Origin of the sequence: Pseudoalteromonas sp. SR41-8, assembly GCF_014163915.1 — a bacterium.
Lineage (GTDB): Bacteria > Pseudomonadota > Gammaproteobacteria > Enterobacterales > Alteromonadaceae > Pseudoalteromonas > Pseudoalteromonas rhizosphaerae.
The window spans coordinates 1-51,412 of the sequence record NZ_JACJEE010000032.1 but is presented as its reverse complement, the minus strand read 5'-3'; the positions used below and the strand labels follow the sequence as shown (position 1 = coordinate 51,412).

Sequence of the window (51,412 nt, the reverse complement as noted above, 5' to 3'; positions counted from 1 at the left end):
CGCAAACTCGCAAACTCGCAAACTCGCAAACTCGCAAACTCGCAAACTCGCTAAGGTACAAACTTGATCGGTACGCTGTCTTTATTGGCTTGATGTTCTGCGAGGCGTTGTTGGTAGGTTTGCCACAAATCGTCATGTTGGGCTTGTAGGTGGCTGAAATATGCCCAGCTAAATAAACCGCTGTTGTGGCCATCGTCAAAGTCTAAACGCAGTGCGTAGTGGCCGACTGGCTCGATGTTTTTGATGCTAACCTGCGATTTACCGAGTACCAATTTCATTGGTTCGTTACCATGGCCTTGTACTTCGGCAGACGGTGAATGAACACGTAAAAACTCACTACTAAAAGTACAGTGGGTGTCATCGTCAAAATAGACATCAAGGGTTTTGCTAACGGTATGATGATGTACCTTGATAACTTGTTTCATTGTTATGCCTGTGTATTGAGCCTAGAACTTAGAACTTAGAGCCTGGGCCCTAAGTTCTAGTTTTAAAATTAAAGAATAAAGCGACTTAGGTCTTCATCTTCAACCAGTGCACCTAAATGCTTCTCAACATAGGCAGCATCAATGACTAAACTGGTGCCAGCTTGCTCTGATGCATCATAGGAAATTTCTTCCATCAGTTTTTCCATTACCGTATGTAGGCGACGTGCACCAATGTTTTCGGTTTTTTCATTAACTTGCCATGCCGCTTTGGCAATGCGCTCGATGGCGTCATCGCTAAACTCTACACTTACTTGCTCTGTTTTAAGTAGTGCATGTTGTTGCTCGGTCAGTGAGGCATGTGGTTCGGTTAAAATACGTTTAAAGTCGTCAGCGGTTAATGCTTCAAGCTCTACACGAATAGGTAAGCGACCTTGTAGTTCTGGGATCATGTCAGATGGTTTTGCCATTTGGAATGCGCCAGAGGCAATAAACAACATATGGTCAGTTTTCACCATGCCATGCTTAGTGCTCACGGTTGAGCCCTCAATCAGTGGCAGTAAGTCACGCTGTACGCCTTCACGGCTTACATCTGGACCTGATGATTCACCGCGTTTACAGATTTTGTCTATCTCGTCGATAAACACAATACCGTTTTGTTCGGCTGCGAAGATTGCTTGCTCTTTTAGCTCTTCAGGGTTTACTAATTTAGAGGCTTCTTCTTCAACCAATAATTTAAACGCTTCTTTAATTTTAAGTTTGCGTTTAGTGCGCTTGTCACCCGCCATATTTTGGAACATGCCTTGCAGCTGGTTGGTCATTTCTTCCATACCAGGTGGTGCCATGATCTCAACATTTGGTTGTGCTTGAGCTAAATCAATATCAATTTCTTTATCGTCTAATTGACCTTCGCGTAATTTTTTACGGAAGATCTGACGCGTTGAAGATCCTTCATCGCGTTGGCTTTCACCAGACGAATCTTTAGCTGGAGTCAGTAGTGCATCTAAAATACGTTCTTCGGCAGCTTCTTCTGCGCGATGTTTGAATTTTTTAGTTTGTTGCTCACGGGTCATTTTGATTGATACATCAACCAAGTCGCGAATGATGGTTTCAACTTCTTTACCAACATAGCCCACTTCAGTGAACTTAGTCGCTTCGACTTTAATGAAAGGCGCGTTGGCAAGTTTTGCTAAACGACGGGCAATTTCAGTTTTACCAACACCGGTTGGACCGATCATCAGGATATTCTTCGGCGTTACTTCAGCGCGAAGATCTTCATCTAATTGCATGCGGCGCCAGCGATTACGAAGGGCAATAGCCACTGCTTTTTTTGCTTTTGCTTGACCAATTATATGCAGGTCAAGTTCATGAACGATTTCTCTGGGAGTCATATCAGACATAGCAGTTCCTATTACAATTCTTCGATGGTTTGAAAGTTATTTGTGAATACACAAATGTTGCCGGCAATTGTCAGGCTTTTTTCAACAATTTCGCGGGCGCTTAAATCGGTGTTTTCAAGTAGGGCAGTTGCAGCTGATTGGGCAAAGTTACCACCACTACCAATGGCAATTAAATCATTTTCAGGCTGCACAACATCACCGTTACCAGTAATTATCAGTGAGGCTGTGGAGTCGGCAACAGCAAGCAATGCTTCGAGTTTGCGCAAGGCGCGATCGCTACGCCAATCTTTAGCCATTTCAACAGCGGCTTTGGTTAGATTGCCTTGGTGCATTTCAAGCTTGCTTTCAAAACGTTCGAACAGGGTGAAGGCATCAGCAGTGCCGCCAGCAAAACCGGCGATCACTTTGCCATTATAAAGGCGTCGAACTTTGCGGGCGTTGCCCTTCATTACGGTGTTACCAAGTGAAACTTGGCCATCGCCACCAATGACGACTTTATCGCCGCGACGTACACTTACAATAGTGGTCATGTTATTCCTCATCATCGAGTCGCAGGGGCGACTCGTTAAAAGCGATTGATGATGAGTTAATATGGGTTAATGGGCTAAAATCAAGTCCAATTCCAAATTCCGCAACCAGTTATTTTGCTACGCTTTAGTTTGTTTTTATCACTTTCGGCTAAACGTTTGGTTTTATAAGGACCTAAACGCACTTTATACCAGACACCGTTAGTGCCGGTTGTTTCACGAATTTCGGCGATTAATCCGGCAAATGCAATTTTAGCTTTTAAGGTTTCTGCTTGGCCATGGGTTCTGAACGAGCCGCATTGCATTACATAAGGGCCTTTTTGTTCAAGCTCTCTTACTTCAACTTGAATTTCATGCTCTTTGATTTCTTTTATGAATTCAGGAGGGCGTGGTTTAGGCAACTCTTGTTGCACTTTTGCAGGTGTTGGGTTTGCTTGTTGTTCAACCAGCTTTGGATCTGCATTGGTTTTGACATACCATAAACCAAAACTAAAACCGCCAACAAGTAGCACGGTAACCAGTACTAATAATACGGGGAATGGTTTTTTCGGTGGCGCTGTTTTTTTGCTATTACGGTTGCCCGGTTTTTTATTAATAAAATCGTGTTGTGCCATGGTGGTATTGGGCTTCTAACCTTAAATCATATCTATTGGATCTACATCTAAGCTCCATCGCACCTTTTGCGCTAATTTACTGGTACTTAAGTAGTCTACCATTTGCGCGAGATATTGGTGTAATAGAGGGCGTTCGAGCGCTTGAATATGCAATTGAAAGCGATATTTCCCCGCAATTCGCTCGAGCGGTGCAGGGATCGGACCTAGCAATTGTATACCAGTTAGACCTTGGACTGGAACTAAATCTGTTAAAAAATCGACCACTTGCTTTATGTTGTGACCTTCGGCGCGGACAATCGCCATATTAGTTATTGGTGGTAGCTGTGCGTCATCGCGCTCTTGCAGTGCAAAACGGGCGAAATCTTGATAACCATTATTGACTAAATCTTGTAATAAAGGATGCTCGGGAAAGTGAGTTTGCAATAATACATGACCTGGTTCGCCACTGCGCCCAGCACGGCCAGCCACCTGAGTAACCAATTGTGCTAAATGCTCTGTGGCGCGAAAGTCGCACGAGTACAAGCCGCCGTCGACATCAAGGATCAATACTAAGCTCACATCAGCAAAGTGATGACCTTTGGCAAGCATTTGGGTGCCAACTAAAATCCGTGCACCGCCTTGGTTTATATCGTCTAGGGCTTTTTCTAAACTGCCTTTACGACGCGTTGAGTCGCGGTCAATCCGGCTAATTGGGGTATCAGGAAACTCGGTTGTTAAAAACTCTTCTATTTGTTCGGTGCCTTTGCCGTTAGGAAATATTTGTGTACTACCACAATCTGGACATTGGTGCGGCACGCGTTCTTGCTCACCGCAGTGATGGCAAATCATCTGGCCGATGGCCTTGTGAAAAGTCGCACTGGTGCTGCAACGTGTGCACTCACTTAACCAACCACATTCATGGCAAATCAGGGTAGGCGAAAAACCGCGACGGTTTAGAAATACCATCACTTGTTTGCCTCGTTTTAAATGCTGACGCATAGTGGCAAGACTGGCATGGGCTATACCAGCTTGATCCGGCTGGCCTTTCATATCAATCAGCTGAAATTTATTGTCGGTACTGGTTTGCGCACGTTGCGTTAGGCTCAGCAGTTGGTATTTATTATGAATTGCCTTATGCAAGGTTTCGAGCGCCGGGGTTGCTGAGCCTAAAATCAGCGGTATTTTATGTTGAAAAGCGCGGTATGCGGCTAAATCACGGGCATGGTAACGTAAGGTATCTTGTTGTTTAAATGAACCGTCATGTTCTTCATCAACAATGATCATACCAAGCTTTAAAAATGGTAAAAAGATACTCGAACGTGTACCAATCACAATTGCGCAACTGGCTTTTTCACAAAAGCGCCAAGTTTGTAAGCGTTCGTTATCGGTCAGTGCTGAATGCCACAGCATAATCGGCGTATCAGGAAAGCGACGACGAAATCGATTAACCGTTTGTGGCGTAAGGCCAATTTCAGGCACTAGTACGAGTGCTTGTTCACCGCGTTTTAAAACCTCTTCAAGGCATTGTAAGTAAACCTCGGTTTTACCACTGCCAGTGACACCTTCTAGTAAAAAGCTATTGAAACCGACCGCTTGATTAATGGTGGTACAGGCTACTGCTTGCTCTTTATTTAGAGTCGGCTTAGTGCCTACGGTGGGAAGTTGTTGTTGCCATTGGTTGTCGTGTTCAATCGTTTGGCTGATCAGCTCTTTGTTAAGTAAGCTGTCGATAGTTTTTTTACTAAACCCCAGCGCTTTTAATTCTGTAAGTGATGATTTACCCGAATCTGCCAGTTGTTTGAGTAAGCTTAGTTGGCTCTTTGCTTTTAAAGACGGTAATTTAGCGCCTTTTTCAGTTAGTGCCACCATACTAATACTGCTTTTATCTGGGCACAGTCCTTGACGCAGCGCGCCAGGCAGGGCGATATGAATTGTTTCACCTAGTGGGTAGCAATAATAGCGCGCAGTAAAACGCAATAATTCGATATGTCGCTCTGATAAAACGGCTTCATCATCAATCACTTCAAGCACTGCTTTAAGTTTATTAACCGGCACATCGGTGTTGGTTTTTAGCGCCAGTACTACCGCAACTTTGCGCTGATTACCAAATGGCACCCATACCCGCGCACCGACTTTAGGCATCACCGATAAACCATCGAGTTGCTCTGGAATGCGATAATCAAAGGTGCGATGCAACGGTACTTTTATAGCAACTTCAACAAAACTCATAACAACCCAAACAAGAACGAATAAGGGAGTTAATGTACTAAAATTATGGCTGAAAACCTACCTGCAAATATCTTCTTTAAAACTTTTGTTCATTTTATTAGCAAAAACGACATTTAAAGCTTGTAGCAAGTGGGGTTGTTGCTTAGAATACGCGTCCTAAATAATTTGTTTTAACGACGTATGGTGCCAGACTCCGGGTTTGGAGAGCGATGCGGCCTTAACTAGAGGTTTCTATGAAAGAAGGTATTCACCCTAAGTACGAAGTAATTTCAGCATCATGTTCATGTGGAAATAAATTCGAAACTCGTTCTACTCTGTGTAAAGACATTCACTTAGACGTATGTTCTGCGTGTCACCCGTTTTACACTGGTAAGCAAAAAGTTTTAGACACAGGTGGCCGTGTTGATCGCTTTAACAAGCGTTTCGGTTCACTTAGCAGCAAGTAATTCTTGTTGTTTTGTCGGAAAAAGCACCTTAGGGTGCTTTTTTTTATGCCTGCTATTTATTAAAAACACCGCCTTTTAGTCTTTATTTCTTGCTCTAGTGCTCCAGCTTTACGCATTCATTATGTTGTGACTATTTCCCACTTTTATATCCAGTATAGCGAGTAAATAACAGACAAATAGTGATTTGTTGACTATATTGTCATTCTCGTTAAAGCGATAAATTAAACGTTTTTGTCGGTAAAGTTAGGTCTTTTGCGGTTAAATGTTGTTAACGTCTTACTTTGATGGTTTTTAGTCATAGGTCATTATTTTTGCTTTAAAGCGTTGCATAATGAGCATTTTAAGATGGGTTTTTTGATGCTTTGTGGCGTTTTTATAGCCGAAAATTGAAGCTTTTTTGCAAAAAATGCTGACAAAACGCATAAAATTAACGGATATAGCATATAACAGGATAGACCTGATATTGCTTGAATTTAATTATAATATAGGTATCGTTCCCTATAAGATATAAGAACTGCTTACTCTCACTTTCAACTTAACTTACTTGCAGGATAAAATCGCGTTATGTCAGACTTTCGTGAACAAGCTTTACATTACCATTCGCACCCCGTTCCAGGAAAAATTAGCGTTGAGCTTACAAAGCCAGCTGAAACCGTACAGGATCTTGCACTCGCATACAGCCCCGGTGTTGCAGAACCGGTACGTGAAATAGCTGCTGATCCCGCTAATGCCTACAAATACACCGGTAAAGGCAATATGGTTGCGGTTATTACTAACGGCACCGCTATTTTAGGTTTAGGTAACTTAGGTCCATTGGCTTCAAAACCGGTTATGGAAGGTAAAGCGTTATTATTTAAACGCTTTGCGGGTCTAGATTCGATAGATATTGAGGTGAAACACAATACCACCGAAGATTTCATCAATACAGTTGCTAACATCGCTGATACGTTTGGCGGTATTAACTTAGAAGACATTAAAGCGCCAGAGTGTTTTGAAATAGAAAAAGCATTGATCGAGCGTTGTAGCATTCCAGTGTTCCACGACGATCAACACGGTACCGCGATTGTAACGGCTGCTGGTATGATCAACGCACTTGAAGTACAAGGCAAAGAAATCGAAAATGCGATTATCGTTTGTTTAGGAGCCGGTGCCGCAGCGGTTGCGTGTATGGAGCTACTGATCAAGTGTGGCGCATTGCGTGAACATATTTACATGTTAGATCGTAAAGGCGTTATTCATACTCGTCGTGATGATTTAAACGAGTACAAACAGTTATTCGCTAACAATACAGATAAGCGCACACTGCAAGATGTTATTGCTGATGCCGATGTATTTGTTGGTGTATCTGGCCCGAATTTACTTTCTCCTGACGATCTTAAGCTAATGGCTGATCGACCTGTAGTGTTTGCCTGTTCAAACCCAGATCCAGAAATCTCACCAGTGCTTGCTCATGGTGCTCGCGATGATTTAATCATGGCAACGGGTCGTTCAGATTATCCAAACCAAGTTAACAACGTGCTGTGTTTCCCATTTATTTTCCGTGGTGCGCTAGATGTGCGTGCAAGCAAAATTAATGATGAAATGAAAATTGCTGCGGTTGACGCTATTCGTAGCATTGCTAAAGAACCAGTACCAGCGGAAGTATTAAAAGCGGCGGGTGTTGAGACACTTGAATTTGGTGCGCAGTATATTATTCCAAAACCGATGGATCCGCGTTTATTACCGCGCATTGCCAAAGCAGTAGCGCAAGCGGCAATTGATTCTGGTGTTGCACAAATTGATATGCCGGAAAACTACATGGAGTAGCTGCTTAGCTGCAATTGGTAATGGCACAATAATAAAAACCTCAGTAACTTACGTTACTGAGGTTTTTTTGTAGCCAATTCCTGAAGCAGGAATATATACAAATGATAACTTAATCTTCGTTGAGTACAGGTACTTCGAGACCCATTTCAAGCATGATTTTTTTCACTTCTTCAGGCACTTTCTCTGGATTATCTTTACGTAAATCTTCATCGTTTGGCAGTGGTTGGCCAGTAAATGCGTGTAAAAATGCTTCACAAAGTAATTCGCTATTTGTTGCATGGCGAAGATTATTAATTTGACGACGAGTGCGCTCATCAGTCAAAACTTTTAATACATTTAGCGGGATCGAAACGGTGATCTTTTTAACTTGTTCTGATTTTTTCCCGTGTTCTGCGTATGGGTGAATATATTCACCATTCCATTTAGCCATAGGATGTATCGTTGCCTCAGGTTGTTAATTGTTTGCGCGACCTTTTGCAGCGCAAAGATGGCGAAATTCTATCGTGTTAAAAAAGATAGTCAAACACTTGTTTTTTAGCCATCTAGCGGCTTAAATGTTTTTACTTCTAATCTTGCGGCTAAAACCGCATAAATGCTTTGACTTATTAAATTTGATCCTCTAACCTTTTAGACGTCTAAACATCCATTTAATTGTAGGTGACGGTATGAGTCAAAAGAATAAAGCAACCATTGCAGTACGCAATGGTATTGATGCAGATAAACATCACGGCGCGGTTGTGCCTCCCATTCATTTATCGACCACCTACTCATTTGCTGATTTTGATAAAAAGCGCCAATATGATTATGGCCGTAGCGGCAACCCAAACCGTGATTTACTCGCTGAAACGCTCGCTAAGCTTGAAGGTGGCGCTAAGGGGATTATCACTGCAACGGGCATGGCTGCGGTGCATTTAGCTACTCAGCTGCTAAACAGTGACGATACTTTAGTGATCCCACATGATTGCTATGGCGGTAGTTACCGCTTATTCACCTCACTTGAAAAGCGTGGCTTATTAAAGTTAGTGGTTTTAGATTTAACTAAATCTGAAAATCATCAAAAAATTCTTGAGATAAAACCAAAGCTAATTTGGATTGAAACACCGAGTAATCCTATCTTACGGTTAACCGATATTAAAGCGATCACCACGATTGCTAAGCAGTGCGGTGCGTTGGTTGGTGCCGATAACACATTTTTATCACCTGCTTTGCAAAACCCAATTGAGTTTGGTGTTGATATTGTGGTGCATTCGACCACTAAATATATTAACGGTCACTCAGATGTTGTTGGTGGTGCGGTGATCGCCGCTACCCAAGAGTTGGGTGATGAGCTTGCTTGGTGGGCTAATAACATTGGCATTACCGGTGCTCCGTTTGATAGCTACTTAACGTTACGTGGTTTACGTACTTTGAATGTTCGTTTACGTCAGCATCAAGAAAATGCCTTTATTATTGCCCAATATCTAGAAAACTCCCCTTATGTAAGCCAAGTATATTACCCTGGATTAGTATCTCATCCACAGCATGAACTCGCTAAACAGCAGCAACGTGGTTTTGGTGGCATGGTAAGCTTTGATATCAAAGGTGATATTAATGATGCTGCAGAATTTTTGACCAGCTTAGAAGAATTTAGCTTAGCTGAGTCATTAGGTGGGGTTGAGAGTTTGATTTGTCACCCTGCAACAATGACCCACGCAGGTATGGAGGCAACTGCTCGTCTTGCTGCGGGAGTAGGTGATACCCTGATCCGTATTTCGGTGGGCATTGAAGATGTAAAAGATTTAATCGCTGACTTAGATCGTGTATTCAATAAAGTGAAACCAGGTCAAGCTCAGCACGGCGCAAAAGTAATCGCTTCCTCTGTTCAACAACAAGATGATGAGCAATCAAGCTCATTTAAACTGACTCCTGCACATACGGCTTTGTGGTAATAAAAAATGGTAAATATAGTTCATAAATTTGGTGGTTCTAGCCTTAGTTCTGCAGAGCGTTATCAGGCCGTAGCAAATATTATTCTAGCCCATACGGAAGCCGGTGATTGTGTGGTGGTATCCGCAGCCGGTAAAACTACTAATACGTTAGTTACGCTATGGCAGAGTTACCAGCAAGGTGATCAACAGGCAGTGAGTGATATTTTATTGCAGCTTGATAATCATCAACGTACTTTGATCGAGCAGTTATTGAGTCCAGCAGCGCGACATACGGCATTAAACGTATTAGAACAAGAGCTAGCCTTAATTGCACAGCAAACTCAACAGCAAAGCTTACAGGAAGCCGCATTGCTTGCTCACGGTGAAGTTTGGTCGGCACGATTATTGGCTAGCTATTTAAAACAGTTAAATGTTGCAGCTCAAGATGTTGATGCTCGTCAATTGTTTACCCTTAATGATGGGCAATTATTACATCAAAAAAATCAACAAGCCTGTGCCGAGTTAATTTCAGCCAATTGCATTAATATTGTTACTGGTTTTATAGCCGCTGATTGCCAAGCAAATACAGTTACTTTGGGGCGCAATGGCAGTGATTACAGCGCGACTTTGTTAAGCAGTTATTGTCATGCTAGTCAGGTATCAATTTGGACTGATACCCAAGGGGTGTTTAGTACCGACCCTCGTAAAGTAAAAAAAGCGATTAAGTATTCTAAAGTATGTCGTGGCCAAGCAAACTTACTGGCGCGTTTGGGCAACCCAGTGTTACATGCTAAAACTCTCTCGCCATTAAAAAATACTGATATCAAATTAGTCGTTCGCAGTAGTTACGACAGCGAAGCTAGCGCGACAGAAATTGTCAAAGAAGGTTACAGCAAAGCTAAGCGTTTTATCACTACCTTAGAAAATATTGATTTACTGCGTATTGATCAGCTGCGTGGCGGTGAAATTGGCGAATTAAGTCAGCTTATTCAACACAGCTTGCATCATTTTATTAAAAACGGCGATACCTACTTACTAGTGCCGGCAGCAGCGACTCATCAGGTGGTGAGTCATTTGCAAGGGCGCGCTAATATTATTGAGTCGAACTTACATGGTTGCGCTGTTGTGGCGCCACGAAATGATGTAGCGCAATTATTTGAACAAGCAACGCAAGTGCTTAGTGAGCAAAGTTTAGTGCCGCGCTTTAGCCATCAAGACGCAGACTACATATTACTACTAACGGATCAATCTATTGATAGTGATGTATTGACCTTATTGCATGATAAGTTGATTAACAAAGGCCAAGAGCTTGCCATTATTGTTGCTGGCCTTGGTAATGTTGGTGAAGTATTTATTGAGCAACTAAGTCAGCAGCTTAATCGTTTGCAGCAACACTTCAGCGTTAAGCTGGTTGGTTTATTACGCTCGCGCTCTATGTTGTTCAGCCCAAGTGGTATCGTGCTTGAGCAATGGCAGTCGCAGTGGCAAAACGAAGCAATAGATTACCAAGAAGCTGATTTACTGACACGTATCAGCGAACTCGATTACGAACATAAAGTGCTGATTGATATTACTGCTAGTGAAGCGTTTAGTAAGCTTTACCCGGCGTTTGTAAATTTAGATTGTCACCTGATCAGTGCTAATAAATATGCGGGCACTGCAAATAATGACTGGTATCAAAATTTACGCCGTAATTTAGCTGAACGTAACTTATTATGGCGTTATAACACCAGTGTTGGTGCGGGTTTACCAATTAATTTTGCGTTAGCTGATTTACAAAACAGTGGCGACAGTATTACCCATATTGAAGGCGTGTTCTCAGGCACTTTATCGTGGTTGTGTAGCAGTTATGATGGCAGTGTAGCGTTTTCCGATTTAGTGTTGCAAGCGCAGCAAATGGGTTACACCGAGCCTGATCCACGGGAAGATTTATCAGGGCGTGATATGCAGCGTAAGCTATTAATTTTAGCTCGTGAATTAGGGCTCACCTTAGAGCTTGATGAGATTGGCTTAACACCGTTGATGCCAGAGCAACTAGCGCAAGGTGATTGGCAGTCTTTTTTAGCTAATAAGCAGTTGCTTGATGACTTTATTGCTGAAAAAGCGCAGTTAGCCGCCAAAGAAAACAAAGTACTGCGTTATACCGGTGCGTTAACAATTGCTGATGGCAAAGTAACCGCTAAAGTCGGTTTAGCTTATGCAACACAGGGTGATGCCTTAGCTAACTTAACTCCAGGTGATAATATTTTTGTTATCAACAGTCAGTGGTATAACGATAATGCGTTGGTGATCCAAGGTCCTGGTGCAGGCAAAGAAGTTACCGCAGCAGGCGTGCATTCTGATTTATATTGGTTAATACAAAACTTAAAATGAGCTCTGAGTTTGTAAAATAAAAAAAGCGCCGATTGGCGCTTTTTTTATGTAGCAGCGATTTTATATCGCGACATATTAATATTAAAACAGCTCATCTTCTGTTTTAGTTTCTTCTTCAAAAACGTTTTCTACATGCTGCATCACATACTTAGTGGGCGAGGTGCCTTTTTCAAAGTATTCAAAGCGACTAGTGTAATCGTTCTTTTGACTCAAGAGTCCCGTTGCTAAATCGATTCGTACCGACACTAATCCTTCAGGTGGCTCGATTGGTGCTTCTGGCTTATCTTTGAGTGCTACTCGCATAAAGTCAATCCATGCCGGTTGAGCTGTTTTAGCACCAGATTCTGCACCAGAGATCTGGGTATTATCCATGTTGTTGTTATACGTCGAGCGACCAAGCGGGTTACCTGGATTATCAAATCCAACCCAGACCGAGGTCATAACATTACGGTTAAAGCCGCTAAACCAAGTATCGACAGAGTCATTAGTAGTACCCGTTTTACCGGAAAGATCGCGACGATCTAATACCTGAGCACGCCAACCGGTTCCACTCCAACCCGTTTTATGGGCCCAACTACCGCCTCCCCAAATTGCGCTATTCATCGCATCAGCTATCAAAAACGCGTTTTGTTTAGATATGATGCGCGGCGCACAATGATTTGCTGTTTGGCTGGTATTTAACCCTGTAGTGGACTCAAATTGAGTCATTGTTAGCTGAGGCGTAACAGGATCACACGCTAATAATGGTTTTGTTTTAAATAACACATTACCTGCTGAGTCTTGAATCTCATTAATGAAATAAGGGGTGATCAAATGACCGCCATTGGCAAATGTGCTCATGCCACGGGCAAGCTCTAAAGGAGTGATTGACGCACTACCTAAAGCTAGCGATTCACTGCGATTGATATCATTATTTTGAAAGCCAAATTTTAATAGGTGATCAGCTGTGCGCTGCAAGCCTACACCGCGCAGTAAGCGCACCGAAATAACGTTTTTCGATTGTGCTAAAGCACGACGAATACGGATTGGGCCGTTATATACCGCAGGGCTGTTTTTTGGTCGCCATGCAACCCCTAGGCTCTTGTCCCATTGATTGATTGGCGCATCATTTAAAATAGACGCTAAGGTATAACCATTATTCAGCGCCGCAGAATAAATAAACGGCTTAATGTTAGAGCCGACCTGACGTTTTGCTTGCACGGCTCGGTTATATTGGCTTTGTTCAAAGCTATAACCGCCAACAATTGCTTTAATGCGACCATCATTCGGATCCAGCGATACTAATGCACTTGAGGCTTCAGGTAATTGGCTGAGTAGATAACTGCCATCGTCATTTTTACGTAGCCAAATTTGCTCACCTGGATTGAGTATGTCAGCAGCTGTTTTTGGTGGAAAACCTTGACGGTAACGCGTAATGTATTTGCGCGCCCATTTGAGATTATCCCAGTCTAGAGTGACTTGCTCACCACTTTTTAATAACACTGTTGCCGTTTGCTCTCCTACAGACAAAACTGCTGCCGTTAATAGCGGGGCAATTTCTTTTACCGGCTCAAGCTTTGCTAAAATTTCACTAGAGCTTAGGGCAGGTTGCGTTTCAAAATCCCACAGTTGCTGCTCTGGGCCACGATAGCCATGGCGCATATCGTATGCATGGAGATTATCAACGAGTGCTTTTTGCGCTGCGGCTTGTACGTCAGATTCAACACTGGTGTAAACTTTAAAGCCGGTATTATATGCTTTTTCGTAGCCATAACGAGCGACCATTTCTGCACGCACCATTTCAGATATATAAGGCGCATATAAGTCTATTTCGGCACCATGAAATTTTGCCGTGATTGGTTCTTGAGAGCTCTGGTTGTAGTCTGCTTGAGAGATATAACCTTCATCAAGCATACGTCTGAGTACCACATTACGGCGTGCCTTGGCGCGAACTGGGTTTCTGATCGGATTTAAAGCTGAAGGCGCTTTTGGTAAGCCTGCAATCATTGCCATTTGCGCTAAAGTTAACTCGTTTAGTTGCTTACCATAATAGACTTGTGCAGCGGCTCCGATACCAAAAGCACGATTACCTAACTCTATTTTATTTAGGTATAAAGCGAGTATTTCATCCTTGGTAAGTAAGTTCTCAATGTGTAACGCAATGAAGATCTCTTTTACTTTACGAATATAGGCCTTTTCACGTGTTAAGAAGAAGTTACGAGCTAACTGCATTGTTATAGTACTTGCGCCTTGTTTTTTCTCACCAGTTGAAATTAATACGAGCGCTGAACGTAAAATACCTATAGGATCTATACCTATATGGTCATAAAAACGGTTATCTTCAGTGGCTAAAATAGCATTTATGAGTGGTTGTGGGATCTCTTCTATAGTCACTGGAATGCGGCGTTTTTCACCGAACTGGTTGATTAACAAACCATCTTTCGAAAAGACTTGCATAGGAGTTTGTAATTGCACGTCTTTTAAAACTTGCACACTGGGGATATCAGATTTAACGTAATAATAAAGGCTTACTAAGGTAATGAGCCCTAAAAACGCGCAGATGATAAAAAATTGTAAAGTTCGTTTTAATAAAATCACTTATATTTTCCCTAAATGGACTCCCAATTAGAATCGGAGACTGCTAGTATATATTGATTAAAAAATGAATAGTATTTTTTCATATAAAAATTATAACTTGTTTATTCTTAAAACAAAGGCCAAGTTGCGAACATGCTAAGTCAACTATTGAATAAGTCTTCATCGATGATGGTAGGGATAGATATCGGTTCACATGCTATAAAAGCAGTGTTACTGAATGAAACGGACAGTGGCTATAGGCTCGAAGCGTTAGCAATTGAGCCAATGCCAAAAGGTACAATGGCTGAGCGCAATATTCAAGATATTGAGGCGATTGGTAATATCATTACTAAATTAAAGCGTAAGTTACCAAAGTCAATTCGTTCGGCAGCAGTAGCAGTATCGGGACAAACCGTCATTACGAAAGTAATTTTTATGGATGTTACGCTTTCAGATGCAGAGCTTGAGTCGCAAATAGAAATCGAAGCTGACAGCCTTATTCCCTATCCTTTAGATGAAGTTAGCCTAGACTTTGAAAAGCTCAGTACCAACGAAGCCGATCCTTCCAAAATGAATGTGTTGCTTTCAGCTGCGCGTACCGAAAGTGTTGAAGCTCGTGTTGGTGCATTAGAATCAGCTGGCTTAATAGCAAAAGTAGTTGATGTAGAAAGCTATGCCCTGAGTCGCGCAATGGATGTGTATTATCAGCAATTACCAAGCGATGCATTTAATAAGTGTGTAGCAGTGGTCGATATTGGCGCGGTACTTATGTTGGTAAGTGTGGTACTTGGCGGTGAAACGATTTACACCCGAGACCAAGTATTTGGTGGCGATCAATACACTAACAGCATAGTAGCTTATTATAATAAAAGTTTTGATGAAGCTGAAATAGGTAAAACTACAGGCGATCTTCCGCCTAACTACACGTTTGAAGTATTGGCACCATTTCAAACCTCATTATTACAGCAAGTACGCCGCGCAGTGCAGATGTTTTTAACTACCAGTGGCAAAGATCAAATCGATTACATTGTGCTCACTGGTGGCACAGCGATGATTGATGGCCTCGATCGACTGCTAATCGAAGAACTAGGCATCCATACCATAGTGGCAGAGCCTTTTGAAAATATGGATATTTCCCATCATGTCGATCGCAATGTGTTACAGCGTCATCGTACTCAATTTGCAATAGCGACTGGTTTGGCATTAAGGAGTTTTTCATCATGCCACATATAAATCTACTGCCTTGGCGCGAACAGCAGCGCAAACAATCACAGAATAAATTTGCCACTGTTTTGTTTTTTGTGGTGCTTGGCAGTTTTATCAGTATGTATTTACTCAGTAGTTATTACGGTAGTTTACGAGATGGTCAAAATATTAAAAATAATTACCTTTCAGCTGAAATTGGCCAATTAGATAAACGTATTAGTGAAATACGTGAATTAGACAAAAAGAAAGAAAACTTGCAGCAACGTATGCGCTTAATCGAAGAACTGCAAAGTAGTCGAAACTTGGGTACGCAAATTATGGATGAAGTTGCCAAAATTGTACCAACGGGGGTGTATCTAACTAAGTTAGAGCGCCGTGGTAGTGCAATTCATGTGGTTGGTCGTAGCGAATCAAATAATTACTTGTCAAATATGTTACGCCAAGTACAAAATTCCTATCTGCTCGAAAAGCCGATAATGCAAGGTATTATTGCTGGTGAAAAATCGTCTCGTTTATTGAGTGATTTTAATATGGAATTTTATGTAAAACCCTTTGATAAGATTGGAGAGGTTAAATAATGAACCTTGATATCAAAGCGTTAACAGAGATTGAATGGAACGAAATTGAGCTTGAAAACATTGGCGACTGGCCAATAGTTGTCAAGATTATTTGCTGCACTTTTGTAGCTGCCCTCGTATTGTTTTTCAGTTACAGCTTATTGGTTTCAGATGAAATAGACAGCTACCATAATGCGGTTAGTAAAGAAGTTGAGTTACGCAGTAACTACCGAGTGAAATACTCACTAGCGAGTAATCTAGAAATTTACCGTCAACAAATGGTTGAAATGGAAGAAAAGTTTTCTTTACTGCTAAAGCGCTTACCGACTTCAAACGAAACGCCAGGCTTACTTGATGATTTATCTTATGTGGGCACGACCAGTGGCTTAACCTTTCTTAAAATTGGCTGGTTACCAGAAGTGGAAAAAGAGTTTTATACTGAGTTGCCGATTAAAATTGAAGTAATAGGTAGCTACCATGAGTTTGGTGATTTTGTTGGCAAAGTAGCGCAACTTCCTCGTATCGTAAGTTTGCATGACTTTTCAATTACTAGTTCAGATTCAGGCAAGCTGACATTTAGCGTGGTCGCCAAAACTTACCGCTACGAAGGCGGCGTGAAAAAAGTAGGGGCTAAAAAATGAAAAAATTAGCCTTGGTTTTACTCGGCGGTATTTTGGTGAGCGCATGTAACGATGATACCTCTGAGCAAAAAGAGTTTATTGATCAGGTAAAAGCCAGCACTACACCTAAAGTTGAGGCCATTCCAAAACTGATCCAATTTGAGCACTTTGAATACAATGCACAGCAACTACGTAGTCCTTTTGTTGCGCCGCAGCCAGAAATTATTCAAAATAACATGATCCAAGTTAAAAACTGTTTACATCCTGATCCTGATCGTACGCGTGAAGTTTTAGAGAAATATCCGTTGGATAATCTGGCAATGAAAGGCACACTGGGTTCTGGTGGCCAAACATGGGCATTAATTAAAGCTGCAGATGATACTTTGCACCGAGTGACTGTGGGTAATCATATTGGTTTATATCATGGTGTTGTACAAGATGTTAAAAGTGATTATATAGAATTGTTAGAATTAATACCCGACGGGTCTGGTTGTTGGAAAGAACGTCTTACGAAGCTTGAAATGTTAGAGGCGGGCTCCAATGGCACTAGTTAAAAATAAAAAAGGTAAAATTAAAATGCATAAGGGAGTATCTTGGAGTAATCGCATTCATCAGGCTTTGTTTGTTGTTATTGCCCTTTTTATCACGCAATCAGCAATGGCAACTCCGTTATTGTATGACATTCGTTATAGCCCATTAATAGCTGGAGAAACACAGTTACAGCTGGTATTTGATGAGGAGCTGAGTGAAGAACCAAAAGTTCAGGTATTTAATAACCCAGCCCGTATTGAAATGCGCTTTAATGCCACTGATGTTGAACAAGGTATAAGTGAAGTACAAATCAACCAAGGCGGTATTGAAAAAGTTAATAGTGTAGCTGCTGATGGTAACTTGATTGTCACTGTTCATTTAGAGCGTTTAAAAATTTACCAAACAACGGTTAATAATAATCTTGTTTCATTACACGTTTCCGATAATCCTATCACGTCACAAGAAGATGCTAATACCGCCAAAGAAGTGACTGGCAATTACATTAACTCAATCCAGTCTATTGATTTTCGTCGTGGTGAAAAAGGTGAAGCACGAGTATTAGTATTCTTGCAAGACACTCAAGCTGCGATTGATGTGCATGAAAGTGGCGGTAAAATTATTGCTGAATTTCATCATACTGATATTTTAGATGACTTATTATATGAGCTAGATGTGCTAGATTTTGGCACTGTGGTCAGCTCAATTGAGACATTTAAAGAAAATAATATGAGCAGGGTGGTAATAACTCCTAATGCAGCGTTTAAATTTACTTATCAGCAAATTGAAAATATCCTTACTCTTACAGTTGAAAAAGATGACTCGCAACGTTCATATTTAGAAGGTGGTAAAGAGTATCAAGGTCGGCCAATGACGCTAAACTTTCAAGACATCTCAGTGCGTGCCGTATTACAAATTATTGCCGGCTATAATGATTTCAACCTAGTAACCAGTGACTCAGTCAGTGGCAACATAACTCTGCGTTTAGATGGTGTGCCTTGGGATCAAGCTCTTGACGTGGTATTACGCGTTAAAGGTTTAGATAAGCGTATGGATGGCTCTATATTAATGGTTGCACCATCTGAAGAGCTTGCCGCCCGCGAAGCGAAAGATCTAAAAGCCAAACAACAAGTTGAAGATTTAGAGCCGCTTTATAGTGAATATATTCGTTTGAATTATGCTAAAGCGGAAGAGTTTGCTGATTTACTGAAAACCGACACTAACAGCATTATTAGTGCTCGCGGCAGTGTATCCGTTGATAAACGTACCAATACCTTGTTAATTAAAGACACCGTTAAAAGCATTGCAAGTGTTCGCCGTATGGTCGAAACTTTGGATATAGCGGTTAGACAAGTTATTATTGAGGCACGTATGGTTACTGTACGTGATAACGTAAAAGAAGACTTAGGAGTACGTTGGGGGTTTAGTGATCAACAAGGCACTGATGGTATTTCAGGTACCTTAGAAGGTGCTAATACGATTTCTAACGGCACCATTCCAAGTATTTCTGATCGCCTTAATGTAAACTTGCCTATCACAGGTGCCGCTGGCAGTATTGGTATGCACGTTGCTAAATTAGCAAATGGCACGTTACTTGATTTAGAGCTAACCGCGCTTGAAGAAGAAAACCGTGGTGAAATTATCGCAAGTCCGCGCATTACGACTGCCAACCAGAAAAAAGCACGTATTGAACAAGGTACCGAAATACCGTATGTTGAATCTGCTTCAAGTGGTGCTACAACTGTTAGCTTTAAAAAGGCAGTATTGAGTCTTGAGGTAACACCACACATCACCCCAGATAATAAAGTTATCTTGGATTTAATCATTACCCAAGATACCCGAGGTGATACGGTACAAACTGGAACTGGTCCTGCAGTTGCAATTGATACCCAAGAAATTCAAACCCAAGTACTGGTTGAGAATGGTCAAACCGTGGTACTTGGTGGTATATTCCAGCAGCAAATCATTAACTCAGTTAAAAAAGTACCATTATTAGGTGATATTCCTTACCTAGGAGTGCTGTTTAGAAGCACTAGTGAGTTCAATGAAAAGAAAGAATTGCTGATTTTCGTTACTCCGAAAATCCAAATAGAGTAATTTACACTGATTTATTCTTACACAATGGGCAATTATTGACTTTAATTGCTCGTTAATTGGCTTTTTGTTCTAATTGACTTGAAATACCCAATCAATTACTGAGATAATCCCCTCCTTAATTTTGGGGCCAGGTCGTTAGGCGGGGTTTTATTTCAAATTTTAGAGTTCGTTTGTACTAAAAGATATGGCTGAAAAACGTAATATATTTCTAGTTGGCCCTATGGGGGCTGGCAAAAGCACAATTGGTCGTCACATTGCAGATCAATTGCACCTTGAATTTGTCGATTCTGATCAAGAAATCGAACGCCGTACCGGTGCAGATATTGCCTGGGTGTTCGATCTTGAAGGTGAAGAAGGCTTTCGACTTCGTGAAGAATCTGTCATTGGCGATCTAACAGAAATGCAAGGTATTGTACTTGCAACTGGTGGTGGTTCTGTGATGAGTAAAGAAGTACGAAACAAGCTTTCGGCTCGTGGTATTGTTGTATACCTAGAGACACCTATCGAAAAGCAAGTTGCACGCACGCAGCGCGACAAGCGTCGCCCATTACTGCAAACAGAAGAAGCACCTCGTGATGTATTAGAGCGCTTAGCTGAAGAACGCGAACCGTTGTATAAAGAAGTAGCTGATTTTGTTGTACGCACTGATGAGCAAAGCGCTAAAGTTGTCGCTAATCAAATCATCGAGAAATTAGATTTTTAAATACCAATAAGAAAGGATACTAGCGATGCTTGAATTAACAGTTAATTTAGACGAGCGAAGTTATCCTATTTATATTGGTCAATCTGCTCTTCAACAGACTGACAGGCTGCATCATCATATTGGTGATTGTCGACCTATCATTATCACTAATGACACCATTGCACCTTTGTACTTAAGCGATGCAATGGCGTTATTAGCTGATTTAAATCCGCTAAGTTTTATTATTCCTGATGGTGAGCAATATAAATCACTGGAATGGTTTGAGAAAATTTCGGCTTTTTTGCTTGAAAATAATTGCGGCAGAGATACTTGCTTAATCGCCCTTGGTGGTGGTGTGGTCGGTGATCTGACTGGTTTTGTTGCGGCCTGCTATCAACGCGGAGTACCGTTTATTCAAGTACCCACTACCTTATTATCGCAAGTTGATTCATCAGTTGGCGGTAAAACGGCGGTTAACCATCCTTTGGGTAAAAACATGATTGGGGCTTTTTATCAGCCGCAAGCCGTGTTTATTGATACTCAATCATTGCATACACTTCCTGCTCGTGAATTTGCAGCCGGTATGGCTGAAGTTATTAAATATGGCTTAATTTACGATACAGAATTATTTACTTTTCTAGAAAACAACACCGCGCAATTACAGGCTTTGGATGAAGAAACCATTCAGCATGTGATTTTTCGTTGTTGTGAAATTAAAGCACTGATTGTCGCTCAGGATGAAAAAGAAGCAGGACTACGAGCGTTACTTAATTTAGGCCATACCTTTGCACATGCTATCGAAGCGCAAATGGGATACGGCCAATGGCTACATGGTGAAGCTGTTGCTACTGGCATGGTATTAGCAGCACAGCTAGCTCATACTCGTGGTGATTTAAGTGCACAAGAAGTTGCAAGGATCGTTACCTTAATAGCGCAATATAATTTGCCTAGTGAGATCCCTGATGTGATGACTGCTGAACATTTCCTTCATCATATGCGTAAAGATAAAAAGAATAAAAAAGGCACGATCCGTTTTATTCTTCCTACTCAGTTTGGTCAATGCGCGTTGGTTGATGATGTCTCAGATCAACAGGTCCGAGATTTAATAGGGCGCTAATGCAATCGCAAATCTTACCTAGCCGTGCGGCTTTGGTTGATCGGATTGCCCTACAGTTTGAATATGGGCAAAATTTAATTGTCTTACTGGGTCCTTCTGGACTTGGTAAAAGTTATCTTCTCGAAACCTTCATTACTGATAAATACAGTGATTTTAATAAGTCATTTGTGCAGCTAAGTGCGCGTATGAGTGATATGCAATTGATGAGTGAGTTACTGGAACAAAGCTTCCGCTCGCCGTTAATTGATCAAAACCTAAGCCTGTCAGAAAATTTTTACCAACTAGCTAAACAGCAAAACTGTGGTCCATGTTTATGGGTGTTAGATGGTGGACGGCATTTATCTGAGGAAATGGTCGAAGAGTTAACAACGCTTACCAAGCATAGTCCTACTACTTTATATGTCTTACTGGCATCGCAATCAGTGGGGCAATTTAAAAGCGCTGTTGAAATTCATCTTGAAGCACTTTCAATAGCAGAAAGTAAACAGTTGATGAAGTGCTATTTTAATGATTTACCTTATGATGAAGACCCGGTATTTCAAACCTTTTTGCGCGAAGCACACGGTAATCCGAGTTTATTGTTAGCGTGGCAACCAACACAGCATACAGCTAAGGTTGTAGTCACTGATAAAGTATCTTGGCGAGTACATTTAATAACGCTGCTAGTGATTATTATGTTACTCATCATTGGCTTTTTATATAAATCTGATATGACCCGTTGGTGGCATGATTTTTATCAGCCACAACCTGAAACTCCAGTGGCGACGGCAATCGCAGTCGATACTTTAAAGCAAGCTGTAACAGAACCAGCGGTGACAATAGATTCCTCACAAGTAGAAGCTGCAGATGCTCAATCAGCTGATCAACAAGCTCAACCAGAGCAAGACAAGCCGCTTATTGATAATCCTACTCAGGAAAATAATGTTGCGGCAATACTCGATAGTTTAGCGCCAGTTGCAGAGCCTGTTGATATCACGACTAGCTTGGCTGAAGAACCCACTGTGGTAGAGCCTGTTCCTCAAGCGCAGCAAATTATGCCAGCAGATAATGCTTGGTATCTACAACAGCCGGATAGTAAGGTCGTGATCCAGTTACTAGCGGTAACTCAGCAAACAATCGCCGAGCAGTTTGTTGCTAAACAGTCGCTGCAAGTACTTGGTAAAGTCTATCAAACACGCCGCAACGATAAAATTTGGTGGGTGGTAACCTATGGCAGCTTTGATAACTTAAATGCTGCTCGCGAAGTGCTAGCAAGCCTACCTGAAGCGGTGCGTAAAAATCAGCCGTTTTATAAAAAAATCAGTAAAATAAAACAAGAAATCGCGTTACTAGATCAGTAAATTTACACTGTTTAGTGTAAAATCGCGGCACACCAGTTTGAAGTAAAGAGCCGATGCAGAAAAAGACCAGAGCCTTCCTTAAATGGGCTGGCGGAAAATACAGCTTAGTTGAAGATATTAGCGCGCGCTTAAATGAAGCGAGCAAACACGCTGATACCTTAGTTGAACCGTTTGTTGGTGCTGGCTCGGTATTTTTAAACACAGATTTTAAAGATTATATTCTTAATGATATTAATGCTGATCTCATTAACTTGTATAACGAATTAAAAAACTCTCCAGATGAATTCATCAGCGATGCTAAAAAGCTGTTTGTTGATTTAAACAATCAGCCTGACGCATATTATGATTATCGCGTACAGTTTAATCAAAGTAATGACATTTACGAGCGAGCGATCTTATTTTTATATATGAATCGCCACGGCTACAACGGTTTATGCCGCTATAACCTGAAAGGAATTTTTAATGTTCCGTTCGGTAAGTATAAACGTCCGTATTTTCCTGAAAAAGAAATGTACTTTTTTGCCGAAAAAGCGCAACAAGCCACGTTTACTTGTTTAGGTTATGACGATGTATTTAAATTAGTACCCGATAACGCAGTGATCTATTGCGATCCACCTTATGTTCCTTTGAGTAAAACGGCGTCGTTTACCTCTTATGCTAAGGGTGGCTTTAATTTAGATGATCAGGCGAATCTAGCTAATTTAGCTGAGCAAGCGGCATTTGAAAACAAAACACCGGTATTGATCTCGAATCATGACACTGTATGGACACGTAAAATATATAGCCAAGCAACGTTAGCTGAAATTCAAGTTAAGCGGACGATTAGTCCAAAAGGTGGTTCGCGCAATAAAGTCAATGAGTTGATGGCTATGTACTTAGCACCCAAGTCACCACGCCATAGATAGCGGTTACAAAAAATATAAATAAAATAATAGCGATGATAATAATACTGGTAGGCGAGTGTTGTTTAAAGTCAGCGTGACGCTTGTGCTCAGATTGCACACCAAAAAATGCCGCAACAACACTTTGTATAGCGCTGATCAGTTGCCGCACTTTACTAGAACCTAGGACTAAGTGAACGTGCTTTTTGTGGTTCGTCTGAGCTGGTTAATAATTCAAGTAAATCTAAATAATGAAATTGTGCACTGCGACTATCACCAGTGATCCATGACATCCAACTTGATTCTTGTTCGACCTTCATACATTGCACTGCATTATTAATTTTTAAATGGCCTGAGCTACATTCGCAATCGTTAGCTGCGATAAGTGTATTATCACTTTTTGAAAAATAGCTTAGTGTACCGATAGTTATAGCAGCCGCAGTTAAGATCCCGATTTTAAAAGCACGCATTTTACTAAGTCCATAATAGTGTTACTCACTAGAGCATACATAAAAAATGCTCAAATAACAAACTTAATTTATCCTTAACAAATATAAAAAATTAATAAAATTAAAAGGTTAAGGTAAAAATAATGTTTATATTTAGCTGTTTAAAATATAACCGTTGCAAAACTTCAAATAGAGTTAAAGCTTTAATTAGCTGGGATTCTTGGGGAATAGCTTGATTTAGGTTACATTATGGCAATTATCGGCCCTGCTATTTTGCGCATTTTTAATATCACTAAGGATTGTTTATGTTAGAAACACTACAAAAGTACCTTATCGCCCCGTCTATTTTATCTGCTGATTTTGCCCGTTTGGGCGAAGATGTTGAGCGTGTTTTAGCTTCTGGTGCAGATGTAGTTCATTTTGATGTGATGGATAATCACTATGTGCCAAACTTAACAATTGGGCCTATGGTGTGCAAAGCGCTGCGTGATTATGGTATTACGGCGCCTATTGATGTGCATTTAATGGTTAAACCGGTCGATAGTTTAATACCGCAATTTGCTGATGCTGGTGCTTCAATCATTACTTTTCATCCTGAAGCGAGTGAACATATTGATCGCACTTTGCAGCTGATCAAAGATCATGGTTGCCAAGCTGGTTTAGTCTTTAACCCTGCGACGAGTTTAAGCTATTTAGAACATGTAATTGATAAGCTTGATGTGATTTTATTAATGTCGGTTAATCCAGGTTTTGGCGGTCAAAGTTTTATTCCTCATACTTTGGAAAAACTACGCCAAGCACGGAAAATAATTGATGATTCAGGTCGTGCTATTCGTTTAGAAGTAGATGGTGGTATTAAAGTCGATAATATTGCGGCGGCGGCTCAAGCCGGAGCTGACATGTTTGTTGCCGGCTCTGCTATTTTTAATCAGCCAGATTACCAACAAGTAATTGAACAAATGCGTGCCCAGTTAGAGGGTGTAAAATAATGAAGTATGAAGCCGCTTTATTTGATCTTGATGGTACTTTAGTTGATAGTGTTTATGATTTATATATAGCGATGAATCTGACTTTATCTGATTTAGCTTTTCCAATTGTAAGTCAGGGGTTGGTACAAAGCTGGGTTGGTAACGGCATTGAAATGCTGGTTAAGCGAGGCCTCAGTGGCGACATGAAAGTCAGTGAACACCTAGATCCAGCATTAGCAGATAAAGCAATTGCGCTTTTTTATGGTCATTATGAGCAACAAGTAGGTGAATACAGTGTGCTTTATCAACACGTAGAAACAGGCCTTGCGGCGTTACGTGGTATACCAAAAGCGTTGATCACTAACAAAGCCCGCTGCTTTACTGAAAAGCTACTTGATAAGCTCGCTTTAAGCAGTCATTTTGAGGTGATAGTGTGTGGTGATGACATGGCCAAAAAGCCTTCACCAGAGCCTCTTTTATTTGCTTGTCAGCAATTAAATGTACCAGTGAGTCAAGCAATTATGATTGGTGACTCAAAAAGTGATATCTTAGCGGCGCAAGCGGCACATATAGACGTACTTGCCGTTAATTATGGTTATAACCAAGGTGAAAATCTTGCTGATTTGAATCCACAGTACCTCTGTGAGAATTTCTTAGATATAATACCTGTTCTTACCCAGCGTTAAGCGATTTTTTAATTTTAGCATTTTTTATTTTTGTAATATAAAGGAACATCATGAGTAAACCAGTAGTGTTAAGTGGCATGCAGCCAACCGGTGGAATGACAATAGGCAACTATGTTGGCGCTATTAACCAGTGGGTAAAGCTACAGGAAGAGTATGATAGCCACTTTATGTTAGCTGATTTGCACGCGATTACGTTACGCCAAGATCCAGAGCTTTTAAAAACCCGTGTATTAGATGGTATAGCTTTGTATGTTGCATGTGGTATTGATCCAGATAAAGCTGCTTTATTTGTGCAGTCGCAAGTGCCTGAACATGCACAGCTAGGTTGGGTATTAAACTGTTATGCGCAAATGGGCGAGCTTAACCGCATGACCCAGTTTAAAGATAAGTCAGCAAAGAACACCAGCAACGTAAACGTTGGTTTGTTTGCTTATCCGGTATTACAAGCAGCTGATATTTTACTTTATCAAGCGGCGCAAGTACCAGTAGGTGATGATCAAAAGCAGCACCTTGAACTAACACGCGATATCGCAACGCGCTTTAATAACTTATATGGTGAAGTTTTCACGATCCCAGAACCTTACATTCCAGAGTTTGGTGCGCGCGTAATGAGCCTGCAAGATCCACTGAAAAAAATGTCTAAATCAGATGAAAACCCAAATGGTTTTATCATGATGTTAGACGAACCAAAAAAGATCGAGAAAAAGCTTAAAAAAGCAGTAACCGATTCAGACGAGCAAGCGCGTATTTATTTTGATCGCACTGAAAAACCAGGCGTATCAAACTTACTAACACTTATGTCTGTTGCAACCAAGCGCTCAATTGAAGAGTTAGTGCCTGAATACGAAGACAAAATGTATGGCCATCTGAAAAAAGACACCGCTGACGCAGTAGTAAGCATGATCGAGCCAATCCAAGCGCGCTTTAAAGAGATCCGTGAAGATCAAGCATTGCTCAACAACATCATGAAAACCGGTGCTGAAAAAGCCAGCGCACGTGCAGAAGTGACCTTAAAGTCTGTTTACAACGCGTTAGGATTTATTCCACGTCCGTAACGCTTGCTAATAACTAATCATATAAAGCCAGATGGTTCCAACTACAACGTAATATCTGGCTTTTTTGTAACTGCTATATACCGATTACAGCTCAATGAAGAGCGTAGGCAATCAATTTTTTGTTGTTTTAATGCTCTAAATTCTGTTCAATAGAAAAGTAATAGATATTGAGCAGTGCAGGGGCTGCTTAGATACAACAAGCACACAATTACATTTGTTTGATTTAGTTTATACTAAAAAGACTTTCCATAAATTTAAAACCCTTAGCATAAACGACAGCAACTCTGACAGATCGAGCATGTAGCGCCTCAGTCTACGAGCGACACTAAAATATAAACTGCGTGTTGCATAAAAACTAAAATGTTATATTTAAGGATAAAAAAATTGGGTCTTGGCGGGTGGGATGATGCAATACTAAAAAGCCTCTTATATGTGGGACTAGGTATTGCTATTTACGCTTTATTTAATAGTTTTACATCATTATCAGAGAACGATACTTTAGGCTTTGTTGTTACGTTATTGCTATACATCGGTGTGTATTTGCTTATTTCTATTGTTGGATGGTTAGTAATTGGATTCCCTCTCCATTTTGTAATCAGCAAATATACTAATGGTTCTTATTTATACTACGCTGCTTTGCCAAGTGTATTTGTTATACCGTGCTTGTTTTATAAAGGTTCGTTGTTGTTTGGTCTCGCAGCATTATTTCAAGCTTTAATATTTCGTTTTTTCGTTTACAAAAAAGCCTAATCAGATAGCCGGAGGTCACTAAACTCCAGAGTCTACATCATCCATCAAGTACTTTTATTATAAAGAAGTGGTATAGGCGGTTCATCTTCCGTAATAAATATTTATCCAAATATCTTTCAGTAACGTTAAACCTCGTGAAGCTAAATAGTCATTACCTAGTACAGCGTTAATTCCTTCTAACCTCAAAAAAGATACAAAAACAACCTGTATCGTCATCTAAAACCCCAAATAATATTAATGACGACCAAATTAGAAAATCACTAAAAATTGAATCAAAATAGGAACTCGACTATGGTTGATACATCAATAAAAATAAATTTAAAATGAGTAAATTAACAGGATCGTTATATATTACTCAGAAAACGGAGTTCAAATGAGTTCGACTAATAATTCAAATAGTGTTTTTCAAGATTTCCCAATAAACGTAAAACTAATAATATCCTCGCTTTGGGTGGCTGTTATGTTTTGCTATGTATATGGTGATTATATTGAAATTTATGTTCCTGGAGTTTTAGCTAATGCGATGGAAGTAACATCAGCGAAAGAAGGGATTCAATTAGAGTTCTTTGCCGTAGCTCTACTTATGTCTGTTCCAAGTGTAATGATATTTCTTACCCTAGTGTTAAAACCGAGTATAAATCGCTGGTTAAATATAATCATGCCTGCTTTATACGTCGTCCTTCTTATTGCGGTAAACTTAGAAACTACATGGGGTTTCTATTTATATCTAACGGCTATTGAAATATTACTTTCAATTTCTACTGTTTGGTATGCGTGGAACTGGCCTAAAACCGAACAGTGTGCTGTAGGTAATGCATAAACGGATAGCCGGAGATCTCTAATCTCCAGCTCCATACCACCCATCAAGCGCTTTTTTATTAACGGGGAGTGCAATGGGCGGTTTACCTCCCGCGATGGGGATTACCGTTTTACTTTAATTCGCTGGTTTTAGTATTTTCCGTAGCCCGCTATGGCGCTTTAATGCCCGGCGATTGGCATGCTTTTACCGTAAAGCTGTAACCGTAAGGTTTGCTGTTATCTGGTGCAATTTCAACAATTTCGTAGTCGTTAATCTCAATCGATTTACTGTCGTCAGATTTTTTGCAACGGGAGTATTGGTCTGCTTCGTAGGTGTAAGCAAACATAGCAATTAACCGTTTGCTGCGTTCAAAGTAACCTTTGGTGTTAAAGAATAATCGTACGGATTGAGTGGTTTCATCTTCTTCCGTCGGAGTTACTGGCAGTGTGGAAGGTGTTTGGGTAATATTTTCACTTGGTAGTTGCCCATGTATTTTTTGGCTGAGCTCTTCTACAACTTCAACTTCTTGTTGCTTTGTTAGTGCTCGACTTGAGAGCTGCTTGCTGCTGACGAAGTTGCTTACTATGTCATCAAAAACGGCACCGGTATCTTTGTCATCAACAAAAGACATTAGATTGATTATTACAATCGTTGATAAAAAAAACCGTATAGAAGCTGTAAGTAAAGGTGAATAGCTTTGGCTAATAAACTTTACCCGCTGTGAACCAAACGGTTTGATGATTAAGAGCATAAAAATATAGAACGGCAATATCAATTGTAATAATAGTAATGTCGATAGAGAGATGCCCAACGCCCAGGGTGGTAAATAAAGTAGCGTGGCAAAATTGTGGGTGTAATTAAAATGTGTTGCTGAAACATGAGTTACATTATTCACAATGCCACTGGCATTGGCCAGTACAAAGTTGGCGATACTGGCATAGAAAATAAGTATAAGTGCTTTGCCAGCAAGTGAATGCCAGAGCTTATTGAACTTTGGCCAAAACTCAATAGTAAGCGCTACGATAGTGATACTGGCGCATAGCCAACCACTTTGAAAGATGATTAGGCAGATTAACGCCAATAAGTAGAGCTTTTGCGCGGTGTTAAGATTAAACCAAATAGCTTTACCTTGCTCATAAAAGCGCAGTTTATGAGGTTGCAAATTTTGCTGTTGTTGCCTCAGCTGTTTGTTTGCACGCCATCTGGCAATTTTTATGTATCTTAACACCGGCCAACCTTAGTACATAAAGCGAAAACCCTATTTTGATAATAGGGGTTTTAAATAGTGGCCAGTATGTGAACGCTCACATTCGGCTACTTCATCCGGCGTGCCTGCAATGAGGATCTCACCGCCGCCAGCACCACCTTCGGGACCTAGATCAATGATCCAATCGGCTGTTTTTATTACATCAAGATTATGCTCAATAACCACAATCGTATTACCGTGGTCACGCAGGCGATGCAGTACTACTAATAATTGTTCAATATCAGCAAAGTGCAAGCCTGTGGTTGGTTCATCTAAAATGTATAAGGTTTTACCTGTGTCACGTTTAGATAACTCGCGGGCGAGTTTAACCCGTTGAGCTTCACCACCAGAGAGCGTTGTCGCGGCTTGGCCTAAGCGAATATAAGACAAGCCCACATCCATTAAGGTTTTTAGTTTACGCGCAATGGCGGGTATTTTATCAAAATAGTCGTGTGCGTCTTCCACCGTCATTTCTAATACTTGATGGATGTTTTTGCCTTTATACTGCACTTCTAACGTTTCACGGTTATAACGTTGCCCTTTACAGACATCACATGGCACATATACATCAGGTAAAAAGTGCATTTCGACTTTGATCACGCCATCGCCTTGGCAAGCTTCACAGCGGCCACCTTTTACATTAAAGCTAAAGCGACCGACTTTGTAACCACGAGAGCGAGATTCTTGCGTGCCCACAAACAGTTCACGAATGCCAGTAAAAATACCGGTATATGTGGCTGGGTTTGAGCGTGGGGTACGGCCAATCGGGCTTTGGTCAATGTCGATAACTTTATCAAAATGCTCAAGGCCACTAATTGCTTTGTACGGTGCGGCTTCGGCGGTGGTTGCTCCGTTTAGTTCGGTATGAGCAAGTTTAAATAAGGTGTCGTTGATAAGTGTTGACTTACCAGAGCCTGATACGCCAGTAATACAGGTCATTAAACCAAAAGGTATTTTTAAATCGACATTTTTTAAGTTATTACCGCTAGCGCCAAACAGCTCTAACCACTTATCGTTGATTTTATGACGCTCTTTGGGAACTTCAATTTTGCGTCGGCCAGATAAAAATTGCCCTGTTACTGACTCTTCGCTAGCTAAAATGTCATCGCGAGTACCTTGGGCAATGATATAACCGCCATGCACACCAGCTCCAGGACCAATATCAATAATATGATCGGCGGCACGTATGGCATCTTCGTCATGCTCTACCACAATCACGGTATTACCTAAGTCGCGTAGATGGATTAGCGTTTGCAGTAAACGGTCATTATCACGTTGATGCAAACCAATCGATGGTTCATCAAGTACATACATTACGCCTACTAAGCCTGCGCCAATTTGGCTGGCTAAGCGAATACGTTGAGCCTCACCGCCAGATAAAGTATCAGCACTGCGCTCTAAAGAGAGATAATTTAGCCCTACGTTGATCAAAAACGATAAACGGTCGCGAATTTCTTTTAAGATTTTCTCAGCTATCTGGCCTTTTTGGCCCGTTAAGCTTAGTTGCTCAAAAAAGCTCATCGCTTCACCAATACTCATACTGGTAATAGCGGGTAAGTTAGTCTGACCGATAAATACACTGCGCGCTTCTTGGCGAAGGCGCGACCCTTTACAACTTGGGCAAGCTTGGCTGGTTTGATATTTAGCCAGCTCTTCGCGCACGGAATTTGATTCTGTTTCACGATAGCGGCGGTTCATGTTATTTAACACGCCTTCAAACTCATGGTTACGAGTGATCAGATCGCCACGGTCGTTGCGGTAGTTAAAAGCAATTTTTGTATCGCCAGAACCGTCTAAAATGATTTTTTTAGCATCTTTAGATAGTTCCTGAAATGGCATTTCTAAATCAAATTTATAGTGCTCAGCAACGGCTTGTAGCATCTGGAAATAGTAAAAACTGCGTTTATCCCAGCCTTTTATGGCACCGCCAGATAAACTAAGCTCTGGGTTTTGAATCACTCGATTTGGGTCGAAATACTGACGAACCCCTAAACCATCACAACTTTGGCATGCGCCTGCCGGATTATTAAATGAGAATAACCGAGGTTCAAGTTCGGTCATGGCGTAGCCACATGTTGGGCAAGCGAAGTTGGCGGAGAGCAGCAGCTCTTCGGCGTTTGCGTCATCCATCGATGCAATAGTTGCTACACCGGCTGACAGCTCTAACGCGGTTTCAAACGATTCTGCTAAACGCTGTTGTAAGCCATCTTTCACTTTAAAACGATCGACCACGACTTCAATAGTGTGTTTTTTATGTAGTTCTAAAGTCGGTGGATCAGAAAGGTCGCATACTTCCCCGTCAATACGGGCGCGAATATAACCTTGGCTGGCTAGTTGCTCTAACAACTTAACGTGCTCACCTTTGCGCTCTTTCACAACAGGGGCTAGCAACATCAGCTTGCTGCCCTCTGGGAACGCCAGCACAGTGTCGACCATTTGGCTAACAGTTTGTGCAGCGAGTGGCAAATCGTGAGTAGGGCAACGCGGTTCACCGACACGGGCATACATTAAGCGCAGGTAATCATATATTTCGGTAATGGTGCCAACGGTGGAGCGGGGATTATGTGACGTTGATTTTTGTTCAATTGAAATTGCCGGCGACAACCCTTCAATATGATCAACATCCGGTTTTTCCATTAAAGATAAAAATTGTCTGGCATAGGCCGATAAAGATTCTACATACCGACGCTGCCCTTCTGCATATAAGGTATCAAATGCTAAAGACGATTTACCCGAACCAGATAGACCGGTGATAACAATTAATTTATCACGGGGAATGGTTAGGCTGATGTCTTTTAAATTGTGCGTGCGGGCGCCTCGGACTTCAATGTTTTCCATGCTATCTCGTTTCATTACCAAATTGATTTACTGAGTATCTCATAATACGTGCGAAGATTAATCCTTGATCAATGAAAAATCATCGCATTGGGACGATTATTTCTCTGTAAGCTTGTGGTAGAATCCCTGCTCAAATTTTAATAGACAGCAAGAACACGCGAATCATGACAGCTTCTTCACTCAATTCACGAGAAAAACGCGCCGCAGTTTCCTTAGCGAGTGTGTTTGCATTTCGTATGCTTGGCCTATTTATGTTGATGCCAGTATTGGCGATTTATGGGCAAGAATTATCAGGATTTTCACCGATATGGATTGGTTTTGCGATTGGCGCCTATGGTTTAACACAAGCTGTGTTACAAATTCCCATGGGTTGGTTATCGGATAAAATTGGCCGTAAAAAAGTCATTGTTGGCGGTTTAACTGTTTTTGCCATCGGTTCGGTGATTGCTGCCACGGCTGATTCAATGCAAATGGTCACGTTAGGGCGAGCATTACAAGGGATGGGCGCAATTGCCAGCTCGTTATTAGCTTTTGCTTCTGATTTGAGCCGCGATGAGCAACGACCAAAAGTGATGGCCGTGATTGGTATGAGCATAGGCATGAGCTTTGCTATTGCTATGTTACTTGGTCCAATGGTTGCCGCAGCGTGGGGTCTTGCTGGAGTGTTCTGGTTAACTGCTATTTTGGCTGTTGCGGGTATTTTTATTGTGTTGTTTTTGGTCCCCAAAGCGGTTAGTAAAGCCCCCAAAGGCGATACCTTAGCAAGCTTTAGCGATATTAAAAAACTCATTAAGCACCCGCAATTAGCGCGTTTAGATTTAGGGGTGATGCTATTACATTTGACCTTGACGACGATTTTTGTCGCCTTACCAGGGCAGTTAATTGCCAAAGGTTTAGCAGCACAAGCGCATTGGCAAGTATATATTCCCGTTTTATTACTGGCATTTTTATTAATGGCGCCAGTGATGATCATTGCGATCCGCAAAGAAAAAGAGAAACAGGCATTTGTTGGCTCTATCGCAGTGCTCGCTCTAAGTATGTTGGCAATGGCAATTGGTGTTGACTCAATCATCGGCATGGCGATGTGTATGCTGGCGTATTTTGTTGCCTTTAACTTTTTAGAAGCGACAATGCCGGCATTAGTATCGCGCTTAGCACCTGCTAGCCAAAAAGGCTCGGCGATGGGAGTGTTTTCGTCAGGACAATTTTTTGGTGCATTTTTAGGTGGTATTTTAGGCGGTTACGTTGCGCAATCAACAACGCCGCAAGCAGTGTTTGCCGCAGCCGCAGTTGTTGGGGTAATATGGCTTATCCTTGCGTGGAATATGCAAGTCCCGCCACGCAGTAAAATGATAAGCTTAATGACAGAATTAAGTAACGAGCAGCAAGCGCAAACCCTTGCTTCTCGTTTAGTTGCTTTACCAGGCGTAATTGAAGCAACAGTAGTCTGTGATGAAAATCGCAGTTATTTAAAGATTGATGATAAAGAATTTGACCTAGACCAAGCCCGCAAAGTGGCTGGTTTAATATAACGTTTATAGGAGAAAGGTCCATGGCACGCGGTGTGAACAAAGTAATCTTGGTTGGTAATTTAGGTCAAGATCCAGAAGTACGTTATATGCCTAACGGCAATGGTGTAGCGAATATTACTCTAGCTACGTCAGATAGCTATAAAGACAAAAACACCGGTCAAATGGTTGATAAAACAGAATGGCACCGTGTTGTTTTTTTTGGCAAGTTAGCTGAAATTGTTGGTGAATATTGCCGTAAAGGTTCACAAATTTACGTTGAAGGCAAACTTCAAACCCGTAAATGGACTGACCAACAAGGCCAAGAGAAATTCACCACTGAAATCGTAGTGGATGGTTTCACTGGTCAAATGCAAATGTTAGGTGCCCGTGGTGGCGACCAACAAAGTGGCGGTTACCAAGGTGGCCAACAGCAAAGCCACGGTGGTCAATCTCAAGGTGGTTACGGCCAACAACAGAGCGCACCGCAGCAAAGCGCACCACAACAAGGTGGTGGGTATGCTCAGCAGCAAAGTGCAGCACAGCAAAGCGGTGGTTATGCGCCAGCGCCACAACAAGCGCCAGCAGCTCGTCAGCAACCAGCTGCAGCACCACAGCAAAGTAATCAATACCAAGGTGGCGGCTATGCTCCACAAGGTGGCGGACAAGCGCAAGGTGGTTTTGCACCTAAGCCACAAAGTGCTCCGCAAGGCGGCGCATCAAATCCAATGGAACCACCTATCGATTTTGATGACGATATCCCGTTCTAATTCAAGACAAAAATGAAAATGTTTAAAAATACCCTGAAAAGCCGCTTTTAAGCGGCTTTTAAGCGGCTTTTTTGTTTTTATAGTGTGCTGTAGTCTGAATATTACAAAATAGTAAGAGCTGATGAATAGAGGGAGCTGACCGCTATTTTTCTTTTATGTTGGAGTTTTTTTAGTTAACAGCTATCAAATGCTATGGAGTGAGAGTTATTTTTATTTAGAACGTGTACTGTCCTAGGTCTCTAAAAAAGCGTCAGTTTTGGCTTTGTTACTATATTTATAGCATTTAAAACCATCTTTAATCATGCTGTAGCCTTGTGTTTATAAGGATCTTGAACAACACTTTAGCTATTCATACAAATAGCGTAACAGCCATGGTGACTCAATTTAAAAATGCACAAGTACGGATGCTAAGTATTTATGTGATTGCTTTTATGCTTTTACTAACAGTATTTAATCTCTTGTTAGGGGAGATATTGCATCAAAAAGTACACATCACTGGGAGTCAATTAGCTAAGCAAGTCTATAGCCTCAAACTAAAGCCAATTGCAGATAAAGAGATCATTGCCGCACTTGCTCAAAGTCATGGTTTTATGCTTGAATCAGCCCATGAGTCGTTTCACTTTTCTGCTTTTATGACCCAAGATAGTGATATCTTTAAATATAAAACAGTTAGTTTAAAGCTTTATCATTTGCCTTTTTGGGTTGTAGAAAGTCCGCTATTTATTTTATTAAATCTAGTGATGATTGGCGCTGCTATTTGGAGTTATCGCTGGTGGCGTCTGCTATTTAAACAGCGCGATGGCATAGATTCAATTGCATTATTAACTGGTAGTAAAGTATCAAGCAGCCAACAAGCGCCTAAAGATGTGGTTAAATTAGCACTAAATGATATTGCAATTAATAGTACAAAAGTACTTACAGCCAAGCGTAAATTAAGTTCCGCAGACGATGTTGCAATTACCGCAATGTACGGTATCCAAAATAATCATAACCACCTTTTTGCTTTACTTTATTGGACACGGCCATTTCCAGATAACGTTGATTTAGAAAGCCACTTTAAACTTATTGTAATCAAAGGTTTTAAAGAGTTATCTCGGGTATCAGTTAAGTTGTTATCTTCAGGAGGTCTGGCAATTACCTTGGAGAATATACCTCAACCTGATATCGATGCTTACACTAAGCGCTTGCATCAAATTATTTATCAGGCTTCTTTGCTTTATCGCGGTGATTTGTCTCGTAAAGAAATTAAAATAGGCGTATGTAATTACCGCGATGGTGCCGATCAAACTGTGGTTTATCAGTTAACTAAATCAGCACTCGCATTAGCAAAACAAAGTCCATGGCAGCATACTCATCGGGTACCGTTTAACCATACGCGTTCAACGGTGCTGGCAAATAGCGATGAGAACTTAGCTGATTACATTAGCAAAAAGAAATTTATGTTGTTTTTTCAGCCGCTATTTGAGTTCGCCAGTGGTGATATTTTACAGCATGAAGCTTTGATCCGGGTTCGTCATAAGTCTTTAGGGATGCTTTCTGCTAAGCAATTTATTCCTCAACTAAAAAATGATTCAGCGATTGTTTTATTGGATAAAACAGTATTGGAGCAAGTTGTTAAGTTATTAGAAAGTGAAACAAGTGCGTTAACTGTGAGTATTAACTTACACGCATTTAATTGGTTTTCTAATGACTATTGGCGCTGGTTTGGGCAGAGGATGAAAAATGTAAAAGGCGCTGATAAACTACAGTTTGAGATATCGGAGGTGGATTTTTATCAACATCAACAGCGATTGAATTTTGCTTTTAGTACAATTAAATCAGTGGGGAGCTCAGTATCAATTGATAATGTTTCATCGCACGATAAAATCGCTTTATTAGCGCCTTACAAAGGGATCAAAGGACTCAAGCTTAGCTATGATTTAATCCACGACATTGATAAAAATGTAACGCAGCAAAAAGTGGTGCGCCAAATTGTAGCCAGTGCAGAGCGAGTGAACTTACCCGTATACGGTGTTGGTGTTGAGACGCAGCAAGAGCTCAATATGCTTAAAAAACAGGGCGTCATTGGCGCGCAAGGATTTTATTTTACGGAGCCTTTGCAAGAGTTTACTAATGTAATGGTTAATTAATCTATTAACTGGCGGTAACGCAGTCCATCTAAGCCTTGCAGACCGCCGGTATGAATCGCAACGATCCTGCTACCTGCTGGAAAGTAGCCTTGTGCGATTAATTGCCATAATGCATACATCATTTTTCCTGAATAAATAGGCTCAAGTGGTAATTTATGTTGGGTTTGCATCATTTGGCAAAACTGCCAAAGTTTAGGGCTAAATTTACCATAGCCACCATCATGAAACGCGGTGAGTAATTGCCAGTTTTGCTGCTGCGTAGCAATTGCACTAAGAGATTTGATTTCATCCACTAGATAATCTGCTTGCTTTAATACCGCAACCCCTAAAACCTGAGTGGTCTTATCGCAGCCTTCAATCAGTCCTGCTAATGTGCCGCCACTACCGGTTGGGCATAAAACATAATCAGTGTGAGGTAATGATTGAGCGAGTTCTCTACAACCTAGCAAGGCGGCTTTATTAGTGCCACCTTCCGGTAATATATATCCATTGGGGAAATATGCTTGTAACTGAGCTAGGTAATCTGGAGTATTTCGCTCTCGGTATTCTATACGTGTTACAGGGTGAAGCTGCATACCGCATTGCTTAGCAAACTGTAAGGTGGGGTTGTGTCGATCAAGTTCAGGGCCGCGAATAATGCCGTGGGTTTTTAAGTTGAATTGCTTTCCTGCAGCAGCACAGGCATGAATATGATTTGAAAAAGCACCGCCAAAAGTAACTAATTCTGTTTTACCCTCTGTTTTCATTGCAGTTAAGTTATATTTTAATTTTCGCCATTTATTGCCGCTTATTAACGGATGCAGAAGATCGTCACGTTTTATCGATAAAGATATTCTTTGTTCACTCAGCATCGAACAAGTGATTTTTTGCAGTGGAGACTCAGGGATTAAATTCACAGTTGCAACTTAAAATAAATGGGCCATAAGTTTAACAAATTAGCCATGAACAAGAAAAGGGTCTATTTTCATACTATGTGATGGTAATTTACTGGCATGAAGTACGGTAATAGTTGTAAACTCAGATAATTTTTGAACAAAGCTTGTGTTTTGCCTTGCAAGTACATAGCATAAGAGTTTAATTATAAAAAATAAATAATGACCAAATAATTGCCGCTTTTTGGGAATGGAATATATGCGAATTGCTCCTTTATCTCTGTTAATTTCAGCTAGTTTGTTTGCATCGAGTGCATTTGCACAAGATACAGCCACAGTTACTGGAATTGAATCTGAGATCAGTATTAAACAAGCTGAATACGATAACGCTACACAGATACTTGAAAAACATTTAAAAGAAGAAAGTCAGTTACAAAGTCAACTTGATTTATTACGCACTCGTTCGACTGAGCTGGACAAAGAAAAAAATCAAGCACTTGATGCCATGAATGAAATGTATCGTCGTTTAATTGATGATCCCACTATTGATATAAGTGCTGCACAGGCGCGATATCAGCAAGCTGTGGTTGATCATAAGCAAAATAAAGACGATATCGCGATGCAGTTGGCGGCAATTGCATCCCACCGCAAAGACATTGAACAAATTCGCGTAGCAAAACATACTCAGTTAAATACACTCGAAAGCTTAAAAGAACAATTAACAACAGCCCGAGTTGAGCGCTTACGCAATGAGTTTACCCGCGAAGGGACGCTAGAAGTTAATCACACTATCAACTGTAAACGAACAGAAACATTGGCAGCCTGTGAGCAACGAGGCCAGCAAATGGGCTTACAAAAAGCAACCAAGCGTTTTGTAGACCAAATTTTTGCTAACTTAACTGAAGAGCGCCTAGTTGAACCCAAACGTAATATGGCTGGTGCACAAGTACAGGTTTTAAGTAGCCATGTAGTTAATAGTGCTTTTAGCGGTCAAGGCAATTATAACGTTAACTTAAGCGTCACTATGCGCGGTGATGTGAATAGCAGCCGCTTATGTAATTTATTGAGTGTTGATAATCGCTATTGTTCAGAGTACGGCACGCCGCTAACGGCAACCTATCAAACTCGGTATGACACTACTTTTACTGATAGTCAGTTAACATTCAGTGATGGTCAGGATAATGCCAACGTTTCGGTGTCACGCTTGAGTGAACAACCAATACGTGATTATTCAGTCAAACCAATGTCAACGGTTAATACACAAGTCGTTGATAGTAATAAAATGATTGAATTTACACTGCGTTCAAACGTATACGACGACGAAGTGTTTATTGATGGCGTAAGTTTTGGTTCAACACGTTTAGCAACGACTTTACCAAGTGGTATTCATGATGTTGAAGTTCGCAAGCAGGGTTATAAACCTTATCGCGTGCGTGTTGATTTACGAAAGCCGCAGACGATTCATGCTAAGTTGGTAAAAAAGCCTGAGTCGATTGCTGCACCGACATACACCAGCGAGCAACGTAATACGACATCAGTAACTAGTGCAGCTATAGGCAATGCTGCCGCTGACGTGGTAGTTGTTCCCGCAGGTAAGTTTGAAATGGGTGATATCAATGGCAATGGACTTGCAAATGAGCGTCCAGTTGTTGAAAAAACCATTGCAAACTCATTTGCGATGCAAAATAAAGAAGTGACAGTCGGTGCTTATCAAAAGTTCGTCAGCAACACTAACTATAAAACTGAAGCTGAGCGTAATCGTGGCTGTGCTTATTATTTAAATGGCGAACCGGTCTGGGAAGCAAATTTAAATTGGCGTAATCCAGGTTTTGAGCAAGGCAGTGATTTTCCAGCAGTGTGCTTAACCTACAACGATGCGAAAGCATACGCTGATTGGTTGTCTGGTCAAACAGGTCAACAATATCGTTTACCTAATGAGGTTGAGTGGGAGTATGCAGCACGCGCTGGTACTAAAACTGAATACCCGTGGGGGAATGAGATAGGTAAAAATTTAGCCAATTGTGGTTGGTGTGGTAGTGAGTGGTCAAATAAAAGTGCATCGCCAACAGGCTCGTTTGCACCTAATGCGTTTGGTCTCTACGACACAGTAGGAAATGTATGGGAATGGACTCATAAGTCAGCTGAACAAGCGGATGTTACTGTCCGTGGTGGTGCGTGGAATTTCGCGCCTAGCTTAGCTCGTGCTTCAACTCGTTTGATTTTAGCGCCAGATTTTCGTGCAAACTATATTGGTTTTCGTCTAGTACGCGAACGATAAAATTAATTTAAAAAGGAAGCATAGCTTCCTTTTTTACCCAATTAACAAAGGTAGCTGCACTTTTATTGCCGAACTGATTCAGCATGGTAAAGTTGCATAAGCTAATATAAGAATATTTTTCAAAGGTCATCCAGCCTCATGTTTAAAAAGCTCCGTGGTATTTTTTCAAACGATCTATCGATCGACTTGGGTACAGCCAACACCCTTATTTATGTTAAAGACGAAGGCATTGTCCTTAATGAACCATCAGTAGTTGCGATCCGTCAAGAACGCGCTGGTGGACCTAAAAGTGTAGCCTCAGTAGGGACTGAAGCAAAGCAAATGCTTGGTCGAACGCCTGGTAATATCAAAGCCATTCGGCCAATGAAAGACGGTGTAATTGCTGATTTTTATGTAACTGAAAAAATGTTACAACACTTTATTAAACAAGTGCATAACAATAACTTTTTACGTCCAAGTCCGCGTGTGCTTATTTGCGTACCGTGCGGTGCTACGCAAGTAGAAAAACGCGCAATTCGTGAATCGGCTATGGGCGCAGGTGCGCGTGAAGTTTATTTAATTGAAGAGCCAATGGCTGCGGCAATCGGTGCAGGTTTACCGGTATCAGAAGCAACAGGTTCAATGGTTGTAGATATCGGTGGTGGTACCACTGAAGTTGCAATTATTTCACTAAACGGCGTGGTGTACTCATCATCTGTACGTATTGGTGGGGATAAGTTTGATGAAGCAATTATCAACTATGTACGTCGTAATTTTGGTAGTTTAATTGGTGAAGCAACGGCTGAAAACATTAAACATCAAATTGGTTCTGCGTTTAAAACAGATGAGCCAATTGAGATTGAAGTACGTGGCCGTAACCTTGCCGAAGGTGTTCCGCGTTCATTTACGCTTAATTCACATGAAATATTAGAAGCCTTGCAAGAGCCATTAATGGGGATTGTTAGTGCGGTAATGGTTGCCCTTGAGCAATCGCCACCAGAGCTGGCGTCAGATATATCAGCCAAAGGCATGGTATTAACAGGTGGTGGTGCATTACTTAAAGATTTAGACCGTTTATTAATGGAAGAGACCGGCATTCCTGTTGTGGTTGCTGATGATCCATTAACGTGCGTTGCGCGTGGCGGCGGTAAGGCACTTGAGATGATTGATATGCATGGTGGTGATGTATTTAGTTACGACTAATGAAGTTAATGTTCGGGCGTGCCATTTCTTTGCAGCTGCGACTTTTTGTCGCAGTGCTTTTGAGTATCGTGTTGATCGTAGGCGATCGTTATACGCAAGGTGGCACCACAGTACGCACTAGTTTAAACACCTTAGTTAGTCCGTTATTGTATTTAGCCAATTTACCTTATGAAGTATTTAGCCTCGGGGCTAAAAGCTTACACACGCGCGATCAATTATTAACTGAAAACGAAGCCCTCAAGAAAAAACAATTACTGCAAAGCGAACAGCTTCAGCAATATCAATTCTTAAACAAAGAAAATCAAAAGCTACGCGCGTTACTTGGTTCTTCTGCTAAGCAGTCAAATCGTAAAATTATTGCTCAAGTTCTCTCTGTTCATTCAAATCCTTATAGCCATCAAGTGGTGATCAATCGTGGCACGATAGATGGCATCAGTGAAGGCCAAGCGGTGATTGATGAGATGGGGGTCGTCGGACAACTTACCAAAGTAGGCTCAACGACGTCTCGGGTGTTACTGATGACCGACACAACCCATGCCACACCAGTACGTATTTTACGTAATGATGTGCGTACCGTGGTTGAAGGGATTGGTAAAATTAATTTAGTTAAACTCTCCCATGTACCCCATAGTTTAGATGTACGGATTGGTGATGTGCTAGTGACATCAGGACTTGGAGGCACTTTTCCTGAGGGCTACCCGGTTGCTGTGGTAACTGAAATTAATCGCGATGAGGGCCGCCCGTTTGCTCAAGTATACGCCGAGCCGATAGCTCAGTTAGATCGTATTCGCTTATTAGTGATCTTATGGCGTAATCAGCAGGAAACTATCAGCAATGAATAGTCGTTACTTCTTATTGATCACCGTGAGTATTTTCTTTGCGTTGATCATGGCTTTGATGCCATTGCCTTTTTCGTTTGAACCCTTTCGCCCTGACTGGGTGTTATTAGTATTAATGTACTGGTCTTTAGCTGTTCCACATCGATTAAATATTGGTACGGCTTGGGTAGTTGGCTTGCTGATTGATTTAGCCACAGGGTCACCGCTGGGAATTAATTCACTCACTTACTCAATTTGTATTTTTGTAACCGCAAGTAACTTTCAAAAAATTCGTAATTTTTCAATTTGGCAGCAAGCGATACTCGTGGGCTTATTTTTAACCCTATATCACTTAATGCAATTTTGGCTTAATCACTTTTTAATGGACGTTTATTTCAACCCGCAGTATTTATGGCCGGTCGTGACTGGCATGTTAAGTTGGCCTTGGATTTTCTTATTGCTACGTAAATATCGCCGTCATTTCAGGATCAGGTAATGCAAACTGCCATTTATTTAGCGTCAGCTTCTCCTCGGCGCAAAGAATTACTAACTCAACTTGGTATCGAATTTTCACAATTTAGTGTTGATGCTGATGAAAGCCAGCTAGCAGACGAAACTCCCCTTGAACTTGTTGAGCGTTTAGCGCGTCTAAAAGCTCAAACCGGTGTTGCTATGGGGTATACAGATCGCCCCGTACTCGGCAGTGATACCGTAGTGGTCATAGATAATCAGTCACTAGGTAAACCCCGTGATAAAACTGACTTTATGGCAACCCTAAAACGTTTATCTGGGCGCAGTCATCAAGTGTTAACGGCAATTGCATTTGCTACTGAACACAAGGTCATGAGTTGTGTAGTAACCACGCAAGTGAGTTTTAAAACACTCTCAGAACAAGAATTAGCAGCATATTGGCAAACTGGTGAACCACAAGACAAAGCCGGTGGCTATGGTATACAAGGACTCGGTGGGCGCTTTGTTACTAATATTTCCGGTAGCTATTTTGCGGTAGTAGGCTTACCTTTATATGAATGCGAAAAATTATTAAGCGAATTCCTAAGTAGGTAACATGAGTATAGAATTACTGATCAACGTCACCCCGAGTGAAAGCCGTGTTGCCCTGATTGAAAACGGTGTATTACAAGAAATTCAACTAGAGCGTATTGGCAATTTAGGTATCGTCGGTAATATTTATTTAGGTAAAATAAGCCGAGTGTTACCGGGTATGCAAGCTGCGTTTGTTGATATTGGTTTAGATAAAGCGGCTTTTTTACACGCGTCTGATATTGTAAATAGCGCCTCTATTGTTGAAGGTGTTGACGAGCAACCAATCAAAAAAGTACAAGATATTCGCGAGTTAGTGCGCCAAGGTCAATACATTATGGTGCAAGTGGTAAAAGATCCACTGGGTACTAAAGGCGCACGTTTAACAACTGACATCACCATCCCTTCTCGTTATTTAGTGTTTATGCCAGATGCCACCCATGTTGGTGTGAGTCAGCGTATAGAAACCGAAGAAGAACGCGCGCGATTGAAAAGCATTGTAGGTGAGTATGGCGATGAAGACGGCAGCTTTATAGTTCGTACTGCAGCTGAAGGTGCCAGCGAAGCTGAGTTGCGTCACGATGCCGAGTTTTTAAAAAAACTATGGAAAAAAATCGTCACTAAACGTAAGAAAACCAGCAAAGAAAGTATTTTGCATGAAGATTTAACCTTAGCATTTCGAACTCTACGAGATTACGTAGGGGAAGACATGGAGCGTATTCGGGTTGACTCAAAGCTAACCTATGAAGAGCTAAAAACCTTTACCGCAGAGTTTGTACCAATCCTTTCCGATGCTTTAGAGTATTACCCAGGCGAGCGACCAATTTTTGATTTGTTTGATGTTGAAAGTGAAATACAAAAAGCCTTACATCGTAAAGTGACGTTAAAGTCAGGTGGCTATTTAATTATCGACCAAACCGAAGCGATGACCACGGTCGATGTTAATACCGGTGCCTTTGTTGGCCATCGAAATCTCGAAGAAACTATTTTTAACACCAACGTAGAAGCTACTTCTGCGATTGCCCGTCAGCTTAGGTTGCGTAACTTGGGCGGTATTATCATTATTGACTTTATTGACATGGTTAGCGAAGAGCATAAGCGCAGGGTATTGCATTCACTTGAGTCTGCACTGGGTAAAGATCGCGTTAAATCAAATATTAATGGTTTATCGGCATTAGGCTTAGTGGAAATGACCCGCAAACGTACTCGAGAAAGTCTTGAACATATTTTATGTGATGTATGTCCGGCCTGCTCTGGGCGCGGTTCACAAAAAACCGTTGAAACCGTATGCTATGAAATACTGCGTGAAATTGTTCGAGTAAACCGTGCTTACGCGGCTGATAAATTTATGGTTTATGCAGCTCCCGCGGTAAGTGAGGCATTACTTAATGACGAGTATCATAATCTTGCAGAACTAGAGTTATTTATTGGTAAGCAAGTGAGCATTCAAACCGAAAGCCTCTACAGTCAAGAGCAGTTTGATGTGGTTATGATGTAATGAAAGCAAAGACGGTCTGTTTTTTTTGTATCCGTAAGTTATGGCAAGTGTTCGCCATAACGCTGGTACTGCTTGCCGTTGTTGTTTCGGTTTTAAAATATACCCTGCCGTATGCCAATGACTATAAAGGTGACCTTGAAAGTTACCTATATGATAAGTTTGCGGTTAATTTATCAATTGGGGCTATTTCTGCCAACTGGCATGGCCAAGGCCCTTCTATTGTCTTGGAAGATATCACCTTTGAAGATAATAAAAGCTCACCCATCGCACTGACTATCGCTAAAGCTAGCCTTGAATTAAACGTCTGGGAAACCATCAAAACACGACAGTTAAAATCTAACTACTTTGTGATCAACGGTTTCCATGCTGATGTTGATATGCCGACTATGTTGCAGTCAAACAGCAGTGAGGTATCGTTTGAACAAAAAGAGCTGATTGAAGGCTTATTCTTAGGTAAAACCGGTCATTTTGCGGTTGAAAATAGTAGTCTTAATTTTATCTTGGCAGATGGCAAAGAGCGTCGGGTGATGCTTGAAGACATCGTTTGGCAAAATCAATACGAACAACACTTAGCTAGTGGTACTTTAGCATTGCCCGGGATTTCAGTGGGTACATTTGATGCTCGCTTGGCATTAACCGGATCGACGCTAGAAACCATGCTGGGTGATATTTATGTGCAAGCAAATAATGTTGATGTGTCGAAATGGCTGGCTCAGTATATTAATGCTAGTAAAGAGCAGCTCAATTCTGACATTAACTTAGAATCATGGTTGAGTATTGAAAAAGGCCTGATCAAAGATGTCACAGTTAAATGGTTGCCAAGCTTTATTAATTGGCAGCAAGATACAAAAAGTCATCAATTTAGTTTAAGTGAAGGGGGTTTTAGCCTTTACCCTTGGCAGCAAGGTTGGCGGTTAAAAAGTTCAGGGGTGCGGCTCTCAAACGATCAACAGCATTGGCCTGACTTTCAATTTGAAGCACAGCTGGATAACAAGCAACAACAAATTTGGTTGCAAGAACTCGATTTTGATTTGGTTACAAGGTTAGCCCAGTTAAGTGATTTTGCTGAATTAGAGCCGCTGTTAAGTCGTCAACCCAGTGGTCAAGTTAAGCGCGCTTATGTGCAATTTACATCAACACAGCAATGGCAATTATGGTTTGAAGCCCAGCAATTGGGCTGGCTTGCAGAGCAAGGTGTGCCCGGTGTGCAGGGCTTACTTGTCGATGGTTTGTTAAATCAAGATCGTGGTCGTATTAATCTGTTTGGCGAAAATAGCGAGTTACTTACCGCTGATACTTTTAGCCAGCCAATCAAATATAACCAACTGAATATGCAAATTGATTTAGCCAATAGTGAGCAAGGTTGGCAGATCAGCAGTGATAATATGTGGCTTGATAATGATGAGGTCACTGTTGCAGCCGAAATGAAGCTTAGCTTAGACGAACAGCCTCGGCTTGATTTATATGCAGAAGCATTTGCACCAGATGCCAGTGTTGCCAGCCATTATTTCCCACGCCCTGTGATGACTAAAAATTTAGTTGATTACTTAACTGGGGCTATTAAAGGTGGTGAACTTACGCAAACACAAGTGCTGTTTTCTGGGCCATTAACGGGCTTTCCGTTTGCCGATAATTCAGGACAGTTTGAAGTATTAGCGCAGGTAGATAACGCCAATTATCAATTTGCCCCTGATTGGCCTGCAGTAACTCAAGCGAGTGCAAAATTACATTTTGAAAATCAGCGTATGGATATTTACTCTGAGCATGGGCGGCTTGTTAACTTAGCGATCGATGATGCCGTGCATGTCAGTATTGCAGATCTAATGAACGCAGATTTACTGAGCGTAAAAATTAATAAACGTGCTGAGATGGAAAAATTACTGCCGTTTTTTAAAGCAACGCCAATTGCTGAGCAACTAGCAAATGTATTTGAGGTGATCCAAGGTAACGGCGCTGCCAGCGCTGATATTGAGCTACTTGTTGATTTAAATGAGTTAGATGTAACAGCTAAAGGCATGGTTAATTTAAAAGATCTGCCAGTGTATTTAGCACAACCTGGGCTTCAGCTTGAAGGTGTTACAGGTCAGCTCTATTTTAATGATGATCAGATCACTTTAGAAAATGCTAACGCAAGTTGGTTAGGAATGCCGCTGAAAGTTAACTTTAATGGTAAAAATATTGGCCCAAACTATCGTGCTGACGTTGATATAAAAGTACAGTTAAATGCTGATACGTTAATTTCTCATGGTCAAGACTTACTAAAAGGTTACTTGCATGGTGAAAGTGAAGTGGCTATTAATCTTGCTCTAAACTTTTTAACGGACGGCTTTGATTATCGCGCTAATGTCAGCTCACAACTCGAAGGGCTCAGTAGTGAGCTGCCCGCACCGTACACTAAAAGTGCCGATCAAGTATGGCCGCTAACGGCTGTTATTCAAGGTGATAATATTTCTAATTTGATCACCGCTAATATTAATAACAACTTATATTTTAATGGCATCTTAGCGAATAACGTTGGCAAACTAACCAATGCACAGTTTATTTTAGGCGAGCATGATCTGGGTTTAAACCAGCAAGACTTAAGTGTTGCAATTGATTTAGAGCAAACAGATCTATTACCTTGGCTTGGCTTGATCCAGCAGATCATCACCATCAGTCAAATAGAATCAGCTGAGCAGGGCGTACTACCACCATTAAAAGAAGTGGTGGGTAACATTCAGCAATTAACCATTGGTGATATTGCATTTAATGATTTTGAAATGCGTTTAGCGCCGACCCCAAGTGACATGAGCTTACGGCTAAACGCCAAAGAATTACGCTCGCAAGTACTTATTCCGCTAGATAAATCAAGTCGGCCGATTCATATTGCCAGTGATTATTTACGTGTTAACTTTACCCCAACAACAGACGAATTACCGCCATCTGAAACACCTCAAGATTACACTTGGTTGAGTGACATACCGGCCATTGAATTTGAGTGTGCTGATTGTAAAGTGGCAAGCTATCAATTAGATAAAGTCAGCGCATCGCTTTATGGCGATGGTCATAAGCTCACCATATCTGAGCTGGTGGTTGATAAAGGCGAGCATGTGTTACGTGCTAAAGGGCATTGGCAAGATGGCATAAGTCAATTTAGCGGTAATATGCAAAGTGATGACATCGGTGAACTATTTGATGAATTTGATATAACCACCACAGTTAAAGATTCACCCGCAGATATTAAATTTACGCTTGCGTGGCAAGATGCGCCTTATTTATTTGATATTGCCAGCCTCAACGGTAATTTAGATTGGCGTTTAGGCGAAGGGCATTTAGCTGAGGTAAGCGATGGCGGCGCACGGGTATTTTCGTTGCTGAGCCTGGATTCATTAGTGCGTAAGTTAAAACTCGATTTTAGAGATGTATTTTCGAAAGGTTTTTTTTATAACAGTCTGCAAGGTACCATGCAGGTAGATAAAGGCATCGCTTACACGCAAGATACGAAAATGGATGGAGTGCCTGCTGATCTGACGGTTAAAGGCCATACTAACCTCAATACCATGGAAATTGATTACGATTTAGCGGTTGCACCACAAGTGACCTCAAGTATTCCGGTGATTGTCGCGTGGATGGTCAATCCGGTAACTGGGCTTGCAGCATTGGCGATAGATAAAGTACTCCACTCTGCGCGCGTTATTTCTGAGATTAATTTTAAAGTGACTGGCAGCATGACTGATCCTGTAGTGAAAGAAGTAGATCGTAAAAGTCGTGAAGTGACTCTTCCGCAAGCTGCACAAAACCAACCTCAAGCCGCCGCCTCCAGTGAGTTAATACTCAAAGATGCCGCTGTTACAGTCACCCAATAAGGCCTTAAACGATGCAAGCTATGATAGTCGCTCTACAAATGTGCTCCGGGCTGTGTGCTGATGGCAACATGAATCAACTTAGACAACAGTTAACCACGCTTCCTGCAATACGCCCGTTACTGGTGTGTTTACCTGAAAGCTTCTTGGTGTTTGCTAATAGCGGCCATGAAACACTTGTTGTAGCAAAGCAAAGTGATGTTTATCAACAACAATTAAGTGAGTTATGTCGCCAACATGATATTTGGCTAGCTGCAGGTACTGTGCCTATTGCCACAGAGCATGACAAATATTTTGCAGCGTCTTTGCTGTTTAATGAGCAAGGTGAAGTGCTGGCCCAGTACAATAAAATGCATTTATTTGACGTTGATGTTGCTGATGGGACTGGTGCGTATCGCGAGTCTAACTTCACCGAAGCGGGCAGTGACATTGTGGTGGTCGATTCACCGTTTGGTAAAATAGGTCTTACAGTATGTTATGATCTACGCTTTAGTGGCTTATTTAGTGCTTTGCAACGAGCCGGGGCAGAGGTTATTTTAGTGCCTAGCGCATTTACTACCATAACAGGTGCAGCTCATTGGCAACCGTTATTAACGGCCAGAGCGATAGAGACGCAAAGTTATGTGATTGCTGCTGCGCAAGTAGGGCAACACGAAAATGGTCGCGCGACATACGGCCACAGTATTATTATTTCTCCTTGGGGCGACGTCCTCAGCGAGCTTGCAAATGGCATTGGGTTTATTGGTTGTCAGCCAGATCTAAACCGCTTACACGCCATTCGTCGAGATATGCCAGTGCAATCTCACCAACGATTTAGAGAGCATTTATTATGAACACGGTTGAACAGCATTTATTACACGACAGCCAGCTAAATCGAGAAGAACTCGAAAAAACGCTTGGTTTTATTCATCAGCATAAAGTTGATTACGCGGATCTTTACTTTCAATCTAGCCACCATGAATCATGGGTGCTTGAAGATGGCTTAGTAAAAGAAGGCTCGTACAACGTTGAACGCGGCGTCGGCGTACGCGCAGTTAGTGGCGAAAAAACCGGTTTTTCGTACTCTGATGCAATTAATTTAGAAGCACTTAACAAAGCCGCAACCGCTGCGCGCAGTATTGCCGAAGCAGGTGAAAGTAAAGCCATTCAGGTATTTAGTGATGTAGCAGCAAAACAGCAGTTTGCACCACTGCAGCCGATTCAAAGCATGAGTGATACCGACAAAGTAAATTTGTTACGTGAGCTTGAAAATTATATTCGTGAGCTTGCTCCTGACGCAGAGCAAGTTATTAGCTCTATGTCTGCGGTGTATGAAGAAGTATTGATTGCGGCCAGCGATGGTACATTTGCCACCGATATCCGCCCATTGATCCGTTTAAATTGCTCGGTATTACTTGAAAAAGACGGCCGCCGTGAACGCGGTGGCGCAGGTGGTGGCGCACGTTTAGACTATGGTTACTTTAAAGAACTGGTGGATGGTAAACCCCGTTGGATGGAATACGCAGAAGAAGCCGTACGCCAAGCAAAAGTAAACCTTGAAGCTATTGACGCTCCAGCGGGCACGATGGAAGTGGTACTTGGCGCAGGTTGGCCAGGAGTATTACTGCATGAAGCCGTAGGTCATGGCCTAGAAGGCGACTTTAACCGTAAAGGAGCCTCGGCATTTAGCGGTAAAGTGGGCCAAAAAGTCGCATCAGAGCTGTGTACTGTAGTTGATGACGGCACCATTGCCGATCGCCGTGGTTCACTTAATGTGGATGACGAAGGTACGCCTGCAGCGTACAACGTACTTATCGAAAACGGTATTTTAAAAGGCTACATGCAAGATAAAATGAATGCGCGTTTGATGGGCGTTAACCCAACTGGTAATGCGCGCCGTGAGTCATACGCGCATTTACCTATGCCACGTATGACCAATACTTATATGTTAGGCGGCGAGCACAGCCAAGCCGATATTATTAGTACAGTTAAAAAAGGTATCTTCGCCCCAAACTTTGGTGGCGGCCAAGTAGATATCACTTCAGGCAAGTTTGTATTTAGTGCCTCAGAAGCCTACTTAATTGAAAACGGCAAAATTACTCGGCCAATCAAAGGCGCCACATTAATTGGTAACGGCCCTGAAGTTATGCAGCAAATATCTATGGTTGGTAACGATCTTGCGCTGGATAAAGGTGTGGGTGTGTGCGGTAAAGACGGTCAAAGCGTCCCTGTTGGCGTTGGCCAGCCAAGCTTGAAAATAGATAACTTAACAGTGGGTGGCACCGCTTAATTTTTGTAACTGCTATTGAGCTGTAAAGAAAAAAGCTTAGCCCCTGATGGAGCTAAGCTTTTTCTTTATTGATTGATAACTAAGTGCTTAAACTTAGTTTTTTAACTCACTTTTTGCAGCTTCGTTATACCAAAGCTCCATAAAAAAAGCGGTTAGCTTATGCTCTATTTCTAGCGCCTTGTCAGTTGGGCAAAATAGCGTAAAGCTGGCTTTAAACTCGCCCAACTCTGTGGTACTAAAGTGTATTTCAGGCTCAGGGCCAGAAATTTTTGCATCTAATTTTCTTTCGATAATCGAATTATAACGACCAGCCACATCTTGAAACTCTTCACAATATTGCTTCGCTTTCGTGGTTAGAGTTTCGTAAATTGGATACGGATTAAAACTTTCTTTACGCACAATACTAAAGTGATGAGTGGTAAAACGTTTTACAAAGTTTAAGTTTTTAATCGGGTTAGTGATCAGTTTATTATTCGGAATATAAATAGTTTTGCGAGAAAACTGATAGGTGTGCATGTCAATTTCATGCATGGTGGTTTTGATCCAATCAGTTTCTGCTATTTCACCATAATATTCACCAACCTGAACCCAGTCGCCAACCCGAAACGGACGGGTAGTGACTAAATAGAAAAAGCCAATTATACATTGAATAAACTCTCTGGTCGCAAATACAATAGCCACTGCAAATGCCGCGATCGACAGCGCAAAGTTCTGGATTTCAGTAGACCATACAAATAGCAGTAATAGCACCGTTGCTAGGTTAATAGAGTGCTTAATATTGTGCGAAATATAGCGAATATCTTTTTCTTTTTTTTCTGCTTTATGGCGCGCAAATCTGTCAACCAGCGCCTTAAGAGTAAACGCAATAGTGATCATTGCTAGTGAAATAAGTACCGGATGGAGCAGTAAATCTTTGTTCATAAATTCCTAATTGATGGAGCGTTAATAAGAAATAACACGCGACCATACTAACTAAATTTTGCAGATTTAACCACGGTAGAACAGTAATAAAGGGGCTAGGGCGATCAATTGAGAAGGGATACAGCGATAAAAAAACCTTGCAGCGTTAACTGCAAGGTTTTATCTTTTTAGCCTTTAGCCTTTAGCCTTTAGCCTTTAGCCTTTAG

At 41.4% G+C, this 51,412-nt stretch carries 43 protein-coding genes; 30 read left to right on the top strand and 13 right to left on the bottom strand.

Features of this window, described 5'->3' with window-relative positions; all coding sequences use genetic code 11:
• Positions 1-50: 50 nt before the first annotated feature.
• The 5 genes from H5162_RS17520 to priA form a co-directional block, all read right to left on the bottom strand.
• The gene (locus H5162_RS17520) at positions 51-425 is read right to left on the bottom strand and encodes a gamma-butyrobetaine hydroxylase-like domain-containing protein (RefSeq protein WP_182779146.1); all 375 of its coding nucleotides are present in this window, start codon (positions 423-425) and stop codon (positions 51-53) included.
• Positions 426-493: 68 nt separating this feature from the next.
• The gene (gene hslU / locus H5162_RS17515; protein WP_182717691.1) at positions 494-1,822 is read right to left on the bottom strand and encodes an HslU--HslV peptidase ATPase subunit; all 1,329 of its coding nucleotides are present in this window, start codon (positions 1,820-1,822) and stop codon (positions 494-496) included.
• Between the two features lie 11 nt (positions 1,823-1,833).
• Positions 1,834-2,352, bottom strand: a complete 519-nt coding sequence (gene hslV, locus H5162_RS17510; RefSeq protein WP_145238496.1) for an ATP-dependent protease subunit HslV — start codon at positions 2,350-2,352, stop codon at positions 1,834-1,836.
• 80 nt (positions 2,353-2,432) lie between these two features.
• Positions 2,433-2,963, bottom strand: coding sequence for an SPOR domain-containing protein (locus H5162_RS17505; protein ID WP_149982624.1), 531 nt, complete (start codon positions 2,961-2,963; stop codon positions 2,433-2,435).
• A 21-nt stretch (positions 2,964-2,984) separates the two neighbouring features.
• On the bottom strand, positions 2,985-5,171 hold the full coding sequence (gene priA / locus H5162_RS17500) for a primosomal protein N' (protein ID WP_149982625.1): 2,187 nt from the start codon (positions 5,169-5,171) through the stop codon (positions 2,985-2,987).
• A gap of 233 nt (positions 5,172-5,404) precedes the next feature.
• On the opposite strand from priA, the gene rpmE reads away from it, so the two are divergent.
• Together rpmE and H5162_RS17490 are read left to right on the top strand one after the other, a co-directional pair.
• Positions 5,405-5,617, top strand: coding sequence for a 50S ribosomal protein L31 (gene rpmE / locus H5162_RS17495; protein WP_145238505.1), 213 nt, complete (start codon positions 5,405-5,407; stop codon positions 5,615-5,617).
• A gap of 564 nt (positions 5,618-6,181) precedes the next feature.
• Positions 6,182-7,423 (top strand): malic enzyme-like NAD(P)-binding protein, encoded by a 1,242-nt coding sequence (locus H5162_RS17490; RefSeq protein WP_182779144.1) that lies wholly within the window; start codon positions 6,182-6,184, stop codon positions 7,421-7,423.
• Between the two features lie 109 nt (positions 7,424-7,532).
• Here the strand turns inward: H5162_RS17490 and metJ are convergent, their stop codons facing one another.
• The gene (metJ, locus tag H5162_RS17485) at positions 7,533-7,853 is read right to left on the bottom strand and encodes a met regulon transcriptional regulator MetJ (RefSeq protein ID WP_016709540.1); all 321 of its coding nucleotides are present in this window, start codon (positions 7,851-7,853) and stop codon (positions 7,533-7,535) included.
• A gap of 235 nt (positions 7,854-8,088) precedes the next feature.
• On the opposite strand from metJ, the gene metB reads away from it, so the two are divergent.
• Together metB and metL are read left to right on the top strand one after the other, a co-directional pair.
• Positions 8,089-9,351: a cystathionine gamma-synthase gene (metB, locus tag H5162_RS17480; RefSeq protein WP_145238511.1), complete on the top strand. Its 1,263-nt coding sequence runs from the start codon at positions 8,089-8,091 to the stop codon at positions 9,349-9,351.
• 6 nt (positions 9,352-9,357) lie between these two features.
• The gene (gene metL, locus H5162_RS17475) at positions 9,358-11,703 is read left to right on the top strand and encodes a bifunctional aspartate kinase/homoserine dehydrogenase II (protein ID WP_145238514.1); all 2,346 of its coding nucleotides are present in this window, start codon (positions 9,358-9,360) and stop codon (positions 11,701-11,703) included.
• Positions 11,704-11,784: 81 nt separating this feature from the next.
• On the opposite strand, the gene H5162_RS17470 is transcribed toward metL, so the two are convergent.
• A complete protein-coding gene (locus tag H5162_RS17470) occupies positions 11,785-14,280 on the bottom strand; it encodes a penicillin-binding protein 1A (protein ID WP_182779142.1) in 2,496 nt (831 codons plus the stop codon).
• 132 nt (positions 14,281-14,412) lie between these two features.
• On the opposite strand from H5162_RS17470, the gene H5162_RS17465 reads away from it, so the two are divergent.
• From H5162_RS17465 to H5162_RS17425, 9 genes are all read left to right on the top strand, one after another.
• Positions 14,413-15,492, top strand: a complete 1,080-nt coding sequence (locus H5162_RS17465; RefSeq protein WP_182759961.1) for a pilus assembly protein PilM — start codon at positions 14,413-14,415, stop codon at positions 15,490-15,492.
• Positions 15,480-16,043 (top strand): PilN domain-containing protein, encoded by a 564-nt coding sequence (locus H5162_RS17460; RefSeq protein ID WP_145238523.1) that lies wholly within the window; start codon positions 15,480-15,482, stop codon positions 16,041-16,043. Before H5162_RS17465 ends, H5162_RS17460 begins: the two co-directional genes overlap by 13 nt.
• Entirely contained in the window at positions 16,043-16,663 is a 621-nt protein-coding gene (locus H5162_RS17455; RefSeq protein WP_182735072.1) for a type 4a pilus biogenesis protein PilO, read from the top strand. Before H5162_RS17460 ends, H5162_RS17455 begins: the two co-directional genes overlap by 1 nt.
• The gene (locus H5162_RS17450) at positions 16,660-17,196 is read left to right on the top strand and encodes a pilus assembly protein PilP (protein WP_182731697.1); all 537 of its coding nucleotides are present in this window, start codon (positions 16,660-16,662) and stop codon (positions 17,194-17,196) included. Before H5162_RS17455 ends, H5162_RS17450 begins: the two co-directional genes overlap by 4 nt.
• Positions 17,183-19,267 (top strand): type IV pilus secretin PilQ, encoded by a 2,085-nt coding sequence (locus tag H5162_RS17445; protein WP_182731698.1) that lies wholly within the window; start codon positions 17,183-17,185, stop codon positions 19,265-19,267. The genes H5162_RS17450 and H5162_RS17445 overlap by 14 nt, the downstream gene beginning before the upstream one ends.
• Positions 19,268-19,451: 184 nt before the next feature.
• The gene (gene aroK, locus H5162_RS17440; protein ID WP_008466255.1) at positions 19,452-19,970 is read left to right on the top strand and encodes a shikimate kinase AroK; all 519 of its coding nucleotides are present in this window, start codon (positions 19,452-19,454) and stop codon (positions 19,968-19,970) included.
• A 25-nt stretch (positions 19,971-19,995) separates the two neighbouring features.
• Positions 19,996-21,066 carry a 3-dehydroquinate synthase gene (aroB, locus tag H5162_RS17435; protein ID WP_182735074.1) on the top strand — a complete coding sequence of 357 codons (1,071 nt, stop codon included), beginning with the start codon at positions 19,996-19,998 and terminating at the stop codon, positions 21,064-21,066.
• On the top strand, positions 21,066-22,406 hold the full coding sequence (locus tag H5162_RS17430) for an AAA family ATPase (protein ID WP_182759960.1): 1,341 nt from the start codon (positions 21,066-21,068) through the stop codon (positions 22,404-22,406). Before aroB ends, H5162_RS17430 begins: the two co-directional genes overlap by 1 nt.
• Before the next feature lie 53 nt (positions 22,407-22,459).
• The gene (locus H5162_RS17425) at positions 22,460-23,311 is read left to right on the top strand and encodes a Dam family site-specific DNA-(adenine-N6)-methyltransferase (RefSeq protein WP_149982636.1); all 852 of its coding nucleotides are present in this window, start codon (positions 22,460-22,462) and stop codon (positions 23,309-23,311) included.
• Here the strand turns inward: H5162_RS17425 and H5162_RS17420 are convergent.
• Complete coding sequence (locus H5162_RS17420) at positions 23,274-23,408, bottom strand: DUF2970 domain-containing protein (protein ID WP_257326428.1); 135 nt, start codon at positions 23,406-23,408, stop codon at positions 23,274-23,276. The two genes, H5162_RS17425 and H5162_RS17420, sit on opposite strands and share 38 nt — an antisense overlap.
• A gap of 55 nt (positions 23,409-23,463) precedes the next feature.
• Positions 23,464-23,757 (bottom strand): hypothetical protein, encoded by a 294-nt coding sequence (locus tag H5162_RS17415; RefSeq protein ID WP_145238548.1) that lies wholly within the window; start codon positions 23,755-23,757, stop codon positions 23,464-23,466.
• A gap of 284 nt (positions 23,758-24,041) precedes the next feature.
• Here H5162_RS17415 and rpe point away from each other — a divergent pair, with 284 nt between their 5' ends.
• The 5 genes from rpe to H5162_RS17390 all read left to right on the top strand — a co-directional run bounded on the left by rpe (position 24,042) and on the right by H5162_RS17390 (position 28,015).
• Positions 24,042-24,725: a ribulose-phosphate 3-epimerase gene (gene rpe, locus H5162_RS17410; protein ID WP_182717700.1), complete on the top strand. Its 684-nt coding sequence runs from the start codon at positions 24,042-24,044 to the stop codon at positions 24,723-24,725.
• Positions 24,725-25,390 (top strand): HAD-IA family hydrolase, encoded by a 666-nt coding sequence (locus tag H5162_RS17405; protein ID WP_182735077.1) that lies wholly within the window; start codon positions 24,725-24,727, stop codon positions 25,388-25,390. Before rpe ends, H5162_RS17405 begins: the two co-directional genes overlap by 1 nt.
• Positions 25,391-25,440: 50 nt before the next feature.
• Positions 25,441-26,445 (top strand): tryptophan--tRNA ligase, encoded by a 1,005-nt coding sequence (trpS, locus tag H5162_RS17400; RefSeq protein WP_182735078.1) that lies wholly within the window; start codon positions 25,441-25,443, stop codon positions 26,443-26,445.
• A gap of 384 nt (positions 26,446-26,829) precedes the next feature.
• Positions 26,830-27,195: a hypothetical protein gene (locus H5162_RS17395; RefSeq protein WP_149982639.1), complete on the top strand. Its 366-nt coding sequence runs from the start codon at positions 26,830-26,832 to the stop codon at positions 27,193-27,195.
• 373 nt (positions 27,196-27,568) lie between these two features.
• Complete coding sequence (locus tag H5162_RS17390) at positions 27,569-28,015, top strand: DUF6326 family protein (protein ID WP_182735079.1); 447 nt, start codon at positions 27,569-27,571, stop codon at positions 28,013-28,015.
• Between the two features lie 148 nt (positions 28,016-28,163).
• On the opposite strand, the gene H5162_RS17385 is transcribed toward H5162_RS17390, so the two are convergent.
• Positions 28,164-29,222 carry a hypothetical protein gene (locus H5162_RS17385; protein ID WP_182740298.1) on the bottom strand — a complete coding sequence of 353 codons (1,059 nt, stop codon included), beginning with the start codon at positions 29,220-29,222 and terminating at the stop codon, positions 28,164-28,166.
• Positions 29,223-29,252: 30 nt separating this feature from the next.
• The gene (gene uvrA / locus H5162_RS17380) at positions 29,253-32,078 is read right to left on the bottom strand and encodes an excinuclease ABC subunit UvrA (RefSeq protein WP_182779140.1); all 2,826 of its coding nucleotides are present in this window, start codon (positions 32,076-32,078) and stop codon (positions 29,253-29,255) included.
• Between the two features lie 164 nt (positions 32,079-32,242).
• Here uvrA and H5162_RS17375 point away from each other — a divergent pair, with 164 nt between their 5' ends.
• The 3 genes from H5162_RS17375 to H5162_RS17365 all read left to right on the top strand — a co-directional run bounded on the left by H5162_RS17375 (position 32,243) and on the right by H5162_RS17365 (position 36,485).
• Positions 32,243-33,610 (top strand): MFS transporter, encoded by a 1,368-nt coding sequence (locus H5162_RS17375; RefSeq protein WP_182779138.1) that lies wholly within the window; start codon positions 32,243-32,245, stop codon positions 33,608-33,610.
• A 20-nt stretch (positions 33,611-33,630) separates the two neighbouring features.
• Positions 33,631-34,356 carry a single-stranded DNA-binding protein gene (ssb, locus tag H5162_RS17370; protein WP_182779136.1) on the top strand — a complete coding sequence of 242 codons (726 nt, stop codon included), beginning with the start codon at positions 33,631-33,633 and terminating at the stop codon, positions 34,354-34,356.
• 329 nt (positions 34,357-34,685) lie between these two features.
• Positions 34,686-36,485: an EAL domain-containing protein gene (locus H5162_RS17365; protein ID WP_182779134.1), complete on the top strand. Its 1,800-nt coding sequence runs from the start codon at positions 34,686-34,688 to the stop codon at positions 36,483-36,485.
• Here the strand turns inward: H5162_RS17365 and H5162_RS17360 are convergent.
• The gene (locus H5162_RS17360; protein WP_182779148.1) at positions 36,482-37,336 is read right to left on the bottom strand and encodes a 1-aminocyclopropane-1-carboxylate deaminase/D-cysteine desulfhydrase; all 855 of its coding nucleotides are present in this window, start codon (positions 37,334-37,336) and stop codon (positions 36,482-36,484) included. The genes H5162_RS17365 and H5162_RS17360 overlap by 4 nt on opposite strands.
• 280 nt (positions 37,337-37,616) lie before the next feature.
• On the opposite strand from H5162_RS17360, the gene H5162_RS17355 reads away from it, so the two are divergent.
• The 9 genes from H5162_RS17355 (at position 37,617) to tldD (ending at position 50,285) form a co-directional block, all read left to right on the top strand.
• Positions 37,617-39,635 carry an SUMF1/EgtB/PvdO family nonheme iron enzyme gene (locus tag H5162_RS17355; RefSeq protein ID WP_182779132.1) on the top strand — a complete coding sequence of 673 codons (2,019 nt, stop codon included), beginning with the start codon at positions 37,617-37,619 and terminating at the stop codon, positions 39,633-39,635.
• 138 nt (positions 39,636-39,773) lie between these two features.
• A complete protein-coding gene (locus H5162_RS17350) occupies positions 39,774-40,817 on the top strand; it encodes a rod shape-determining protein (protein WP_145238587.1) in 1,044 nt (347 codons plus the stop codon).
• Positions 40,817-41,659: a rod shape-determining protein MreC gene (mreC, locus tag H5162_RS17345; RefSeq protein WP_182717725.1), complete on the top strand. Its 843-nt coding sequence runs from the start codon at positions 40,817-40,819 to the stop codon at positions 41,657-41,659. The genes H5162_RS17350 and mreC overlap by 1 nt, the downstream gene beginning before the upstream one ends.
• On the top strand, positions 41,652-42,131 hold the full coding sequence (gene mreD, locus H5162_RS17340; protein WP_145238590.1) for a rod shape-determining protein MreD: 480 nt from the start codon (positions 41,652-41,654) through the stop codon (positions 42,129-42,131). Before mreC ends, mreD begins: the two co-directional genes overlap by 8 nt.
• Positions 42,131-42,700: a nucleoside triphosphate pyrophosphatase gene (locus H5162_RS17335; protein ID WP_145238593.1), complete on the top strand. Its 570-nt coding sequence runs from the start codon at positions 42,131-42,133 to the stop codon at positions 42,698-42,700. Before mreD ends, H5162_RS17335 begins: the two co-directional genes overlap by 1 nt.
• Position 42,701: 1 nt before the next feature.
• Entirely contained in the window at positions 42,702-44,174 is a 1,473-nt protein-coding gene (gene rng, locus H5162_RS17330; protein ID WP_145238597.1) for a ribonuclease G, read from the top strand.
• Positions 44,174-48,019 carry a YhdP family protein gene (locus H5162_RS17325; protein WP_182779123.1) on the top strand — a complete coding sequence of 1,282 codons (3,846 nt, stop codon included), beginning with the start codon at positions 44,174-44,176 and terminating at the stop codon, positions 48,017-48,019. Before rng ends, H5162_RS17325 begins: the two co-directional genes overlap by 1 nt.
• A 20-nt stretch (positions 48,020-48,039) precedes the next feature.
• The gene (locus H5162_RS17320) at positions 48,040-48,849 is read left to right on the top strand and encodes a carbon-nitrogen hydrolase family protein (protein ID WP_149982687.1); all 810 of its coding nucleotides are present in this window, start codon (positions 48,040-48,042) and stop codon (positions 48,847-48,849) included.
• The gene (gene tldD, locus H5162_RS17315) at positions 48,846-50,285 is read left to right on the top strand and encodes a metalloprotease TldD (protein ID WP_149982653.1); all 1,440 of its coding nucleotides are present in this window, start codon (positions 48,846-48,848) and stop codon (positions 50,283-50,285) included. Before H5162_RS17320 ends, tldD begins: the two co-directional genes overlap by 4 nt.
• 93 nt (positions 50,286-50,378) lie before the next feature.
• Here the strand turns inward: tldD and H5162_RS17310 are convergent, their stop codons facing one another.
• A complete protein-coding gene (locus H5162_RS17310; protein ID WP_149982654.1) occupies positions 50,379-51,206 on the bottom strand; it encodes a mechanosensitive ion channel family protein in 828 nt (275 codons plus the stop codon).
• Positions 51,207-51,412: the final 206 nt, after the last annotated feature.

Coding starts and splice junctions, on each gene's coding strand:
- hslU (WP_182717691.1), bottom strand. CDS start 1,822: ATGTCTGATATGACTCCCAGAGAAATCGTTCATGAACTTGACCTGCAT.
- ssb (WP_182779136.1), top strand. CDS start 33,631: ATGGCACGCGGTGTGAACAAAGTAATCTTGGTTGGTAATTTAGGTCAA.
- H5162_RS17360 (WP_182779148.1), bottom strand. CDS start 37,336: ATGCTGAGTGAACAAAGAATATCTTTATCGATAAAACGTGACGATCTT.
- tldD (WP_149982653.1), top strand. CDS start 48,846: ATGAACACGGTTGAACAGCATTTATTACACGACAGCCAGCTAAATCGA.
- H5162_RS17320 (WP_149982687.1), top strand. CDS start 48,040: ATGATAGTCGCTCTACAAATGTGCTCCGGGCTGTGTGCTGATGGCAAC.
- rpe (WP_182717700.1), top strand. CDS start 24,042: ATGTTAGAAACACTACAAAAGTACCTTATCGCCCCGTCTATTTTATCT.
- aroB (WP_182735074.1), top strand. CDS start 19,996: ATGCTTGAATTAACAGTTAATTTAGACGAGCGAAGTTATCCTATTTAT.
- hslV (WP_145238496.1), bottom strand. CDS start 2,352: ATGACCACTATTGTAAGTGTACGTCGCGGCGATAAAGTCGTCATTGGT.
- H5162_RS17390 (WP_182735079.1), top strand. CDS start 27,569: ATGAGTTCGACTAATAATTCAAATAGTGTTTTTCAAGATTTCCCAATA.
- H5162_RS17310 (WP_149982654.1), bottom strand. CDS start 51,206: ATGAACAAAGATTTACTGCTCCATCCGGTACTTATTTCACTAGCAATG.
- H5162_RS17350 (WP_145238587.1), top strand. CDS start 39,774: ATGTTTAAAAAGCTCCGTGGTATTTTTTCAAACGATCTATCGATCGAC.
- H5162_RS17460 (WP_145238523.1), top strand. CDS start 15,480: ATGCCACATATAAATCTACTGCCTTGGCGCGAACAGCAGCGCAAACAA.
- H5162_RS17335 (WP_145238593.1), top strand. CDS start 42,131: ATGCAAACTGCCATTTATTTAGCGTCAGCTTCTCCTCGGCGCAAAGAA.
- H5162_RS17355 (WP_182779132.1), top strand. CDS start 37,617: ATGCGAATTGCTCCTTTATCTCTGTTAATTTCAGCTAGTTTGTTTGCA.
- mreC (WP_182717725.1), top strand. CDS start 40,817: ATGAAGTTAATGTTCGGGCGTGCCATTTCTTTGCAGCTGCGACTTTTT.
- metB (WP_145238511.1), top strand. CDS start 8,089: ATGAGTCAAAAGAATAAAGCAACCATTGCAGTACGCAATGGTATTGAT.
- H5162_RS17450 (WP_182731697.1), top strand. CDS start 16,660: ATGAAAAAATTAGCCTTGGTTTTACTCGGCGGTATTTTGGTGAGCGCA.
- H5162_RS17490 (WP_182779144.1), top strand. CDS start 6,182: ATGTCAGACTTTCGTGAACAAGCTTTACATTACCATTCGCACCCCGTT.
- H5162_RS17505 (WP_149982624.1), bottom strand. CDS start 2,963: ATGGCACAACACGATTTTATTAATAAAAAACCGGGCAACCGTAATAGC.
- H5162_RS17405 (WP_182735077.1), top strand. CDS start 24,725: ATGAAGTATGAAGCCGCTTTATTTGATCTTGATGGTACTTTAGTTGAT.
- H5162_RS17425 (WP_149982636.1), top strand. CDS start 22,460: ATGCAGAAAAAGACCAGAGCCTTCCTTAAATGGGCTGGCGGAAAATAC.
- rpmE (WP_145238505.1), top strand. CDS start 5,405: ATGAAAGAAGGTATTCACCCTAAGTACGAAGTAATTTCAGCATCATGT.
- H5162_RS17430 (WP_182759960.1), top strand. CDS start 21,066: ATGCAATCGCAAATCTTACCTAGCCGTGCGGCTTTGGTTGATCGGATT.
- metL (WP_145238514.1), top strand. CDS start 9,358: ATGGTAAATATAGTTCATAAATTTGGTGGTTCTAGCCTTAGTTCTGCA.
- aroK (WP_008466255.1), top strand. CDS start 19,452: ATGGCTGAAAAACGTAATATATTTCTAGTTGGCCCTATGGGGGCTGGC.
- H5162_RS17325 (WP_182779123.1), top strand. CDS start 44,174: ATGAAAGCAAAGACGGTCTGTTTTTTTTGTATCCGTAAGTTATGGCAA.
- H5162_RS17520 (WP_182779146.1), bottom strand. CDS start 425: ATGAAACAAGTTATCAAGGTACATCATCATACCGTTAGCAAAACCCTT.
- trpS (WP_182735078.1), top strand. CDS start 25,441: ATGAGTAAACCAGTAGTGTTAAGTGGCATGCAGCCAACCGGTGGAATG.
- H5162_RS17415 (WP_145238548.1), bottom strand. CDS start 23,757: ATGCGTGCTTTTAAAATCGGGATCTTAACTGCGGCTGCTATAACTATC.
- metJ (WP_016709540.1), bottom strand. CDS start 7,853: ATGGCTAAATGGAATGGTGAATATATTCACCCATACGCAGAACACGGG.
- priA (WP_149982625.1), bottom strand. CDS start 5,171: ATGAGTTTTGTTGAAGTTGCTATAAAAGTACCGTTGCATCGCACCTTT.
- uvrA (WP_182779140.1), bottom strand. CDS start 32,078: ATGGAAAACATTGAAGTCCGAGGCGCCCGCACGCACAATTTAAAAGAC.
- H5162_RS17465 (WP_182759961.1), top strand. CDS start 14,413: ATGCTAAGTCAACTATTGAATAAGTCTTCATCGATGATGGTAGGGATA.
- H5162_RS17455 (WP_182735072.1), top strand. CDS start 16,043: ATGAACCTTGATATCAAAGCGTTAACAGAGATTGAATGGAACGAAATT.
- mreD (WP_145238590.1), top strand. CDS start 41,652: ATGAATAGTCGTTACTTCTTATTGATCACCGTGAGTATTTTCTTTGCG.
- H5162_RS17445 (WP_182731698.1), top strand. CDS start 17,183: ATGGCACTAGTTAAAAATAAAAAAGGTAAAATTAAAATGCATAAGGGA.
- rng (WP_145238597.1), top strand. CDS start 42,702: ATGAGTATAGAATTACTGATCAACGTCACCCCGAGTGAAAGCCGTGTT.
- H5162_RS17375 (WP_182779138.1), top strand. CDS start 32,243: ATGACAGCTTCTTCACTCAATTCACGAGAAAAACGCGCCGCAGTTTCC.